The following is a 52,270-nucleotide window of genomic DNA, read 5'->3' as shown; positions in this document are numbered from 1 at the left end:
TACCAAGGGGGAGAAAAATCTCGCTTCCCCCCTTACCAAGGGGGAGAAAAATCTCGCTTCCCCCCTTACCAAGGGGGAGAAAAATCTCGCTTCCCCCCTTACCAAGGGGGGGCTGGGGGGGGTACGTGCCGAAGTGTTGGCAAAATCCGATGCTTATGTCGGCGGCGAAGATATTGACATCTGGATTGTCGAAGATTATTTGCGACAAATTGGTTCGTCGCGCGCAGAAGTCGGCGCAATTGGCTGGCAAAACTTATTAGAAATAGCGGAAAAATTAAAAATTCAACTTTCTCAAGTTAATGAGGCGAAGGAAAGCTGGTTTGACGATGAAAATTTTATGTCTTACGACTTGCAGCTAAACCGAGACAAGCTTGAGGAAATTCTGGAATCTAGGCAGTTGTTAGAACAGTTGCGGGAAGCTTTAGATGAAGTGCTGAGTATTGCACAGGGAAAAGGTATCGGCAAAGCAGATATCGAACAGGTTTTGCTGGTAGGAGGAACTTCTTTAATTCCGGCTGTATCTAATTTAGTGGTTTCGTATTTTGGGCGGCAAAAAGTCCAAAGAGACAAGCCTTTTGAAGCTGTGGCGCACGGTGCTTTAGCGTTGACACAATTGGTAAGTGTTGATGATTATTTGCGCCACAGCTATGCAATTCGCCTCTGGGAACCTTATGCTAAAGCTTATGCTTATTCGCCGATATTTAGCAAGGAAATGAAGTATCCCTGTCAAAGTTCCGAAGAGTTGACGCTGCAAGTGGCAATTGAAGGGCAAAGGGAAATTCGGTTAGATATTGGGGAAGTTGCGGAGGTATCGCAAGCGGAGGTTATTTTTAACGAAAAAGGGCAAATGACGAGCAGTTGGCTCAACAAACAGACGGATTTTCGCTCTTTGGAAAGCCACCACCAGCAGGTTTGTGTGGCGCATTTGGACCCGCCTGGGGTATTGGGAATTGACAGGGTTTCGGTGAGTTTTGAGGTGGATGAGAGGCGGGTTTTGTTGGCGACGGTGCGGGATTTGGTGACTGGTAAGGTGTTGGTGGAAAAAGGGGCGATCGCCAAACTGCAATAATGGTAAAATTTTTAGATAACATTCGGCTCTTGAAATCGGTACTACACAAACTTTCGTCCTGAGCGTGCGCGGACTGAAGAATATCGATTAAAATCAAATTTATGCCGCCATGAAAAAGCAACAAAATAAATTCAGCCACCTGACGGCAATCGAAAGAATTTCCCTGTCATTCCCGGCAAGATTTTTATTGGATAAAAACTTGCTGCAAGGCAAAGTTTTAGATTTTGGGTGCGGCTTGGGCAGCGATGTGAGATTGTTGCAGCAAAAAGGCTTCGATATTACGGGTTATGACCCTTATTATTTCCCGGGGTTCCCCGAAGATAAATTCGACACAATCATTTGCTTTTATGTTTTGAATGTTTTGTTTCCCGAAGAACAAGCTAATGTCTTGATGGAAGTTTCGCACCTGTTGAAACCGGGAGGGAATGCGTATTTTGCGGTGAGAAGGGATATCAAAAAAGAAGGCTTTCGAGAACATTATGTCCACAAAAAGCCTACATATCAGTGCATTGTCAAACTTCCTTTTAAGCCAGTTCACCTAGATGAGTCTTGCGAAATTTACAAATACGTGCATTACAACCATCAAAGAAATTCGACTAATAACTGCATATTCTGCAATCCTTACAAAAATTTAACTTTACTCACAGAATCAGCAACAGCTTATGCGATGTTTGACGGTTATCCCGCCAGCAAAGGTCATGTTTTAATCATCCCCAAGCGTCACGTTGCCAATTATTTTGAACTGCCGTTTCGAGAGCAATCGGCTTGCTGGTTTATGGCTAATAAGGTGCAAGAAATGTTAAGTAAAGAGTTTCAGCCTGACGGTTTTAATGTGGGAATCAATATTAATAAACAGGCTGGTCAAAGTCGCAGTCACGCGGCTATTCATGTTATCCCGCGTTACAAGGGCGATGCGGCTGGGAATAAAGGGGGAATTAGGTATGTGATTCCCAAGAGTGAAAAATAAAAGTTAGCAAATTGTGAAAGGAATTATTTTTTACCGCAGAGGCGCAGAGAACACAGAGGGATAGAGAAGAGAGGAATTCATAATTTTTGTAAGGATTGTTATCTTTGAGCAAACGGCGAGCCAAATAGAGTTAAAATGTGTTTGCAAGGTCTAAAACTACACATTAGCAGCAATTTGGTGTTCTGTTTATGTCTAAGCGCAAAAAGCAAGCATGGCTCAAGGAAACTCTAGAACTCAAAGAAGACCACAATTGGAAGTCAAAGCCTGGAACTCGAATTTTTGTAGCAGGAAGAGGTGCAGTTCGCTTTGATGTCCCGGAAGATTGGCATTTTGAACCGGATACTAATTCGTTTAGGTTTACGGATAAAAAGCCGCCGGATGATGATTGTCGTTTGGAGGTTTCGTTTAATTTGCTACCACCTAATAACTGGGCAGATTTTCCGCTGGTGCCGCTATTACAGAAGGTGGTTGAAGATGATACCAGAAATCCGATCGCTCCTGGGGACATTATCCAATTGAAGCGGCAAACTGCCCGCGTTGTTTGGACTGAATTTAAGTTTATCGACCCTCCAGAACAGCGGGAAGCTTATTCGCGAATCTGTATTGGGTTGGGTTCTAATGTTCAGTGTTTGATTACTTTTGATTACTGGGTTGATGATGCTGAACGTTTGACTCCTGTCTGGGATACGGTGATGGATTCGTTAGTTCTGGGTTTGTTTATTAGCGACCCTCGAACGGGGTTCGCACGTCCAGATTAGACGGATTTTCTGGGAAACTTTCAACAACAAATTTTGCTAAGTGTTGGATTGGCAAGCCACCGGCCAGTAAATTTAGAACCTACCTTAAACTTTACAACCGCTTTGCCATGAAAATATCTGGCTTGCCAATTCCGTTGGCGTCGGGCATCACTCCCACGATCGCAAAACCCATTTTTTGATAAAATTCGTAGGGATGACCGCGCAAATTTCTAATTTTGGCGATGTGTTCCCAAACATTAGGATAAAGATTGATGCCTGAAAGAGTGGTTTGATTGTCTTGGTCGTCGGTACCCACCCACAGCACGATCCCTCCCCGGTTTTTAGCTTCTGTTGCTAAATCAGCTACGAGCGATCGACCAATTCCTTGTCCGCGAAATTCTGTTCTCACTACGAGCGGGTGCAGTTCCCAAACATTACCGTCATACTGTTTAATCCCGCCAATCCATCCCAAAACTTGATTGCTGTCGCTGACAGCAATTCGACTGATGCGATCGGCTCCTAAAGATTCTTGCACTTCTTGCAAAGCAGATGTTAGATCGGGCCAAGCATCGGGCCAATGCTCTTTAAAACCTTCAACTATTAATCTAGCTACCTGTTGAATTTTTGGCTCGTCAACCGCACGCAAATCTGTAATTTGTACGTCCATGAATTTACATACTAAATCAAGGATTACGGACTAATACGCTCACAAACCGGATTTTATAACCTGGGAAACGGCAAAAACGAAATATTTCCTAGTCTTCAGGCTCCTTATGTTCCCAAAGAGAAAAGTTATTATTGAAAACTTGCGTGAAACGAAGCTATCCCGCAGGTAATTGCCCGTTAGTGAATCCCTGGAAGATAATCGCCAATTCCCCGCAAAATACTAACACAAGTGCCCTACAATTATCCCACCATCTGGCATCAACCAACCTGCTAACCCCATGCTTTGCGATTACCTGGTACAAATCCTCACCGCCCGCGTCTACGATGTTGCTCAAGAAACAGCCCTAGAATGCGCCCCGAATCTATCAGCACGGCTCAACAATAAACTTTTGCTGAAGCGAGAGGATATGCAGTCGGTGTTTTCCTTCAAGCTGCGGGGTGCGTACAACAAAATGGCGCAACTGTCGCCGGATTTGCTAGCACAAGGTGTCATTGCAGCTTCCGCCGGCAACCACGCCCAAGGAGTCGCCCTCGCCGCCCGCCACTTGGGGACTCGCGCGATCATAGTCATGCCCGTAACGACGCCGCAGGTGAAGGTAAATGCGGTGATAGCCCGTGGTGGAGAGGTAGTCTTGCATGGGGATGCTTACGATGAGGCCTACGCCTTTGCGCGTCAATTAGAGGCCCAAAAAGGTATGACTTTTATTCACCCTTTTGATGATCCCTACGTGATTGCTGGACAGGGTACGATCGGCATGGAAATTCTGCGGCAACATCAAAAACCAATTCACGCGATTTTTGTAGCAATTGGCGGCGGTGGATTGATTTCGGGAATTGCGGCCTATGTCAAGCGGTTGCGGCCGGAAATTAAGATTATTGGCGTCGAACCAGTGGATTCCGATGCAATGAATCAATCGCTGAAAGCGGGTAAACGGGTGCGTTTGTCGCAGGTGGGTTTATTTGCTGATGGCGTTGCTGTGCGAGAAGTGGGGGAGGAAACTTTTCGGTTGTGTCAGGAGTATGTGGATGAGATTATTTTGGTGCATACGGATGATGTTTGCGCGGCGATTAAGGATGTTTTTGAAGATACGCGATCGATCTTAGAACCTGCTGGCGCTTTGGCGATCGCAGGTGCGAAAGCTTACGTGGAACGGGAACAAATCGCAGGAGAAACATTAATTGCTGTTGCTTGCGGCGCAAACATGAATTTCGATCGGCTGCGTTTTGTAGCAGAAAGAGCCGAGTTTGGCGAACGCCGCGAAGCCATTTTTGCAGTCACAATTCCCGAACAACCGGGAAGTCTCCGCAGGTTTTGCGAATGTCTGGGCAAACGTAATTTAACTGAATTTAGCTATCGAATTGCGGATGAAAAAGAAGCACATATTTTTATAGGCGTGCAAATTCAAAACCGTGCCGATGCGGTGAATATAGCCGCAAGTTTTGAAGATTGTGGCTTCAAGACTTTGGATTTAACTGATGATGAATTAACGAAATTGCACGTGCGGCATATGGTGGGCGGGCGTTCCATGCTGGCCAATCATGAATTGTTTTATCGCTTTGAATTTCCCGAACGTCCGGGTGCGTTGATGAAGTTTGTCGGTTCGATGAGTCCTAACTGGAATATCAGCGTTTTTCACTATCGAAATAATGGCGCTGATTACGGGCGAATTGTGGTGGGAATTCAAGTACCGCCCGATGAGATGCAGGAATGGCAGGCTTTTTTGGATACGCTGGGCTATCAGTATGGGGATGAGAGTCAAAATCCGGCTTATAAGTTGTTTTTGAGGTAGGGTTTTTGGGGAAAGGGCGATCGGGCTTTTAGTGCGGCAAAGCTAAATTAAACGGTTGCAACTCATCATAAAGGAAGATACTGAATTTGTCCTCCCAATTCTCCATCAAGACTGCACTCCAGAAGGATTAGAATATCCTCAATAACTCGACCAATGGGTGCATCGAAGGTAATTTCAAAAACTCCTGGCATTGACTTACCTGCCGCCATACGTTCATAGGCATAGCGGGTAATAGTAGCAACATCATGGGTTAGTAATATCCGATCTTCTTCGGCCGCCCATTCCAGCACTGTTGGGTCATCTTCACCGGATAAGCCAACGTCTTGGACGCGAACAATGTCAATGTCTGATTTGCGACGCATCAAACCTCTAACAATTGTATTGTCAAAGTTTTCATCAGCTAGGAATTTCATGCCGATTTCTCTGCCTTGCGGGCCAGCAATCTGTCACGCAATCCCTGCGGATCAAACCTTGCCTCATTCATTTTGCGAATCTCTTGTGCTTGTTGCTGTCTTTGCTGCAAATACGTTTCGACTTCCTGCTGATGATTGAGGTAAAAGGCGATGGTGGCATACACGTCAGCTAATCTCAACGACGGATAACGATAAACGATTTCCTCCGCGGTTGTTCCCTGCTTAAACACTGCAATCACGGTATCTAAAGTCACGCGAGTGTTACCGACTCGCACTACGCCGTCAGCATTGGTCTTTAGGGGGGCCTGTTCAGCTACAACTGCTAATGTCATGGCAACCTTAACGCTTACTGTCTGAATTGTATCAGAACTTCGATATGACTTTGAGGGAAAATTTCAGTTAGAGGGGTAATATGGCCAGCAGCGATTTCCTGACGTACTATCTCAGCTAGACTATCCCACTGAGCGTGTGTTGTAGCTTCAAATTTAGCATTCCACGCGCGTTCATCACTGATATCTTCTTCCGCCATTAGAATGCGGATTAACTCTCGTTTCTCGATCGCAGATAGTTGTCTAATGATAGAGAGTAATTCTGTTAGTGCGATCGGTTGTTTTCCTACGATGCGTCTATGTTAACGGTAGCAGGTCAACGTAGTAATTGCAACTTCCAGGGGAGTTTGACAAAGATAGGCGCGATCGCATCTTAGTTGCGATCGCGCGGCGGTATGATATTCCTAATGTTGAAACTATTTGGTAGTTGCGGGCGATCGCACTTGGGTTTTCTGGTTAGGGCGATCGCTCTTCGCACACCACAATCTATTATGGTTTTATCCAACCTTTAAACGTCTCTTTGACAACATTGACATAGGGATTGTCTAAAAACTCTTCGATCGCAGCTTCACTGCCAGCTTGCAATGCACCAACGACGCGACGCTTGAAACTGGGGGTAGTTTCATCATTAACGTGAGCAATCTTTTCAGCCTCAGTAGCGGTAGGATGAGTTACCTCTAACTGTTTGAGAACTTTTTGAATTTCTGCGGCTGCTTCTGCAAGGGTTTGCTTTTGCTCAGCTAAATGAATGTGTTGGTTGGCTTGCTGTCGTGCGTTATCTGAAACTTTATTGGCTGAGTTGGCGATGTTCGCTCCACGGTAGTCATTATTGAAAGTTTCTGACACGGGTTTACTCTCTGATACGGGTTTATACTCTACATTTCCATCGACGTTTCCTTGAACCAAGTTGCCCTTAAAACTACTATTATCCATGTCTACAGATTTCCGATTCATAGCTGATAGCATCCTCAATTGCTAATGTTTACTTTTAGTGTCATGTTCGCTCAATCGCCAGAAAGATACGAAGTGTTTCCCCCAACATCTCCTTGTATAAAATTACCACTCACCTGACCACCACTAATGGATATTTGGTAAGTAGCCTCCTTTTCACTTTCAATGAATTCATATAGGACTCCAATAACTTGCTTGAGACTTTCCTTTTGGCTTGTAGTAAACAGCATTTTATCACCTGAATTGAGGGTTAGTAATAAACCATAGTGTTTGGGCTTAGCCAAGTTCCAAATTATACCTCCAATCGCAGCTAAACCTAACAATCCACCGACTCCGCTGTTGCCAATACCGATTATAGATGAAGCCAAAAGAGCAAGTATAATAATTCCCCAAGGTATAGTTCCAATATCGACTTCTCCTTCACTAAAACCTGTAATATTGTGAGTTTGGTAAACATTGTATGAGAAACGAACAGTCCTTTTAGTTATGGTAATAACTCTGTTTCTCTCTAAAGTAATGCTCTGATTACTTCCCAAGGGGTTTGGTGTTGCCATTCATTATACCTATAAAATTGATGGTTGAGACTATGTGACGACACCCTTTTCAGCTCAGAGGCGCAACTATGCACCTGTCAATAAACACTATAGTAAAATGCTTGTGTCCGGTTTCTCCATGCTAGACCGATCGCACAAAAAATGTAAAGTAAAAAAAGTTGGAAAAAGTGGGAACTTCCAACAATTGAGATCCAAGGTGCAAAAAGTTGGAAAAAGTTGGAAAAAGTTTGCTATAGTAACCATACTTATCTCACCATCCCACCTATGGACAGTCCTCAGATATTGCAATTTGTCGATGAAGCTGTCTATACCAACACAGGTAAACGTCTAAATAACTTGCAGCGAAAAATTATTTCGGGAATACTGAATCGTCAAAGATATGCTGACGTTGCAGAAACTTATGGTTATAGCTCCCAGCACGTTAAAAAGGCTAGTTACGAGCTTTTGCAAATGTTATCTGAAGTCTTTGGCGAACCGGTTAAAAAAAGTAATCTTGAGTCCGTTATAGAAAGGCAAATAAATCATAATATAAATCTTGGTAATAAAAATACTATTAAAAATAGTAACAAAATTAGCTACATTAACAATTGTCCTAATCCCTCTACTCCTACCCCAGATGAAAGTCAGCCGGAAACTCCCGACTTGCAGCAGAAAAGCAAAAATCAAACTAAGATTGAAACAATTGATAAATTACGGCAGTTTGGCTTGAGCGATGAGCAAATTGCAGAAGCGCTAGATATACCTTTAGAGCAGGTTAAACAGGTGGACTTGGAGGAGTAAAGTCTGCTACAGTAATGAAGAGGGAAATTTTGAGAATAAATTAGGAGAATCAATTGAAAATCAAAATTATCATTCACGAAGCAGAAGAAGGCGGATACTGGGCAGAAGTTCCTGCTATTCCTGGTTGTGCAACAGAGGGAGAAACCTTCGAGGAACTGCTGCAAAACCTCTATGAAGCAATCGAAGGTTGCCAAGCGTGTAGATATTGAATCTATCTTACTCTAATTATTTAGATAATATCATAACTATATGCAAAATAGCAGTATAATTAGTTTCTAGCGCTATCTGCGATCGAGAATCGCATCATAATTATTATGAGAACCTATCCAAAACCACAAAACCCCTTCTGGCTTGTCAAAACCTAACGCTCTGTAGTTTCTTCCTACTCTCACAGACCATAAATTGCCAATTTGCTTGAAGTGCAGTGATGGATGTTTCGGATCTGTCTTGAGCAATTCATAGTTTTTGTCCGCCACTTCTTGAATTTCTATCGGCAGTTGACGGTAATATTCCCAAAATTCAGGCGTTGTAAAATGCTTCAAATTTCCTTACACTTTCCTTCACTAAATGCTTGTTCTGCTTGTCGAATCAAGGCGTCAAATTTGCCTGCTTTCAGATCCTCTTCAATTTGTCTATCCCATAGAGCTTCTTGGAACTCATCAAGCCATTCGAGCAACTCTGCGCGTTCATTTGGTGAAAGTTCCCTTACTGCTGTCTTGATATCTGTAATGTTCATGGGTAAGTAACTTTTTCCCTAATAGCCGTTGACCTGTTTGGTATAATTATATCGCATTCATCGAGCTTTGAAACGGTCGATCAAAATATGTCTTTCATTGTTTACTCTCGCGTACTTGCCGGAAACGATCGCAAATCCCTGCAATAAAGGTTTCGCCGTCAATCGGTGGAGTATGTTCGGACATGGCAACAGCAGCATCTATCTTAACTCGTACACCCTCGATCCACTGGCGATCGGCGAGAGCTGCTTGAAACTCATCAAGCCATTCGAGAAACTCTGCGAGTTCATTTTCTGGAAGTTCCCTTACTGCTGTCTTGAACTCTGTAATGTTCATGGGTAATTAACTTTTTTTGCTAAGAGCCGTTTACCTGTGTACTCTAATTATCAAATTGTTCCCATGAAATAGGGGAGAAAATCTCAGACGCACCCTACAACACAAACTAGAATCATCGTGCAAACTCATAGGCAATATTCGTGATGCGACCGCGCCAGTAGGGCAATAGCGAGCCATCAGGCAGTTGCCACGCCACCTCACCGGAGAGCGGAATCCGCATACCGTCTCGCAATTCGTAGTCCCAGAAGCGGCCTTGCCAGGGCGCAAACACCAGCCCGCCGTTAACTGTACGGGCGCGGGCCTCCGCGCGGATACTGGCGATTAGCCCTGCTTCATCAAAGCGGAAATCCAGGGAAACAGCGGTGTCGCCATCCTGTAGCGTTGCTCTGGCCGAAGAATTGTCGATCGCCTCCCAGCGAACACCCTGACTCGGCAACAGTCTCGTCGGATACCAAGCCGCCTCCGCCAAAAAGCGCATCAGTTCCCCTTGTGCCGCTTCTGGAGTGCCGCGGAGATCCGCCAGAGTCACCAGGCCCAGCAGCGCTGCATGGAGGATGCCTTCGCCAGAAATGTAGGCATCATGAACAAACGCATTGATACCGGGCATCATGGCAATTCGCCCCTCCCAGTCAAAGCCAGGGCGCTGAGTAATTACGAGTTGAGTTGAGGTGAAGGCGCTCCATTTTTCTGCGGTTTCGCTCATGTTAAACGTGCCTTCGTGGGAAACCCGCGCTGCTACAATTAGCGGTTGTCCATCCTTGAGCACCGCGCGAAAGTAGCGCTGCACTGCCTGGGGTAAATCGGCGATTTCCCGCGCATCAAATGTGAGAGGTTTAATCGGCGATCGCGCAGCTTCCAGATTGGCTCGCAGTTCCTTGGTACCGAGATGCCAGCGGTATGCTCCAAGGGCGATCGCGCCAACAATGCCAACTACAAGCGCCAGGATAATTAGTACGATCGCCGATCGCCACATGGTGATTCCTCTCGATACCTAAAAACGAGTTAATCAAACGCGAGTCTTAAACCCATCTACCGACTACAACTCTCAGCGTTCCATCTGCCAAAGTTTCCTCTTCTTCAACATGAAAACCCTCTGACTGCACCGCAGCCATCAAACTTTTACGCGCGTATTTTTGACTAATTGAATTAATAAATTCCTGCTGATTAATTCGAGCGCCCCAAAAATCCGCCACCAATTCGTAATCCTCTCCGCTGCGGCGAAAACCCAAATCGTAACCATTGGATTGCCGAATCACGTACTCCGCATTAGTTTTGTCACCCCGATAACCCCGTACCTGCACATTGGACTCTACTTGATAACCCAACTCTTCCAACACTTGATGCAGCAGTTCGCCGTTCTTGATCTGAACCTTGATAGTTGTGAAGTGTGACATATCACTTTCGGATTTTTGTGTAAAACGCTGATTTGATTATAATAGCATAAACAGCAAGAGTCAAGAAGTTAGAAATTGTGCTCTTAAACCCGGTTTTAGCGTCACAGAAAGCAGCCTGGGTACAAGCCCCCGGATTCATCTGTGCACAAATTAAAAACATAGTATCCGATAACAATTGCCCCGATTTATCCGTGCGTGAGTTCGCTTTATTCAATCCTCCAATTCTTCAAATCTAAAATCTAAAATCCAAAATCTAAAATCGTATGATAGCCGACAATTCTAACCAACCCAGAGAATATGATGCCGTCCTCGGCGGCCAAAGTCAAATCCCGATCGCCGGTGCAGTTTTGGGAGGCATCGCCGGGGTCAAGCAGCGCTTCAACAGTCCTAGTATCGAGGCTCGGATTGCCGCTGTTAAAGATGCTCCTAAATACGGAGGCGCTGGCTTAAATTTAGCAATTGAGGCGCTGCTTGACCCCGCAGCAGAAGTGCAGCGAGTTGCTTATTTAATTTTGCGATCGAGGACAGAACCTCTAGTGCGCCAAGCTTTAAAAGACTTCGTGCCTTACAAGCTTTTTGACTGCATCCGCACTGTGAAAACTGGCACAAATCTGGCGATTAGTCCCGGAGGATCTCGCACCGCGAGTTTGCACGGCAAAATAATTAGAATTTGCGATGTAGATACAGGAGAAATACTCTATACTGTTGACAAGTATCCCCGCGCTCAAGAAACTTTTGTCCTTTGCCAAGAAAGCGAAGTTTTTGTGAGAAGCAGAAATACTCCGAAACACCGTGCGATCGAAATTTGGCAGGGAGGAGAATTGCGGCATACTTCCCTCGGACATGAAGCGGAAATTAGCGCAATTGTCATCAGTCCCGACAGTCAAGTTATCGCCAGCGGTTCGGCCGATACTACTATCAAAATTTGGAATTTAGAGACGGGAAAGTTAATCTGCACTTTTGGCAGTCATTTAACTTGGGGAGCTCATAAAGCAGGAATTATTAGTCTTGCTTTTAGTCCGATCGCACAAACTCTCGCTAGCAGCAGTTCTGACGGTACAATTAAACTGTGGAACCTCCGCACCAGAGAATGCTTCCAAACAATTAAGGGTTATGCGAATTGTCTGGCTTTCAGTCCAGACGGGCAGACTTTGGCGACTGGCGGCTGGGACAGAAATATTCAACTGCGGCAGCTATCGAATCCAGATAGTTCAATCACTTTGGCAGGGCATTTTAACTCGATAAATGCGATCGCCTTTAGTCCCGACGGACGCACTGTTTTTAGTGCTAGTGCTGATGGTAATATCAAATGTTGGAATGCCAGTACAGGCGAAAATATTCACACTCTCAGCGGACATCAAAACTCTGTTACTTGTCTTACTTTTAGCAGCGATGGTGAAACTATTATCAGTGGTAGTATAGACAAAACTGTCAAAATTTGGGGAGTTAATTGAAGGAAGAAGGAAGTTCGGCAACGGATTCTGTAACGGATGTAGCGGATGGAAGAAATAGGGCATAGGGCATAGGGCATAGGGCATAGGGCATAGGGCATAGGGCATAGGGCAGAAGGCAGAAAGAAGAGGGAATCGACCTCATGATTTTCACAAATTAAGTACCTCCTAACTATTCAGGCGCTGCCTATATTTCTATTTTCCCGATTCCCTCTTCCTCGGTGCGTGAATCTACGCAAACAAATATAATAAATTTACAATCCCAGTTCTTGTGCAAGCCTAGGATTGCGGAACTGCTTTTTGCACTACTACAAATAATTACCGTAAAAATACCGATTAGCAGGCATTATTCAGCTTATTATAATTTGTAAACTGTCGCCCACAAGCCTGAGCGAGCCGCAATTTCTGAATCCTTTAAAGTAGCTTTAATATATCGCATCTTGGTCGGAGGAGTATTCCTGCTAATTGTAATATTTGACTTAAAAAGTTTATGCTTAAAAGATAGGCTGAGGTTAAATATACAGTGCGCCCTAGAGTAACCATGTCACACTGCAACCAATCCATCTGTCGTTCCCGCAATCTCCCAGAAATGTGCGACACTGCTGCCAGTTGGCAGCAAAAAGCCGATCGACTAACGGTAGAATTAAACACCACCCAGGATCTGCTTCATGCAGAAATCGATCGGCTCAAACAAGCCAACGAAACCCTTCACGCCGCTGTCAGTTGTGCCCCAATTTTCCTGTGGGCAACAGACAAAGAAGGCAAGTTAACCCTTGCAGCAGGGAAAGGATTAGAAAATTTGGGACTCAAACCAGGTGCAACTGTCGGGCTATCGATTTGTGAAGTTTACAGCAGCCAGCCAGATATCTTAGAAAATATTGCCGACGTATTAGCAGGAAACGATCGCACTTGGAACGTCCAAGAGAGGCATTTTATTCACGAAATTCGATCGGCAGCCCTGCGAGATGGAAACGGCGAAGTGGTTGGGGCAGTCGGTGTTTCTACTGAAATTAGCGAACGCGAGCACTCCATCGCAACTCTGGAAACGGCAAATCAAGAATTAGAAGACAGACTGCAGCAGCAAACGGCAGTCTTCACTGCAGCACTTGCCGAAAGCGAAAAAAAGTACCGCAACCTCGTAGAAACCTCCCAAGAATTGATTTGGTCGATCGATATTGAAGGACTCTTGACTTTTGTCAATTCCGCCGCCAAACGCATCTACGGTTACGAACCGCCAGAAATGATCGGAAGGCGCTTCACCGATTTTTTAGTTCCCGATCAAGAAAATAGACCAAGAGAAATATTTGCCCAACTTTTAGCAAGAACCAAAATTCAGCCACAAACCGCTAATTCTCCTTACGAAACTGTACACATTCGTAAAGACGGTACTCCCGTCCACCTGCGCGTCAACAGCATCGTCAACCAAGCTGAAAACGGCGCTATTTTAGGCTTGTGCGGCACGGCGACAGATATTAGCGATCACAAGCGATCGGAAAAAGCACTCCAAGAAGCTACAGACCAACTTCGCGCCGTTTTGGATGCCGTACCCGGACTGATTTCTTGGATTAGTTCCGATTTGCGGTATATCGGAGTCAACCAGCACTTAGCAACCTCATTCAACCTGTCTCCTGAAAGCTTTGTCGGTCAAGAAATCAACTTTCTCGAAAAAGGCTCGACTTTCGGAGAACTTATCCGAATTTTTTTTAACAGTTCATCTCAGCAAACCTGCCAAGAAATAGAAATAGAAATTAACGGTTTCGTCCGCAACTATTTGATAGTAGCTCAGAAATATCATCAGGGAACCGCAGCAGTTTCTGTCGGAATAGACATTACCGACCGCAAGCGTGCGGAAGCTCTCAAAAACCAATTGATCTGCTCGTTGCAAGAATCAGAACACAAATTTCGTAGCCTTTATGAAGCCACCAGCGACGCAGTAATGTTGCTTGACGAAAAGGAGTTTTTTGACTGCAACCCCGCCACCTTAAAAATATTTGGCTGTAGCAACAAACAAGAATTTTACGGCAAGCATCCGAGGGAATTTTCCCCGCCATTTCAGCCTAACGGACAAGATTCAGCCAGTTTAGCTTCACAGAAAATGAACATAGCAATGCTCATAGGTAGCTGTCGATTTGACTGGGTACACCAGCGACTCGACGGTTCAGAATTTTCCGCAGAAGTTCTGTTAAACGCAATGGAAATTAACGGAAAAAAATTTCTCCAAGCAGTAGTACGCGACATTACAGAGCGCAAACGGGATGAGGAGCAAATCAAAGCCTCCCTCGCCGAAAAAGAAGTCCTTCTCCAAGAAATTCACCACCGCGTCAAAAACAACCTCCAAGTTATTTCTAGCCTGCTGAAACTTCAGTCTCGCTACATTCAAGACAGCCTCGTTAGTGAAATGTTAAAAGAAAGTCAAAACCGAGTCAGATCAATGGCTCTAGTTCACGAACAATTATATCACTCCAAAGACTGGTCAAACATTGATTTTGCTGAATATATCCAAAATCTCGCCCACAATTTATTCCAAGCTTATGAAAATCATGCAGAAGGCGTCAACTTGCAAACAAATATTGCGCCGTGTTCTCTGAATATTGATACGGCAGTTCCTTGCGGCTTAATTATCAACGAGCTTGTGACAAATGCCCTCAAATATGCCTTTAAAGGACAAGTTAAAGGTAAAATTAACATAGATTTCACTTTAGATAGTAACAGAGTTTGCGTGCTAACTGTGAGCGACAGCGGAATTGGTTTTCCTCAAGACTTAGATTATCGCAAAGCCCGAACATTGGGTTTGCGACTGGTCTGGTCTTTAGTCAAGCAAATCCGGGGGAAAATAGAACTGTTAGAAACTGCGGGCACGACTTTTAGAATAACCTTTTGTCAACCCAAATTGCACTCTGAGGAGAAAAATTAGTGTCCAACAAAAAAATTCTGATAGTTGAAGACGAGAGCATCATTGCAGAAGACATTTCAGACAGTTTGATATCTCTAGGATATAGAATAACTGGCATGGTCTATTCGGGAGAAGAAGCGATTGAATCGGCAGCCAAGTTGCGCCCGGATTTAGTTTTAATGGATGTTAACCTGCAAGGAGAAATCGACGGCATTACAGCAGCCGAAGAAATTCGCTTGCGCTTTCAAATTCCAGTAGTTTATCTGACAGCCTATGCCGATGAAACTACTTTGCGACGAGTTAATAGTACAAAACCTTTCGGCTATATTGTCAAGCCATTTGAAGAAAAAAACTTGCACACAACTATTCAACTGGCACTCTACCGACATCAGTATGACAGCTTGACGAACCTGCCGAATCGTTCATTTTTGCGAGAAAAATTAAGTCGAGTATTAGATGGTCAAAAAGAATTGTCTGGAGTCGTTCCAGTTGTCACGCTTAGCTTAGATAAAATCAACCGCATTAACAGTACCTGGGGACACGATATCGGCGACTCGGTGCTTTGCAGCATCGCCCAGCGGCTAACTAACTGCATGGAAAGCATTAATATTGTTGCTCGTTTGGAAGCAGCCGAATTCGCGCTGATTCTTAAACCAGTTGCAGAAAAACAGGATGTGGCTAAGATTGCTCAAAACATTTTAGATATTGTATCCCAAGGTATGATTGTCAAAGATTGCGAAGTCTCTGTCACTGCTAGTATGGGGATATGCTTGTATCCCGGGGACGGCACTGACGGTGATGAAATGCTGAAAAATGCTTATATAGCAATGTATCAATCTCAGCAAAAAGGCGGCAATACTTATCATTTTTACACGCCACAAAATGCTAATTTTTTTATTAATACACTTCTTCAAGAAACTTGCTTGCGCCATGCTTTAAAAAGTTCAGAGTTTGAAATATACTATCAGCCGCAAATAGCAATTAAAACAGGTAAAATTATTGGGGCTGAAGCTTTAGTCCGCTGGAATCATCCAGAACGGGGGCGAGTTTCTCCTGGGGAATTTATTCCAATGGCTGAAGAAATGGGCTTGATTGCACCGTTGGGTGAATGGGTATTAGAGACTGCTTGCAGGCAAACTAAAACATGGCAAAGAGCAGGTTTACCCCCCCTGCGAGTGGCAGTTAACGTGTCAGCCCGTCAATTCGAGCGCAAAAATTTCACGGAAAGAGTCAGGGAGATATTAACAGAAACCGATCTCGATCCCAAGTGTTTGGAATTAGAACTGACGGAAAGTCTGGTTTTGCAAGACGAAATTGCAGCAGCTAAAGCTTTTACGGTGTGGAAAGAGCAGGGGATTAGGATAGCAATTGATGATTTTGGGACGGGATATTCTTCTTTGAGTTATCCAAAACGCTTTCCGTTTGATGCGATCAAAATTGACAAGAGTTTTATTCGCGATATTGCAGACGATCGCCAAAATGCAGCGATCACAATAGCGATTATTCAAATGGCACACTGCATGAACATGACGGTGGTGGCTGAGGGGGTAGAAAATGAGCAAGAACTTGATTTTTTGTGCGAGTACGAATGCGACGAAATTCAAGGCCATCTTTTCAGCCCAGCTTTGCCAAGGGCTGAGTTTGAAGCGCTGCTGAAAAGCGATAAGTGCTGGGATTTACATCAATTCCGGTTGCAATCCTCCGGAATAGTTGACTGTTGACTGTTGACTGTTGACTGTTGACCGTTGACAACTGACAACTGCCAACTGACAACTGACAACTGACAACTGACAACTGCCAACTGACTCATTCAAAAGATACGATCGCCCAACCAACTTCCCAGCCACAGCCCGAAACCCGAAGTAGCCACCAACAGGATAACCGTGTAAAGCCCGCTGCTGGTGTGGATCAACCTTTCTGCGGCTACCATCCGCGCCACAACTCCAGCAATAATCCCGATCGCAGCCCAAGCCCCATAAACAGTCTTAGACCCGGCGATAGCCAAAGCTTGGACGAGATCCCCCGAACCCGCCCCAGCCAAAACCCCCGCCCACGCCCCAATCCCCAGCCCGATCGCACCAGAGAGCCCGACGGGGCCGCCAGAATTCCCACCTACTTCCGCCGCCAGCCCACACATCAAGCCAACAATCGCCCAACACACGGCCGCCACCAACGCCTTAACCCAATTCCCAGAAACTGTTCCCGCCATCAATCCCACCACTGTCACCACTCCCCCTACAGCCAAAACAGCAGCCACGGCCCGCGACTCGGCCTCAGAACTGGCGATCGCCCCCAAACCAGCCCCAACTGCGGCCCAAGCGGCCCCTGTGACCTTTCCTCCCGCCTGAAAACCAGCGATCGACCCCCCTACCGCCCCAGCCAAAACTAACGCCGCCAGCCACACTCTAGGCGTTGCCGAACCCTCCGCCAGCAAAATCGCGGCCCACAGCCAATCTGCACCGCAGATTAAAGCCCACATCCACAGCGGGGCGGCTGATTTCGTCAAAATCCAACCGGTCAAAGCGTAACTCGCCACGGCGATTACCAGCGGCCACCAAGGGAAGCTTGAATAGTGTTGAGATGGCCGCACTTCCCTCGGCGCGCTTCGCGGTTTTGAGTATTGAGTTGAAAATTCTGTTTTCCGTTTCGAGGTAAGCTTTCGATAGTGTTGAGATGGCCCTGCTTGCCTCGCAACGATTCGCCCTGGTTGCTTTGTGCCCCGCCACGCTGGGCTATTGTGAGTGGTAAATCGTTTCTTGCTTGAAGAGTTTTTTTGAGTGAGAAATTTTTTGGAGGCGGCTTTTGGGCGGGTTTGACGGCGCTGGGAACCAGGCTTGGCGGCTGATTTTCCAGAACGCCTTCTCAGTGGCTTTTCCGGCGCAGGGGGCGGTGGCTGCGGAAACTGTTTTTCGATCGACCTCGATGATTCAGGCTGACTCAGAAACGACAGCAACTGCTGGTAAGCTTCATTAATTTCTGTTAATCGTTGGTGAGCTTTTTGTTGCAGGCGATCGTTGTGGGCAAACCGATCGGGATGCCACACAAACGCTAAATCCCTGTAAGCGCGCTTAATTTCTTCTAGGGAACTTCCCGGCTCAATTTCGAGGATTTCGTAGCATCGATTAATGTCAGCCATAGGCTTGGGGCAGGTGTTGGTAAATTCGCGTGAAGCGAAGCTATCCCGTAGGGAATCGTACTTAACATCTTGTACTATTCTCAGCCAAGCTGCACATTGACACTCTGGGCCCTATAAGCGCGGAGATTCTTAACTCGTAGGGAGTCCAACGACCTTGCCCTCCGGGAAGCATCTTGACGGTATGTCCTACCGCTGCAAGTCCTCGTCGTAGAACTACTTGGGCTGCGGCAACATCTCTATCAGTTGTATACCCGCAGCTATTACATTTGTGGATACGTTCTGACAAATCTTTTTTACCTGTCTCAACTCCACAGTTAGGGCAAATTTGACTGGTTTTTCTAGAGTCAACTTCCAGGAAAAAGACTCCACGCTTAAAACAACACTGTTTCAGGATGTTGAAGAATTGTCCCCAAGCCGCATCTAGGCAGTGCTTGGCTAACATTCCCGCAGCTAGAGCTTTGCAATTTAAGTCTTCAACAAATATCATTCCTGCCTGATTGCAAAGCAAGTGAGCAGTACGCCAATGAAAGTTCTTGCGGGTGTTGCTTATATGTTCATGGAGTTTTGCCACTTTCGTTTGAGCTTTACGCCAATTATTTGACCCAAGTTTCTTTCTGTTGACTCTTTGTTGCAGCAATTTAAGCTTGCGTTGAAGGTCTACAAAAAACCTCGGTCTTGGTAGTGTTAGCCCAGATGATGTAGCGAGAAAACTGATTAATCCTACGTCGATTCCTACTGCTTCTCCTGATGGTGTTGCTTGAGGTACAGATACACCCCATTGCAAACTAAGCATCACGTACCAACCGCTAGCTCGTTTAACAATTCGAGCTTGTTTCACCAAGGCATCACCAGGTATCTCCCTTGATTGTCGGAACTTAACCCAACCTATTTTAGGTAGGTTAATCATGCCGTTTTTCAAAGGCGATTTCCCCAGTTGTGGAAAAACAAAAGATTTACAGCGACCAGGCTTCTTGTACCGAGGAAAGCCAAAGTTTCTCTCCCACATTGAAACAAAAGCTTGTTCTAACCGTTTAAGTGTTTGTTGTAGAACTTGCGATTGAACTACCCTCAAAGCGGGGATTTTTTCTTTTGCTGCTGTTAAACTTTTGCACTGAGAAGCATAAGTAGGACGCTTAGCATCAGCAGGAATAATGTACTCGGAATGTAGGGAACAAGCATTAACCAGGCAACTACGAGACTTATACCAAGCCTTCCGTTCAGCAAGTGCGTAGTTATACACCCGCCGACACTGTTCTAGCCAGTCTTCAAACAGTGAAACTTGGCTGACGGTAGGTTTGAGCTTAAACTCGTAGGTTAGAGAAAACACTTGTAGTACCTCCTTGTCTCAGTATGGTACCATACTGTTACAAAGGGACAACACGATTTATAAGAAAAAAGCCGCCCTAGAAGGGCAGGGCTTTAAACCCATTTTCTCGGTAAGCCGAGATCCGATCGAGTGTCAAGCGTCCTCAAGTCTGCGGGCCATCCCTAGGGTCGATCAATGCAGGCGGACAACTGAGTACAATGAGAAAATCCTTTCGTGCCGCAATCTGTGTCAGTGTCGGAAAATCAAGCTCCCACCTTCATCTTAGTTGACGGCCACTCCCTGGCCTTTCGCTCCTACTTCGCCTTTGCCAAAAGTCGAGACGGAGGCTTGCGAACGACAACAGGCATTCCCACCAGCGTCTGTTTTGGCTTTCTCAAGTCGCTGCTGGAAGTAATGGCCGCCCACGACCCCCAGTACATGGCGATCGCCTTTGACCTCGCCACGCCCACATTTCGCCACGAAGCAGACGACACCTATAAAGCCGGTCGAGCCGAAACACCGGAAGATTTTAAGCCGGATATCAAAAACCTGCAAGAACTCCTCACCTATTTGAATTTACCTGCCATAACTGCTCCCGGCTACGAGGCGGACGATGTTTTGGGAACTTTGGCAAACAAAGCCAGCGCGGCGGGTTATCAGGTCAAAATCCTCACGGGCGATCGAGATTTGTTTCAATTAGTAGAAACCGAAAAACAAATCAGCGTATTATATTTGAGTACCGATGAGCTCAGGCGATCGGGCAAAGGCAAATCCCAAGAATACGGCCCGGAAGCAGTCAAAGAAAAACTCGGTATTTTGCCCGAACAAGTAATAGATTACAAAGCCTTGTGCGGCGACAAATCCGATAACATCCCCGGAGTCAAAGGCATCGGCGACAAAACCGCCCTGCAATTGCTGGAAGCTTACAATTCCCTTGATGGAATTTATGCAGCCATTGATGAGATTAAAGGAGCAACTAAGAAAAAGCTAGAAGAAGGCAAAGAAGCTGCTTATCATTCTCAACGCATGGCGACAATTGTCCAAGACGTGCCCTTAGAAATCAACTTAGAAGATTGCCAGCTTATAGGTTTTGACGAATCAGCCTTGATTCCCATGCTGGAAAAGTTGGAATTTAAAACATTTTTAAGCAAAGTAAAGCAAATTCAAAAGCGTTTTGGTGGCACAGAAGAGCCATTGACAGACAGTGGAACAGGCATCTTGCCTGTTGCAAAGGGCGGGCAAGATGCCCAACCCCTACTCCCCACAATCAATTCAATGGAGAGTGGAACAGGCAAGATGCCTGTTGCCGACAGTGGAACAGGCATCTTGCCTGTTGCAAAGGGCGGGCAAGATGCCCAACCCCTACTCCCCACAATAGATAAGTCACCTCAAACTTCTGAAATTTCAGAAGATGAAAGTGACACATTTTACAGTTTGGCAGAAACCCTAGCCGCCCAGCAGGAAAACAAATTACCAATTAAACCCCGAATAATTCAAACAACCGAACAGTTAAACGAATTAGTCCAACTGCTGCAAACTTTCACCGACAAAGCCTCACCCGTGGCGTGGGATACCGAAACCACCGCCATCGAACCGCGAGACGCCGAATTAGTCGGAATTGGCTGCTGTTGGGGAACCGGCGAAGAGGATCTCGCTTACATTCCCACGGGACACAAAAGGGGCACAAACTTGGACAAAGCCACAGTTTTAAATGCTTTGCGTCCGATTTTGGAAAGCGAGAATTATCCCAAGGCGCTGCAAAATGCTAAGTTCGATCGATCGATCCTGCGTTGTCAAGGAATTAAACTAGCAGGAGTCGTCTTCGACACCATGCTAGCCAGTTACGTACTCAATCCCGAAACCAGCCACAGCCTCAGCGAACTGTCAAAGAAATACTTAGTCGAGTCAGAAGACAATCACAGTGTCAGCGAATCGTTAAGGGAATACTTACGCAATAATCCCAAAAGTTATACTAAATTAGTATCGAAAAACCAAACAATTGCTGACATCAGCATTCGAGAAGTAGCCGACTACTGCGGCATGGATGTTTACACTACATTTCACTTAGTTGGGGCACTTAAAGCCAAATTGAAGGAAGCTGATGAATCTAGCTTTCCCGATAAGTCTTTGCAGAAGTTGCTGCTGGAAGTAGAACAGCCCCTAGAACCAGTTTTAGCTGAAATGGAATATTGCGGAATTCGCATTGATTCTGCTTATCTAAATACACTTTCGCAGCAGCTAGAAAAAAGCTTAGCGGAAATAGAAGAAAAAACTTATGCCGCAGCGGGAAGAAAGTTTAATTTAGGTTCCCCGAAACAACTCAGCGAAATCTTGTTAGAAAAAATCCCGGATGAGTTTCAGAAAAAGTCTCGCAAAACTAAGACTGGATACTCTACAGACGCCGCTGTTTTGGATAAATTGCAAGGAGACCACCCGATTGTAGACGATTTATTAGAACACCGAACATTATCCAAGTTGAAATCAACTTATGTCGATGCTTTGCCGCAGTTAGTGCGTGCGGATACCGGGCGAGTGCATACAGATTTCAACCAAGCTGCAACTGGTACGGGAAGGCTTTCTTCTTCCAATCCAAATTTACAAAATATTCCCATCCGCACCGAGTTTTCACGGCAAATTCGCAAAGCTTTTTTACCAGAAGAAGGTTGGCTGATGGTGTCGGCTGACTATTCTCAAATTGAATTGCGAATTTTGGCTCACTTGAGTCAAGAACCTGTGTTAATTGAAGCTTATCAAAATAACCGAGATGTGCATACCGTAACGGCTCAACTGTTGTTTGAAAAGGAGGAAATAACTCCCGACGAGCGCAGGTTTGGCAAGACGATTAATTTTGGAGTAGTTTACGGTATGGGGGCGATCAAGTTTGGGCGATCGATGGGCAAGACTTCCAAAGATGGCAAGGAGTTTATTGCTAAATTTAACGCTCGCTATAGTAAGGTTTTTGAATATTTGGAGAAAGTAAAAAAAGAGGCGATCGCCCTCGGATACGTTACCACAATACTCGGCCGCCGTCGCTACTTAAACTTCGAGAGCGAAAGCCTCCGCGACTTAAAAGGCCGCAATCCCCAAGACATTCACTCCGATCGACTTAAATCTCTCAGCAGAGATGACGCCCAATCTTTGCGGGCCGCAGCCAACGCTCCCATTCAAGGTTCCAGTGCTGATATCATTAAACTTGCCATGATTGAGGTACACAAAATTTTGCAAAACTATCAGGCGCGGCTACTGCTGCAAGTTCACGATGAATTAATCTTTGAAGTCCCTCCCGATGAATGGGAAGAATTGCAACCAAAAATTAGAAGTGCGATGGAAAGTGCTCCGACAATTATAAGTGCGATGGAAAATGCTCTGCCGAAAAATACAAGTGCGATGGAAAATGCGCCCGGTATGGTACCGCTGATAGTTGACATCCACGCTGGGCAAAATTGGATGGAAACTAAATAAAACACAGAAATATGAGCCAACTTAAAATCGCCATTTTCCCCAAAATAAAAACCTTAAGTGCAGTTGCTCTGCTATTGCTACTATTTGGTTGTCCGCAAAAGTTTGCACCGAATAACTATGCTGTCAAGCGAGTCAGCGACGGCGATACCCTTGTCGCCAGTGATGCCGCCGGGAAAGATATAAAAGTGCGTTTTGCCTGTGTAGATGCACCGGAAATCTCGCACGGCGAACCAATTAGCAAAGCATCAAATAAAAATCAATTCAAGTGGGGAAATCTAGCGCACCAAAGAATGCAGCAGCTTGTCAAACAAGGGGGCGGTCGCGTTGTTTTGACCGTCACCGATACTGACCGCTACGGCCGCAAAGTTAGCGAAGTTCGCTTGCCAAATGGTACATTTGCCCAAGAAGTTTTGATCCGCGAAGGATTAGCAATGGTTTACCGTCCTTACTTGAAAAATTGTCCGAGTGCAAGTGTTCTGGAACAAGCGGAAGCCGAAGCTAAGAAAAATCGCCGCGGCGTTTGGGGAGATTCTAAGTTTGTTCCTGCGTGGGATTTTCGCAAGAAATGATTTAGTCATTGGTTATTGGTTATTGGTGGTTGACAGTTGACTGTTAACTGTTACCAGTTCTCCATGCCCCATGCCCCACGCCCAATTCTCCATGCCCTATGCCCTATGCCCAATTCCCAATTCCCCAACAAATGTGATAGGCTCCAGATAAACTAATAGACTGCTGACAAAAGCGGTCTATTGCAATCACCCAAAATTAACTTTAAGGGACATCAATGAATTTCAAACATCTGGTTATTTCCGGCCTTGCCCTGATCCTCGGTACTACAATCGTAGGAAATGCTATTGCTCAAGGACTGACGGACGACCAAAAAACGGTTGTTTGTCGCTTGAAAACAGAATTTGATCAGCGGAAAGGCAACGGTCAAAAATTAGTATTTGTGCCGTTGCTGGGTCAAGTTCGCAAGCAAGTTTCATCTCCTTTTAGAGCAACGCTGCATCCTAATGTGGAGTATGTTTTTGTTGCCACTTGCGACGGAAATTGCCAGGATTTAAACTTATCTCTCAAGGATGCAAGCGGTCAGGAAGTCGCTGTGAGTCAAAAAACAGGCGAACTGGCGTCAATCTCTTTTACTCCCCCATCCCAAGGCGAATATCAAATCAGTGCTAAGCCTGGGGAATGCACGACGGCAGAGGGTTGCAGTTACGGCCTGGGAATCTTCGTTCCAGCAAGTGCTAGCGTACCTAATGCTTCAAGAATTCCTGCTGAGATAGCACAATTTCGACTTTGCCAGTAGGGGAACAAGGATAGAGTTGTGGGTTGCGAGTAGAGTAGAGTTTTTAATCAGAAATCTAACTCATAACTTGCAACTTATAACTCGCAACTTATCTCGCAACCACGCCCGACGGTGAGTAGGTTCTTAATTAGTGAAACCATGCCTTTGACTGGTTTTTACTTGTTGCTTTTTTTTACTCTGAACGACTTGCCCGATCGCATCGCCGAAGGGAAGGTAGCTGAAGGCAGCCGAAGAGCCTTCTTCCTTCTGCTATAATTTGTTACGCATAACTCCTCCAAACTGTCAAGCAGATCGAGCTGTGGAACCTTGCAAAGGCCCAATAACTGCCGAAAGCTGGCTTGAAGCCAGAACTTTATTTACCCTCAGACAGGCATCAATTAGAATATAGATGGTGCCTCTCAAAGGTGACGAGTACATTGCCCATGTCTTTAACCTTAGCTTTGAAAAATCAACTGCAGAACCGTCCTCAAATAGGGTTGAAAAGTCTGTTGGGCCGCTTGGGTATCAGGCAGAAAATCGGCTGCGGATACGCCTTGGTCATTAGTATTGCCGTTTTGGGTGCTGTGGCGGGACGGGGAGTAGAATCCTATCACAAACAGCAAGTTAGAGAAAAACTAGCGATCGACCGAGATAAAGCGGAAATCCTGACAAACCTCAACAACACGGTGCAGGAAGTCAGAATTCAGCAGCAAGAGCTCGCGAGTCTGACGGCCAAACCGCAAATTTTCGATCGCGAACGATCGGAATTCCTGACTCGCGTTGCTCAGATGAGCGGAATCCTGGAACAACTGCAAACCCTACCGCCGACGAAGAATCCCGAAATTGCCCAAGACTACGAACTGCTTCAACAGTTCGTTCAAGTCAACGGCAAAACCGTAGAATCATACTTTCAACAAGTACAAAAATTGTTGGCTACTGCGAAATTATCTGCTTTGAATCCGCAACAGCAGCAGGCTTTTGGGCGGAATTTGAACAATTTTGTGGCCGGCGAAACTGCTTTGAAACTCAAACAGTTTTCCGAGGATTCAGCCCAACTGGCCGGCAACTTTCGCGAGAAAGCAGACGAGGCATTGAGAACCTACGAAAATGCCGAAAAACTCGGAACTCTCATTCTCGTTGGCTCTCTCTTGATATCAGGTGCGATCGCAGCAATTCTAGCAGCATACACCAGCGGGGCGATCGCTCGCTCCTTAGAAGCCACCACCCTCATCGCTCAGCGAGTGACAGAAGAATCTAACTTTGACCTGCAAGTACCCGTCACTACTTCCGACGAAGTGGGAAGGCTAGCAATTTCCCTCAACGAACTAATCCAAAGAGTAGCCGAATACACAGAAGAATTGCACGAAGCAAAAGTAGCCGCCGAAGCTGCCAACCGCTCGAAAAGTGCATTTCTCGCCAACATGAGCCACGAACTACGCACCCCCCTCAACGCCATCATTAACTACAGCGAAATGCTGCAAGAAGATGCTCAAGATTCCGGTTCAGAAGACTTTCTCCCAGACTTAGAAAAAATTCAAACCGCAGGCAAACACCTGCTGGATATGATTAGCGACATCCTCGACATTTCCAAAATAGAAGCAGGTCACGTCACCCTTTATTTGGAAAACTTCGACGTGGCAACGATGATTGAAGAAGTGATGACTACTGCTCAACCGCTAGTAGAAAAAAAAGGCAATTCTTTAGCACTGAAAACAAAAGGCGAACTCGGCACAATGTACGCCGACCAACCGAAAGTGCGGCAAATTCTCCTCAATTTGCTCAGCAATGCTGCCAAATTTACCGAAAAAGGCGTCATTACTATCGGCGTCGAAAGAATGAAAATTGAAAAATCAAGACCGACCAAACAAAATAAAAATAATGATATTCACTCTGGTTCAAACTACACTTCTCAAGTTTTAATGTTTCGAGTCAGCGACACCGGCATCGGCATGACAAACGAGCAATTAGAGCAGATATTTAAACCTTTTACCCAAGCTGATGCTTCAACTACCCGCAAATACGGAGGCACGGGTTTGGGATTGACAATTAGCCAGCGTTTGTGTCAAATTCTCGGCGGCGAAATTAGCGTCGAAAGCGAAGATGGTAAGGGTTCAACTTTTATTGTCAGTCTCCCGGAACGGGTGGTGATGCAGGCATGAAGTCAATCGATTTTAGATTTTAGATTTTAGATTTTAGATTAAAGAATTGAAGCCTTGACTTGCGCGAGATAAATACGTTCGGCAAGTTTCATCGGATACAGGTTTTTTATTTCTGGACGGATGAATCACGTGGCGGGTATCCTGGATGCTTGATTGTCAGGCAATATATGGATTTTGACACGGATACACGGATTAATTATTGAGCATTCGTCAATAGTCAGGAGGCAGATATTCAAGGAAAAAGAAAGAGGGAGGAAGGAAGAGGGAAATTTTAAAATGTATTGATATAGCAACCGCTTTCGTCGGTTAGGGCATAAAGTGTAAATAGCCCCAATTGCCGTGCGATCGCAAAACCCATCTCCAAAGTTTTGCTCTTAAATATCAATACTTCGGACAGTTTTTGATTACGAACCGTAGAATAAGGGTTTCAAGGCTCCAAGGCGATCGAGCTACCAACGGAAAATTGAGGGTTTCAGACTACGAAATAAAAACAGTTCGGACTATTGAAATATCAGGGCTTATGAATATTACTCGCGTCTCAGTTGACTCAGCAGGCAATCAGGGCAATCCACTCCCCTTCTCCTTCACCTCTCCTTCCATTTCGCCCGATGGGCGGTTTGTGGCGTTTGCCTCTCCAGCATCCAACCTCGTGCCGGGGGACACTAACGCTAGCAATGATGTCTTTGTCCGCGACACGCTAGCCAATACCACCACCCGCGTCTCTGTGGACTCAGCAGGCAATCAGACTTTCGGCGATTCCTACAGCCCCTCTATCTCAGGTAATGGGCGGTTTGTGGTGTTTGACTCTCTAGCATCAAACCTCGTGCCGGGGGACACTAACAATCGCAGTGACATCTTCGTGCGCGACACGCTAGCCAACACTACCACTCGCGTCTCTGTAAACTCAGCAGGCAATCAGGCGAACGATTACTCCTACTTCTCTTCAATCACCCCCGACGGGCGATTTGTAGTGTTTTCTTCTAATGCCTCCAACCTCGTGCCGGGGGACACTAACAATAACATCGACCTTTTCGTGCGCGACACGCTAGCCAATACAACTACCCGCGTCTCTGTTGACTCAGCAGGCAATCAGGCTAACAGGGAGGTTTACGGCTCCTCCATCTCAGCAGACGGGCGGTTTGTGGCGTTTACTTCTTTTGCCTTTAACCTAGTGCCGGGGGATACTAACGAAAACTACGACACCTTTGTGCGCGACTTGTCAACCAACACGACAACCCGCGTCTCTGTGAACTCAGCAGGCAATCAGGCGAGCGGTAGCCCCGGCATCCCTTCCATCTCAGCCAACGGCCGGTTTGTGGTGTTTGATTCTAATGCCTCCAACCTCGTGCCGGGGGATACTAACAATACCAGCGACATCTTCGTGCGGGACTTGTTGACGAATACAACCACCCGCGTCTCTGTTGACTCAGCAGGTAATGAGGCTAACAAGTTTTCCTCCAATCCCTCCATCTCAGGCGACGGGCGGTTTGTGACATTTGCATCTACTGCCTCCAACCTAGTGCCGGGGGACACTAACGAAAACTACGATGTCTTTGTGCGGGACACGCTCGCCAACACCACCGCTCGTGTCTCTGTTGACTCATCAGGCAACGAGGGGAATAACGAGTCCTCCGACTCCTCCATCTCTGCGGACGGGCACAGAGTAGTGTTTTCATCTGATGCCACTAACCTCGTACCCGGAGATACTAACAATACCCTCGATGTCTTTGTTTCTGACATCGGCAATACTCCAGGCAATAACCCTCCTGATAACAATATCAACGGCACTCTAGGTAATGACATCCTGACTGGCACCAACGGCAACGATATCATCAACGGTTTGCGGGGTAACGATATCTTCACTGGCGGGGGTGGCAACGACTACCTGTCTGGTGGCAAAGGTTTTGACACTCTCAACGGCGGTTTGGGAAACGATATTCTAGTCGGCGGCGCGGGCAACGATGTATTTGTTTTAGGTGCGGGATTGGGAGTTGATACGATCGCTGATTTCGCCAACTCTCAAGATACCGTGCAATTAATCAATGGCTTGACCTTCGGACAGCTATCAATTTCGCCGGGAACTGACGGCACATTAATTACAGTAGCCAGCAGCGGTGAAGTTTTAGCTTCTTTGATAGGTATTGCTCCCAATCTCATCGGTTCTGAAGATTTCATCTCGGTCTAGAGATAGTAAAGTGGTCATTTGTGAAATCACTTTTACTCAGGGAACCTGATGAAAATTGGCAAACAATCCTTGGCATTAATAGGCCAAATTATTGCAGTTATGTAACCTACTTTTACCGCTTTATTCACAAGAAAGCAACAGCGAATTGAGCCAACTTCAATTTTTCTGAGAAGCCCAAAAATGGTTGTTGCCGATCGCAGAGACTGTTTCTCGATCGGCAACAACCCCGCCAATCTGTCTTGTGCGAGCCTCCGCCGCCCCTTTTACCGTCGTTGGAGCGTGTAATCGAACAGTTTTTGAAATATTGTTGACTGTTGACTGTTGACTGTGAGTCAAAAAAATGAAAATTGCGCGAATTATTTGTTGGCAGCTTGATTCGACTTTACGCCCGACGAGGAAACGCGGATTTGATATCAATTATCACAATAAAGAATAATTAACAACCAGACCCGGACTAACGCACAGACTCTATCTGTAGGTGCGCCGTGTGCACCTTACATATAGGGGTTCTGCGTAAGTTTTGATAATTCCCAGGTCAAAACCTGGGAATATAGCAAGCCTAAAGAAGAAAGCCTTGTACAACAGTAGTTTTCAAGACTCCTTCAAAAGTGCGTTCTGTCTTGTCCACCAGCACAACGACATTGCGCCCGTTCGGAGACAAACGAACTTCTCGGATTGAATAAGAGAACACCCAATCTTGAAAATTGTTCAGCGTTCCGAGGACACGCTGCCGACCGTTATGATTAATTACAAGACGCATGGCGGCGCTTTCTCTGCCAGCAGAAGCATTTTTTTGCCGCTGTTCTAGGCGAATTTGTAAAGGCTTTGCTGTATTGACTCTGACGGCGACTGTCTCGCTTCCATTGGCTCCGGGAGTACGAGAAATAATGTTGAGTTTAGTTCCAGCGTGAGGAGGAGTTAACTTCAAAGTTTGCCTGCTATTCCAAGTTTTTTTAAGCAAGTCATCTTCTGCCATTTTAGTGCTTTTATTGGAGTCTGGCTCGCCATATTTAGTTTCGATACACCCATTTCTGATGCAGGAATTTGCAGCAACTTGGACAATTTGCAATTCTGCTTTGGGAATTCCCGCTCCAGTATCTCTGGAACTTTCTAGATACAAGTAGTAATTGCTGTCGGCGGAAAAACCAGACATCCGGTGTGCGGCACGCCAGGTACTTGCCAAAGCTTCAGGGGCTAGTGTGATCGCGGCACTTGCTATAATACCTAACGAAATTAAAGGTAAAATTTTCATAGCTATATTTTCCAGGTGTGAGAGTTATAGCGGCTGTTATTGATGAGTAAAACAATAACGCTTTGGGTTTAGCTATAGGACTGTGACGCTTCTCAAGTCCTCTCTCCTATTTACATGAGTGTTTCTCCATTTTCCGCAGCAGGAGACTGTTTAAGAATATGCCGTTTTTTCAAGTGGCACTAGAAAGCATTTTTAATGTGAGAGTTGCTCTTATCTCACATCTTGCACTCTTCTCAAGAACAGGCAAGATGCCTGTTCCACAAAGAGTGAATTTTCTTCTTGTGGAACAGGCATCTTGCCTGTTCATAAAAAGCTTATTGACAATGGTGCAATATCTCAGTCCTATCCAAGAGTCCAACTTTTAGGCGCGGCAGTTTGCTTTTCCTTGCGAGGGACTGCTACACAGGACGGAAATACCTATCTCAAGATAGGGGAACACCGATCCGCCCCCTCTCCGCAACTGCCTACAATGACTATTGTACGGGGAATTAAGCAATTGCCTCTACAGCAGTCATCATTTTTAATGCAGGGAATTAAAATTTATGCAACCAAATAATCCAAACCAATTTACAGAAAAAGCCTGGGAAGCCCTCGCCCGCACCCCCGAAATCGTCAAAGCAGGTCAGCAGCAGCAGCTAGAAAGCGAACATCTTATGAAAGCTTTGCTGGAACAAGAATCGGGACTCGCTAGCAGCTTGTTTAACAAAGCGGGAGTTTCTGTAGCAAAATTGCGCGATCGCACTGATGAGTTTATCAGTCGCCAGCCCAAAATCACTGGAAGCGGCGGCAACGTTTATCTAGGTCGTTCTCTCGACACTTTGCTCGATCGCGCCGAAACTTATCGCAAAGAGTACGGCGATGAATTTATTTCGATCGAGCATTTGATACTAGGTTACGTTAAGGACGATCGCTTCGGCAGAAATCTACTACAAGAATTTAAACTAGATGAAGGCAAGCTCAAAGATATCATTACCCAAGTCCGGGGGAAGAACAAAGTGACCGATCAAAATCCAGAAGGCAAATACGAAGCGCTGGAAAAATACGGCCGAGATTTGACAGAAGCCGCGCGTCAAGGCAAACTCGATCCGGTAATCGGACGGGATGACGAAATCCGCCGCACGATTCAAATTTTGAGCCGTCGCACCAAAAATAATCCCGTATTGATTGGGGAACCGGGAGTCGGCAAAACTGCGATCGCCGAAGGACTCGCCCAGCGAATTATCACCGGAGATGTGCCGCAATCTCTCAAAGACAGACAATTAATTAGCCTAGATATGGGCGCGTTAATTGCCGGGGCAAAATTCCGGGGAGAATTTGAAGAACGCTTGAAAGCGGTGCTCAAAGAAGTGATGGACAGCAACGGCAAAGTCATCTTATTTATCGATGAAATTCACACCGTTGTCGGTGCGGGTGCGACTCAAGGATCGATGGATGCCGGTAACTTACTCAAACCGATGTTAGCGAGGGGAGAATTGCGCTGTATCGGTGCTACAACTCTCGACGAATACCGCAAGTACCTCGAAAAAGATGCGGCACTAGAACGCCGTTTTCAACAAGTTTATGTTGACCAACCAACAGTTGAAGATACTGTCTCGATTTTGCGGGGCTTGAAAGAACGCTACGAAGTTCACCACGGCGTGAAAATTTCTGACAGCGCCCTAGTGGCGGCGGCTACTTTGTCTACTCGATATATTAGCGATCGCTTCCTTCCAGACAAAGCCATTGACTTAGTTGACGAAGCAGCCGCTAAACTCAAAATGGAGATTACCTCCAAGCCCGAAGAACTAGACGAAATCGATCGCAGGATTTTGCAGCTAGAAATGGAAAGACTGTCGCTGCAAAAAGAAAGTAACGCTGCTTCGATCGAGCGCTTGGAAAGACTGGAAAAAGACTTAGCAAACCTCAAGGAACAGCAAAGCGCTTTGAATGCCCAGTGGCAATCGGAAAAAGGTGTCATCGGAAACATTCAAAAGATTAAAGAACAGATTGATAAGGTGAATATTGAAATTCAGCAAGCTGAATTAAAATATGACCTCAACCGCGCTGCTGAGTTGAAATATAGCAAGTTAACTGAATTGCAAAAACAATTGCAAGAAGCAGAAGCTCAACTGTCCGCAACTCAAACCACAGGTAAAACTTTGCTGCGGGAAGAAGTCACTGAAGCTGACATTGCCGAGATTATTTCCAAGTGGACGGGAATTCCGATCAGCAAGTTAGTTGAATCGGAAATGCAGAAACTTCTGCACTTGGAAGATGAACTGCACAAGCGGGTAATTGGACAGGATGAAGCGGTGACTGCGGTTGCAGATGCAATTCAGCGATCGCGCGCAGGTTTAGCCGATCCCAATCGTCCGGTTGCGAGTTTTATCTTCCTCGGCCCCACGGGTGTTGGCAAAACCGAGTTGGCGAAAGCATTAGCGTCTTATCTGTTCGACACGGAAGAAGCGATCGTGCGAATTGATATGTCGGAATACATGGAGAAACACGCGGTTTCGCGGTTAATTGGTGCGCCTCCGGGATACGTGGGCTACGATGAAGGTGGACAGTTAACTGAGGCTGTGCGCCGCCGTCCTTACTCAGTGATTCTATTCGATGAAATCGAGAAAGCGCACCCGGATGTATTCAACATCATGCTGCAAATTCTGGATGACGGCCGCGTTACCGATGCTCAAGGTCACACAGTAGACTTTAAGAATTCTGTGATTATTATGACATCGAATGTCGGCTCTCAATACATCTTAGATGTGGCGGGAGATAACGAACAAATGCGGAGTCGGGTGATGGAAGCGATGCGGGGAACTTTCCGCCCGGAATTCTTGAACCGGATTGATGAGATGATTATCTTCCACGGTTTGAGTAAGACGGAACTGCGGCAGATTGTGCTGTTGCAAGTTAAGCGCTTGGAAAAACGGTTAGCCGATCGCAAAATGTCTCTGAAATTGTCGGAATCTGCGATCGACTTCTTAGCAGAAATTGGTTACGATCCGGTTTACGGTGCGCGGCCTTTGAAGCGGGGAATTCAGCGCGAGTTGGAAACCCAAATGGCGAAGGGTATTTTGCGGGGAGATTTTGCTGACGGCGATACCATTTTTGTGGATATCGAGAATGAAAGGTTGGCGTTTAAGCGGCTGCCGGCACAGTTGGTGACTGCGAAATAATTGGAGTAGGGTGGGCTGTGGCCCACCTTATTTTTTTGAGGCGATGGTTCTTTTTTTTACTGCTGATGGACGCGGATGGGATTGCGGGCGATCGTTCTTAAGGGCGATCGTTTTCTGATTTATCTTTTTTGAGCTCTTGGCGATCTCTGACTGCTTTAGCTGCGACATGGGAGAGAAGGTTTGCGAGGGTTCTATCTTCTTCTTCGGCCCATTCGGACAAGGCTTGATGAACGTCTTCTGGCAGTGTAACTGTAACTCGCATTCGTGAAGGCATAGGTGGGCACGGTTTTACTTCAATTGTCTTAAATTTTACACTGCAAACCCTTTCAGTATGGCGCCGTCTTCAACTCGGGCGATCGCTCCGGGATTGGTCCTTTTTCTGCTCTTGGCGCTCTCTAACAGATTTCGTCAGCAGGTAAGTTGTCAAACTGCTAACGGATCTGCTTTCTTCTTCTGCCCATTCTTCCAGAGCTTTTTGAATTTCCTCTGGTAGGTATGCGGTAACTCTTCCCCGTGAAGCCATTCGTTGCACTACAAAAAATCTCAATACAGTCCATCTTACGCTGTTTTGAGTTAAGACCGATAAAAATATTTCATTTTAAGTTGTTTTAAATTATTGTACGTCATTGTGTGTTATAATACCACCTGTAAACAGTCAAAAGCCAGCCCCTTACTGTCCAAGGTTCCGGGCTGGCTCTGGCTCCAACATTCAATGGAGACAAATTCTATGATGACATACAAAGAACGCTTGTGTTGTTGGGCGATCGCCCGTTTGTTACCCTCTGAGCAATGGATAATTGTTGCCCGCTTCCGCAGTCGTTCAGATGCAGACGGGCATTTTCAGTTTCTGCGTCAAACTATACCCCACGTTAAGTTCGAGGTTGTGTTCGATTCCAGTGGGGACAGTCACCGTTTATCGGCCTTGGGCCGCCCTTCCAATTCCGTCACCAGCGCGTTATAAATGGTAATTTTCGCGGCGGTTTCAGTTAACTAAACATTTGCGATCGCACTTTTTTTGATAAGTGCGATCGGCCGTACCATCTTAGCCAAATCAGAATTTATACTGGGGTGGCCTCAAGACTAAAATTTTCCGAACAGGACTTTATCAACCTTGGGCTGTGGTAAAATGATCGTATCCACACCACTTTCTCGTTACTTAAAAATATGCGATCGCAACTAGAACAAATTACGCTTCAAGACAGAAATGCTGCTGAAATGGAAATTCGCGACAAGCAGAAGCAAATTAATTACGATACGAGAGACTATCCCCTCGAAATACTTGTTCAAAAATATATGGAAGGAATTAACGATGATACTAATAAGTTGTTTATTCCCGACTACCAACGCGAACTTGTTTGGGATGAAGCAAGGCAATCAAAGTTTATCGAATCGGTAATTTGGGGGCTGCCAATACCTTCTATATTCGTTGTTGATATCGGCCATGATGAAAATGATGAACCACGTTTAGAGATCGTATACGGTGCACAACGCATTCTTACCCTAACTAGATTTGTTAACAACGAATTAACCTTAATTGGACTCAAAAAAATAGAGCATTTAAATGGATTTAAGTTTAGTGATTTACTCATGGCTCGCCAGAGGAACTTCAACCGAAAGACAGTTCGGACTATCCAATTAACTGAAGCTGCGAATGAGGAAGTCCGAAGAGATTTATTTGAACGGATACAATCCTTTTAAGGGCAATGTAAATTCATTTTACCTACTGTACAAAATCTGAGGCAACCAGTTTAATAAATGTAGTGGCGCGTATTGAATATTTCCGCAATTAACTGCCATGTCACACTCATGAATACTGTATTTTTAGACTTTAATACACGCGCCAAAGAGGTGAACGATTACTTCATTTTTTTGGAAAGCTTGGAAAAACAGACAACGAAGTTAGCTTTATTCGATACTCGTGGCAAATACCAAATTCAAAGCCTCGATCCAGAGTTAGCAAAAACTCTCAAAGCTAATGCTTTTTTGTTACTGTATAACTTAGTTGAATCCACTATGCGAAATGCGATTGAAGCCATATTCCAGGAGTTCAAAAATAAAGGAATCTCCTTTGACCGACTAAAACCCAAAATCAAAGTGATTGTCCTCCAAAATCTAAAAAACCGTTCTCCTCAGAAAATTCATTTAACAATCAATCAAATCTCTACAGATATCATCACAGCTACATTTGAGCGCGAGGAACTGTTTTCAGGAAATGTGGATGCTAGGTTGATTAAAGAAATAGCAGAAAAATATGGTTTTTCATATCAAACCGACTTTACTAAGACAAAGAACGGGCAAAATCTTGTAGTTGTTAAAAGCAACCGGAATGATTTGGCGCATGGGATTAAGTCTTTTGAGGAAGTTGGACGAGATAAGACAATTAAGCAACTATTAGAAATGATATCGTTTCCGGTTGTATCGGAATGATTTAACCGCAGAGGGCGCAGAGAACGCAGAGGGAGAGAATACAGAGAGGAATAATTCCGATGCTACCGGATTTGATATGAAGGAAGAAGTCGTAGAGTATTTGACGCAAATACTGGAAAATATCAGAGATTATCTTGACAATCAAGAGTATTTGGACGTAACTACAGGTAATCCTTAATTTTAGGCTAAGAAACCGGGTTTCTCGGATGATTTAGGTTGGATGGCGAGATATCTCGGAAGAAACCCGGTTTCTGGGGATGATGCGAAGGCTACTTCCGCACCATCACAGACTTAATTACAGCATTCGGGTGATACTTATTAGTCTGATAAAATCCCCCTTTACCAGCCCCGTAAACCCCCCCAAATTGTTTGCCTTCAGCCTTGGGAACAAACATAATGTTTCTAGTGGGTTGCTTGGCAAATACAACCCCTTCTCTCATTTCATTATCCACGTTATAAGATAAAGTAGCCTTGCCGTAAATTGCCTCAGCTTGTTTCAGAGTCATTCCCGGCCCGACGCCCTGAACTGTTTTATAATTAGCATTGTCAGTCATCAAAAGTTCAATGACATCGGTATCTTTTAGCTTTGTACCCGCAGCGTAGATAATGCGATATTGCACTTTTCCCGATCGACTAACTGTTACAGAATCAAAGTCTACCATAAAAGGAGACTCTACTTTAAACTGCGCCGTGGAACCCAGAGTCTTTTTCAATTGTCCGAAAGTCATCCCCACCTTCGCCGCTCCAATTGTGCGATCGGAAATTGTTAAACTTGCAGCAGGTGTTTTTTGAGCAGTTTTTGCCGTTTCCCCCAGCTTATTTGCACCCCCAAGCGCAACAGCGGAACCGGGCTCGGAAATTAAGGTGAGGTAACTGCCGATCGCCAATAAAACAGCTATCATTGATCCAGACAAAACTTTAAGATTCAACATGACTAATTCTCCTAGATTTCAAATGCGACTATCTACCCGTATCTTTTTGACTATCCTGGGCCTCACCCTCCTAGTTTGGATTCTCAGAGGTGTTGGGATATTGACATTCATTCCCGGTGGTGTTATCTGGATACTGATTTTGTTGTCTTTTGTTGCGGGTATCCTCAGCACTTTACTCCGTCGGTAAGCCAGCATCCGGCAAATAACAAATAAGAATTAACAATTAAAAGTTAACAAATTATTTTAATTTTGATTGTTTGATAGCCTTTCCCACTGTTACATTTAACTGAGCGCCGATCAGCATCACCAAAGAAGAAAGATCGAGCCACAGCAGCAACACAATAAAAGTTCCGATCGTGCCGTAAGTCCAAGTGTAATTGCCCAAGTGCAAAACATAAAACCGAAATAAAGCTGAAAAAAGCGCCCACAAAATAGCAGCAAAAACAGCTCCCGAAAAAATAGGAATATCTGGTTGACGGCGGCTAGGCCCGTAGCGGTAAACAAAAGCAAAGGCTAGTGATATAATTCCCAAAGAAATCGGCCACCGCCACAGCCGCCAAACACCTAACAGTTGCGACTCCAAAGGGCAATTGCCGGCGAGGAGCAAGCAATTTTGAACATCTTTTAAATGGCAATTGGCGACGGACTCCAGCAGGCAACTCTGGCGGGCAATAGCTTGTACGATTAAGTCGCTGACAAAGACTACTCCCGATGCTAGAATTAACAGCACAATTGTACCGATACTCAGCGCCAGAGAAATAAGTTTTGCTTTCCAAAATGGTCGAGTTCGATCGCTGGGGATGTCATGGATACGATCGAGTGCAGCCATCGCCGCGCTCATTACTCCAGAAAATGCCCAAATCGCCCCAAGAAAGCTCACCGAAAACAGCCCTTTACTGCGAGTTAACAGAATTTCTTTGATTAAGCCACCAATCAACTTCCGCACGTCATCGGGTATAACTTCGCCCAAAAGACGGGCGATTTGATAAAGTGTTGACTGCAAAGGTTCAAACAGAGCGATCGCAGATAAGATAGCCAACAGCCCCGGAAATAGCGCCAGCATAGAATTGTAGGCCATTTCTGCAGATAGCCCCGGCAAGCGCTGCTCTCCCGCCTTCGCGCCGACTTCCTTGAGGGTGCCCCAAGTCAAACACCGACAAAACAGCCAAAAACCCCCAAATTTCCGTTTAAGAGCTCTCAGCAGCCTTAAAAGCGCCTTAAACAAAGCTAAAATCAGGTAGCGCAACCAGTAAAAAATGTTCATAGCGCACAGGCAATGGGGCGAAAGATGAGGTACACAAGTCGTTAATTAATTAATATCAAATCCGGTTGCATCGGAATTATTCCTCTCTGTATTCTCTCCCTCTGCGTTCTCTGCGCCCTCTGCGGTTAAATCATTCCGATGCAACCGGAAACGATATAAGCCATTATCAACTCGCAATTGCTAATTCTCAATTGCCAATTCCCAATTCCCCAATCTAAAATCTAAAATCTAAAATCTAAAATCAATATTATGGCTCAGGATGTCAGACAGTGGTTAGATGAAATCAAGCGGCTGCAACAGCAGTTAACAGAAGTTTCGCGCGATCGCGATGAGGCTGGTGAAAGTGCGGCTCAGTGGCGCCAACTGTACAATACCGAAGCCGAGCAGCGGCGGAATGATGCTAAATTAACTCAGCAAAGCATCGCTTCTCTGGAAGCACAAATACAGCAATTACAAAATTTTTCCCCCATTGCGCCCGAAGGCGACGATGCTGGAGTTGCTCGCCAGCAGGAAGTCGAACAACTGCAAACAGTAGGCGAACTTAAAGCTAAGTTAGCAGAAGTTCTCGAAGAGCGCGATCGGGCGATCGAACAAGTTAAACAACTCACTCAAGCCCTCAAACAAGAAGAAGCCCGTCACGCCGAAACTAGCAAAAATTTAACTAGCGCCCTCGGAGATGCCGTTGACTTGCTCACGAAAGCCCAAAATCCTGCCCCTGCAAAAACCGAGACAGTATATTCTTTAGAGATAGTACCTACTCGCACTGCAAATCCTGGCGAAACTGCTCTGGAAATACGTCAAACTTCCGCCCCAGGCAAAAATCCCGCCCAACTTCCACCTTCTAAAAATCAGTTACTCGATTTACCGCCTTTTAGCAATTAGTCAAACGATTAGAAAAAATCATGCTATAAATTATCCGATACCCCTAAATCAGCGGATCTGGGGGATGGGGGTGAGGTTTAATTTTCAAGCAAAAACCACAGTCCGATTGCCATAAACTAAAACACGATTTTGTAAATGATATCGCACCGCCCTTGCTAAAACAACTCTTTCTAAATCTTTACCTTTGCGAATCAAATCAGAGACTTCATCGCGGTGACTGACGCGCACAACATCTTGTTCAATAATCGGGCCAGCATCTAAATCGGGTGTAACATAGTGGGCTGTTGCACCGATAATTTTTACCCCTCTTTCATAAGCCCTTTCGTAGGGATTTGCACCCACAAACGCGGGTAAAAATGAATGGTGAATATTAATCACATTGGGAAATTTTATGATAAAGTCTTGACTTAAAATTTGCATATATTTAGCCAAAACTACTAAATCAATCTTATATTTCTTAAGAATTTCTAACTGTTGTGCTTCTTGAATAGCTTTATTGTCTTTAGTAATGGGAATATACTCAAAGTCGATACCGTATTGTGCGGCAAGAGGCTTTAAATTTTCATGGTTGCTGATAATCAGGGGAATTTCACATCTGATTTCTTGCGCTCGCTGTCGCCAAATCAAGTCTAATAAACAATGATCTTGACGGCTTACCCAGATTGCGATCCGTCGAATTTTATGAGAGAAATGCAATTGCCAATTGGCTTGTAAGTCCTTGGCTATTTCACTAAAAGCCGGTGTTATTTGTTCGGTGGTTAAGTCAAAATCATCTAATTGCCATTCTAGCCTGCTCAGAAATAATCCGGCGGTAAAATCTGTATGGTGATCCGCGTGGATTATATTGCCGTTATGGGACGCGATAAAATTGGCAAGTAAGGCGACGAGTCCTTTGCGATCGGGACAGGCAATTAACAGGGTTGCAGTAGGGCTAGTCATAATATAATGACAAAATTGTCTCGCTGAGTTTATTGAGAAAAAAGTGAGTTCACAGGAGTTTATTGATACTGAGATGTTGCACCATTCTCAATTAGCCTTTTATGAACAGGCTTTCCGGCCTGTTCCACAAGAAAATTTATATTTTGTGGAACAGGCCGAAAAGCCTGTTTCGATGGGCTTACGGGCGGGCTCTTCGGCCCAACCCCTACTCCCCACAAAAGATTTTAACTAAGAGTGGAACAGGCATCTTGCCTGTTTCTTATATTGGTGCAAGATGTGAATTTAAACTGATATCTTACAACAATATCAATCGAGGACTTTCGCGCGGGTGGGGGCTGTTTTTTTAGTCTTTTGGTATCCTTGAAAGCTATTGGGGAAGCAGCCTCTTGTATCTTAAAAGAGGTAGATTGCGATTTACTGTTGGGTGGGGGCGGGTTTATTCAGATTGTTGGTAGTTGTTAGATATTGTTGGTGAACCCGCCCCTACAGGTTGTTGACCGCCGGTGCAATATCTTAGTTTAAATGAACCACAGAGGACACAAAGAACACAACTGACAACTGACAACTGCCAACTAACTTCTTAAAATCCCATCGCCCCAGCTACTGCATCCAAAGTCGGAGCAATGCCACTTTTAAATTGATTGTTGCTGTGATTAATTGCGGTATCCGGGTCTTTCAAACCGTTACCAGTCAACACGCAAACCACCGTCGCCCCAGTCGGAACTTGGTCTTTTACCTTCAGCAAGCCGGCCACAGAAGCTGCACTCGCCGGTTCGCAGAAAATCCCTTCCTGGGATGCTAACAAACGGTAAGCGTCGAGAATTTCGGCGTCGGTGACTGCGGCAAAACTGCCGCGGCTGGCTTCGGAAGCTGCGATCGCCTGTTTCCAGCTAGCGGGGTTGCCGATCCGAATCGCCGTCGCCAGGGTTTCTGGGTGCGATACCGGTGAGCCCGTTACCAACGGTGCAGCCCCGGCTGCTTGAAATCCCATCATCTGCGGCAAGCGCGAACATTTTTTGGCTTGGTGGTATTGACAAAAGCCCATCCAGTATGCTGTGATATTTCCCGCATTTCCGACGGGAATGCACAGCCAGTCGGGGGCGTCGCCCAAGGCGTCAACGACTTCAAAAGCTCCGGTTTTCTGACCTTCCAATCGGTAAGGATTCACCGAATTTACCAAGGTCACGGGGTAGTTAACAGCCATTTCGCGGACAATTTCTAAAGCCCGATCGAAATTTCCCCCAATCGAAATGACTTCCGCACCGTAAAGCAAAGCTTGCGCCAGCTTGCCCAAAGCCACGTAACCTTCGGGAATCAACACGAAAGCTCGCATCCCCCCGCGTCGGGCGTAGGCGGCGGCCGAGGCCGAAGTATTGCCGGTACTGGCGCAAATTACAGCTTCGGCACCAGCTTCCTTGGCTTTGGAAATCGCCATTGTCATCCCCCGGTCTTTGAAACTACCAGTGGGGTTGAGGCCGTCGTATTTCACGAGGACGCGCACGTCTCTACCGATGAGAGAGGCGATCGCAGGTGCTGGAATCAGGGGAGTATTGCCCTCTTGGAGAGTGACTACCGGCGTGGTTTCCGTCACCGGCAGGTAGGGGCGATAAGCTTCGATCAAGCCGGGCCAGCCGTAGCGTTTCGGCTCGGCGGCGCGGGCAGCGGAGTTAGCAGCAGAGTCAGTAGCAGGTAGAATCAGGGTCACGGTGTCAATGGTTTTAGGCAATGGCCGAAGAATTTACACTAATTTTAGCTCGATCGGTTAATTTGATGTTTAATACGATCGGTTCAGGTTAAAGTAACTTAATGGTGTGAATGTGTAGATATGTCTACCCAATTACTAATGTCAAATAATTCATCCACTCTTTCCCGGCCTCAAGTCACCGCGAGCAATCCCGAAATGGCTAGTTCTTCTACCCTATCGACCACTTTTGCCCGCAAAGTAGATTTGGTAAAGTGCCCGTACCAAGCAGATCAGCAAGTTAAGTTCCTGCACTTGCAAGCAGAAATCGAATCCTTGCTGCTGGAAGTGCAAAGCCTCAAACAGCAACGCTCGATCGCTGGATTGCAGGCTCTAGACCCCATTTCTGGCAGCAACAGCAATTAGCAGACAACAGCGCCTAATGCTAACTGTGCTGCCCCTGTGTTATAAAAACAAAGGTTTTGCTACCCGCAGTATTTTTTGCCGAAAGTGCCAGAAATTCCTAACTGCGGATAGCGATCGCTAGCTTTTGCTAAAACGCGCTTGCCTACAGCTCAACTCGTCTGCTGCTTGCTGGCAACGAGCTGACATTTTATGGCGCTTTTTTATTGCGCTAATTTGTTAAGCCATCCTCATGGCATACGGAGAATCGAAATCAATTTATGACAGCATCGATCGAAAAACCACTAAATTTGACATCCGCAAGTGACACCTCCAACCTGCGCCTCAAAGATATTCTCAAAACCCTGCCGCGGGAAGTATTCGTCAAAAACCCCCGCAAAGCTTGGACAAAAGTCATCGTCAACGTTTTGCTAGTTGCTGTCGGTTACTTGGGCTTAGCAGTATCGCCTTGGTATCTACTGCCCCTAATGTGGATTTTCACAGGAACCGGATTAACCGGTTTTTTTGTGATCGGCCACGACTGCGGGCACCGGTCATTTGCTAACCGCCGCTGGGTAAACGATTTAGTCGGACATATTGCATTTCTGCCGTTAATTTATCCGTTTCACGCATGGCGACACGGGCACAATTACCACCACAAGCACACCAATAAACTTGGTGAGGATAATGCTTGGCAGCCGATGACAGCAGAAGACTACGCTGCCGCGCCCAAGGCTTTACAAATAGCTTATAGTTTAATATTCGGTCGGATGTGGTGGATTGGCTCGATCGCCCACTGGGCAAAAGTGCACTTTATGTGGTGGCGCTTCAAAGGCCAACAGAAACAAGAACAAGTGCGGTTTTCAGTTTTTGTGGTTTTAATCGGTGCTGCGATCGGATTCCCGATTTTAATTGCAACCACAGGCATTTGGGGATTTGTCAAATTTTGGTTGATGCCCTGGCTGGTTTACCATTTCTGGATGAGCACTTTTACGATCGTCCACCACACAGCACCAGATATTTCCTTTAAAGAACCCGAAGAATGGAACGAAGCCCAAGCGCAACTATCGGGAACAGTTCACTGCGATTATCCCCGCTGGGTAGAGTTTCTGTGCCACGACATTAACGTCCACGTTCCCCACCACCTTTCAACTGCTATTCCCTGGTACAATTTGCGCCTTGCCCACAGCAGCTTAAAGGAAAATTGGCAAGATCATCTCTACGAAACAGAATTTTCTTGGTCTTTAATGAAGCGGATTGCCGACAACTGTCACTTGTACAATCCCGCTGGTGGCTATCAAACATTGCAGGAATTTAACGCTAAAACCAAGTAAGTTTTAAACGCGATAAATGCCTGAAAAACCCGGTTTGTCAAACACAACCGGGTTTTTCGATATTACAATCCGCAGCCTTTGTAAGGGGAGGAATGCGTACCCTACTGTTAATAAGCTGCTGTGCATCTAATTTGACAGTCAATTTTTCTAAAACTCTTGTGGAACGGGCCGGAGAGCCCGTCTCTGTATTGAATTTAGAGGCGTAGCATCTGATCACAATCCGTACCATTATTAAATCAGTCATTCCCAATCTAAAATCTAAAATCTAAAATCTAAAATCGAATGACTTTCAATCCCAATAACTGTCGCAACGAAAGCGAAGTAGAAAGCAAACTCATTGTCAGCTATCTGCTACCAAAACTAGGCTACACGCCCGACACTTGGCACCAAGAAATCGCATTTGGGAATATTCGTCTAGACTTTCTCTCATTTGCCACCCAAGTTATCCCCATAGTTGTCGAGACAGACTCACCGATGAGTGTAGTTATGGAGGCTAAACATCCCAAGGAAAATTTAGACCGCCACCTGCGAAAACTCGCTCGCTATTTAACAAGTTTGAGCATCCGCTACGGCCTCATAACTAACGGTAAAGAAATTAGAATTTACCAAAGAGTCGCCGATGATATTGAGCCAGTCTTTAAGTGTGCTGGACAAGACCTTGAAAATAGAATTGATGAAATTATCGCTTTAATTGGCAGAAATACTTTAAAACCTATAAAAACTCTCGATCATCTAGAACTGGAAGATAATAAAATTAATTTGGTTAGTCCTGAGTTAATTAGCGAAGTCCCAGTACAGCCCCACAATCCCGCCACCGCAAAAGCTCAGCCAAGTCAAATCTCTGAACCGGAACAAATACCTGAAAATAATCCAGTTAAGCCTCAAGTTAAATCCGATGTAACCGTTCCCCAAAAAACTCAAAATACTATGAAAATCATTGCAGTTTACCATAACAAAGGCGGCGTTGGCAAAACTACAACAGTAGTCAATTTAGCAGCAGCGCTGAGCAAGAAAGGTAAGAGAGTCTTGGTGATTGACTTAGATAGTCAAGCGAATACAACCTTTGCGACAGGTTTAGTTAAATTTGAGGATGAAGAACAAGACGATTTGAAAGATAATAATATTCTTCAAGTTTTGCAATCAGAAGACTTTTTCTCCATCGCAGAAGTAGCTCGCAAGTCTAATTTTTGCCATCCCGAAATTGATGTGATTCCTTCCCATATTGATTTAATGCAATATGAAACGGAACTCAATCAACTAGATTACAGCCGAATGATTTTAATTCAAAAACTAGCAGAAGTACAGGATAAATATGATATTGTACTGATCGATACGCCGCCATCTTTGAATTTTTATGCGAGAGTTGCTCTAATTGCGGCGGATTATTTAATTATTCCTTCTGACTTAAAACCTTTTGCCAATCAAGGACTGATTAATGTCAAGGACTTTATCAAAAAAGTTAACGGATTCAAAAAACAAATTGGCAAGAAACCACTAGAAGTTTTAGGCGTCCTCCCTTGCAAAATTTCAACTAATGTTAAATTTGTACAGTACAGTTTGCCCAAGCGGAGGGAGGCAATTCCCAAACGCTACGGCTTTGAAATCATGGACAGCGTAATTTACGAGAGAGATGATTTGGCAAAGTGTGCAGAACAATTTCAAATCGTGGGAAATATGGAAATCGCCGATCCCATTTCAGTGCTAGACTTTAAGCCAGATTCCATCGCCTCCCAAGAATTTGAAATGCTAGCACTCGAAGTTTTGGAAAAAATAGGTAAAAACTAATGAAAAAATTATCTCCGTCACTGGTTGCAGTTAAAAAAATTACATCCGCAGTGCCCCGTTCCAATTTTGCAGAGCCGGATTTGGAGAAACTGGCGCAACTGATTTTAGAATTAGGAGGATTGATCAACCCCATAATTGTCCGCCGCAACGGTATGGATGCCTACGAGATAGTAGACGGAGACTTTGAATACTACGCTGCTGCGAAAGCCAGGGAAATTCACCCTCAAAAAGGCGAGACAATCGGAGCATTTATTCTTGAACCCGAAAATGAAGAATTGCTTTTGGAACAAGTTCAAGCGCTGAGGAAATCAGCCAAAAATGAGAATTTAGTTGAGAACCCAGAAACCGGGTTTTTGTACGAAAATACTTCGTCGCCGCCCGCAGATTCCATAAAAAACCCGGTTTCTTTGGTAGAAGTCCCTAATTTAGGTGAAAATGAAACTCCCGAAGATTCATCTAGTTTAGAACAGCGACTAACAAATATTCAAGCCTTGTTTGCAAGTCAAATCAATGAATTAAAAGCCGAGTACGCCCGTGAACAAAAAGTTTTAGCCCAGAGTATACAAGAACTTGAAAACCGAATCTTACAACAAGTACCTCTGTTAGTTGAAGCTGGGTTAGAAAACAGAATTAATGAGTTGAAATCAGAGTCGCCACCCGAAAAACAAGTGGTGGTAGAGAGGATACCAGAATTTGAAAACGTAGCTTCCGAATCAATGTCGCTGTTGGAAGCACTCAATACTTTAGATAAAAATCAACTGTCGGCTAATTTGAAAGATGCTGGCTTGAAGCTTCCAGTAATCCAAATAATACTCAAAGAGCGAGATGTGCGGCCGTTTGTCTCATTTGCAAATGTGGTGGAACGTGTTAAAGGGTTAACCGACAAAACAATGATTAAAATAATTGACAAGTGGCAAAAATACTCATAACTCGCAACTCCTGCGGCAACTGGCAACTTTGACTCAGTGAGTCTCTAGGCCAAAATAAGTAAAGATGAGTAAAGCAGTGTATCATTGGTGTCCCGTAGGCAGTTAAACTCATCACAGTCGCTTTTTTTAGGAATTGCAGTAACTTTTGCCGTAGCACGGGCGAGGGCGGGACGCCATCGCCAGGGATGTCACCCCACGGGAAGCCGCGTAGATATACATAAATACCTACACACCAGATTTTAATGACAAAAGGGGACTTGTAACAAGATGGATCGATCGTCCGATCAAAACCGAATAGTTGAATATTTGCGGATTAAGCCAATTAGTCACACTCAGATTTACACTTCCCAAATTGCCATACCAGAGCCTCATCGGGGCGAAATTCCTCGCGAACGCCGCGAAGCTCTCAGGAGAAGTCTGATCGAGCAAGGCAGCAACTTAATTCCTTTAATTGTACGCCCTACCGAAGCTTACAGCAACGAAGAAGAATATGAAGTTGTCTGCGGCTCAGATTGGTGTATTCTTGCTAAAGAACTCGGCATCGAGCAAATGTGGGCGTGGGTATTTGAAATGACCGACGAGGAGGTAGCTGTTGCTCAAGCAGAAATGGAACATTTAGCTCCGCAACCGACTCATAAAACAGCACAAATTGAGACTCTCCTGCAACAATTTGAGCTATCATTTCAAAAAAAGGTAGATAGTCTAACAAAACAAATAGAACAATCTGTTAAAAAAAATGAAGACCTGCTAAAAAAACACGTAAACGCTCTCACTGAGCAGAACTTTGAGCGTAACCAAATAGAACAGATTAAGCATTTGCTCGAACAAGTGGAAAAAGCATTTCAGGAAAAGGTAGATAAAATGGCTAAAAAAATTGAACAATCGAGCAGCAACCGTCCGCCAACATCTGCTGTTACTTCTGAGGTAAATCTTGAAGGTGCTTTGAGACAGTTGGATGAACTGGAAAAACTGCTGTCAATCAAATTAGAACGCACAGTCCAAACAATTAATCAGTTTGTTGCCGATGCCATTGAAGACGTAGAAAATGACCTGAAAAATCAAATTGAAACGCTCCGCAGCCAACTGGGAGCCGCAGCGACTAACTCAGAAAGACAGCCCGAGGCACAACCTAAAACGCCGTCAAAAACGCAGCCCAAGAAGCAGTCGAAAGCACAGCAGAAACCTCAGCTACCGCAGTTACAGTTGGAGTTGCCGTTTCCGTCCCCAGAGGAAGACTACGAAAGTCTCTCACTAAGACGGTTGAAGGCGATCGGCAAAGACCGGAAAGTGCGGGGCTACGCGCGCATGAAACGACCGGAAATTCTGGCGGCTCTCAGACAAACTGACGGTCAATAAAACGATAATTGCTAATAGTTAAAGACTAATTATTTGGTGTTCGATCGCATTTTTGGGCAAAAAGTGCGATCGGGCTTTCAGAATAGTCGGCAGAGATATGAAAACCTGTTTCCTGTATTGTAAGCTGGTTTAGGCGATCGCATATCCCGTATGTTGCCGAACATGATACGGATGAAACCCTAAAACTATCTTGTCTTTAGGCACTCCTAATTCTACAAGTTCTGCGGTAATTCCCGTTTCTATACCATCTTGTTGAATCCAGATTTTGCCGTCAATAATTTCCACATGAACGATACAATCGTGAATTCTTTTAGGCCCTTGCCAGCCATCGTGCATTAGTAAAAAATTGTTTTGTTCGCTGTCAACAATAACGCTGCTTTTAATTTCTCCGTGTCCGTAAGAAATCTGGGCATAACTATCTAAAACATTGCGAACAATTTGGCGATATTCATCTAGTGTATCCATCTGACAATTGTCTCCTTTAATGAATCAAAAACTATTAGTTTAAATCTCTTGTTCTCTAACAAAATCTGCCCGATAGGTTCAGAAAAGATTTCTGCATAAACTTCTGCACGAATTGCCAGATATATTATCCGTTCAGGTTCCGAAAGCTCTAGGATATCTTCGTAGACAATATACTGTCCAACAGCTTCTTCTAAGTCATGAACGGGTGAAACACTCACGAAACTTTTTAATTTTACAGCAATTTTGCGACCTTGCTTTTCGGCAGCAAATAGTTTTTCTGCACCCAAATCGACGCTGAGAGTACGTTTGCCAATTTTTAAGGGTAGGGGATCTTTGGTTATCGTCCACCCATCTTTTTCTAGGGCTGTTCTGACATTATTGTGGTAGATGTCTTGGGCTGGCATATTCTAAGCTGAACCATCAAATGTCACCCTAATTATAGAATAAAACAAGACTTTTGAAAAGTGATAGCTCATCAATTCAAACTACTTACTGTCGCGTGTATCGGTGCTTCACCCCAATCGGAAAATACTCCGCATCACCCGTCTCCGTTAATGTCACCACAGGTAACTGATATTCCGGCGGCACATAATTAGCAAATTCGCTGTTTAGCCGCCGCAATTGCGCGAGAATTGAAGATGCGATCGCCTGCTGCATCTCCTCATCGCCCTCCACCCCCGCTGCTAATTCCACAACCACCGATAAAAATCGATTTTGATCAGCATTTTCCTTGACTTGCAGCACAAATTTTCCCGTCACCCATTCCCGAATGGTGGGAACTTCTAAACCTACGGTGACATTTTCCGGGTAAATGTTAGCACCGAAGTAGGAAACGGTAAAGTGCGATCGCCCGAATACATAGACAAAGGGCAAGCAGCGAATTCCTCTGGGGAAATCAGAAACTTTCATACCTGCTGCTTGCTGCAAACGTGCCACAGGGTTAAATCCCCATTCAGCCAAAAAATTGAGCATTGCTTCGTAAGAAATTAAACCGCCATTATCCGAGATGTGATAGCGTATTAGCGGGATGCCGTTGTCGCCAGAAAATAACAGCGTGCCGTCATTATTCACTTCAAAAAAGCGGCTTTTCGGATCGTACTGCACCAGTGTTGGCAACCGCGATTCCCCGAATAAATTGCGTGCTGCTTCGGGATTGTTTGCTAAAAAGCGACGGATGCAAATGCTCAGCGGTGTCTCGTTGCCCAAAACCCCCGCATCGGCAGTACCGTAAAGGCTCGCAGAGTTGTAATAGAGATTGTCAGAATTAGTGCGATCGCTCACCAAACTCCGCCATTCTTCGCTAAACACTTCCCCCGCAAACACCATCTTAATTCGATATTTTTGCAACTCCACACCCCCAGCAATTCCGCTATCAATCACATCCTTGATAAATGGCGGATATCCCAACAAAACTACTTGCTCAAAATGCTCCCCAAGTTCCTGCACAACTCGCAATATTTCAGTCTTATTATTCCCCGGTGTCACAACTGTAACTGGATAGCCCTTACTCGCTAGATAGCGGCAGCAATTTGCCGTATACATTCCACCTACCCAAGTCCCCAACGCAAAGCAAATGACAGCTAAAGTTGAGCGCTTGTCGGCGTAAAAACTGTCGTGAAATATTTGTTCAAAACGAGCGGCAATTTGCAACTCGTCGCTGATAAAACGCGGCCAAAATGTCGGTTTTCCTGTCGAACCAGATGAAACAGCAATGAAATCGCAAGTTTCTAATTTGCCGTGGTAGCACAACTGAGGTAGCGGGTGACAGCGTAAATAATTCTCTTTGGTAATTAGCGGCAATTTTTGGAAGTCTTCAAAGGTTTGAATTGAGGCGGGATTGATGTTATGTTCAGCTAGGAAATTCTGGTAAGCTGGTACTGTGGTCGCGACTTTTTGAAAAAGCGCATGAAGCGCAGCTATCCCGTAGGGAATCGCCCCGGATTCGGCACCTCGACTCTGCTGGTGTTGCAATCGTTCCTCAAGGGGCGCTCTCAAAAACTCTTCAAACGCCCCAATTGCTCGCTGACGCTGTTCTGGCTGCATTATTTGCTCCTTAAAATGCGTATTTTGCACCGAGATCGCTCAAGATTCAATTAGTAGCGCGGCGCGACCCGATCGCACATTGGGCTGGACACTAAAAATTTGAACACACTTTGAGGTCGATCGAATCGAAAATATGGCGCAGTCGATAAACTTCTATAGCACGAAACTGCTTTTTTAACAATAGCCACAGGGGATAGCCAAGCGGGCGATCGACTAATAAACACTGACACACTATGGCAAGATTAAATCAGCGATCGCCCAAAACTCCCAGTCTCAGTCAAGCGTGAAAATCCGACGCAGCAAGTTCCCATGAACAATCCCATCTACCCCGGCATAACTCTCAACAATCACTACCGCATCGTCCGCGAATTGGGACACGGAGGCTTCGGGCGCACCTACCTCGCTGAAGATGCCCACCGATTTAACGAACCCTGCGTTTTAAAAGAATTTGCGCCCCAAGTACACGGAAGTTACGCTTTACAAAAATCCGAGGAACTGTTCGAGCGGGAAGCGGGAGTGCTCTACAAGCTGCAACACAATCAAATCCCCCGCTTTCGCGAACTCTTCCGCGTCAGTATCAGCGATCGAGGCTACCTATTTCTCGTCCAAGACTACGTGCCGGGCCAAAGTTACCGCTTTCTGCTCGACGCCCGCAAGCGTCAAGGTTTGCGGTTTATAGAAGCAGAAATCAATCAATTGCTGCTGCAGATTTTGCCCGTACTCGAATACATTCACTCTTTGGGAGTGATTCACCGCGACATCTCCCCGGACAACCTGATTCTGCGGAGTTCTGACGGGATGCCAGTGCTCATCGACTTCGGCGGAGTAAAACAAGTCGCCGCCACCGTAGAATCTCTTTTCGCTGAGGCTAACGGCACTCTCGCCCCCGCGACTCGCATCGGCAAGCTCGGCTATGCTCCCGTCGAACAGATGCAGATGGGCATCGTCTCTCCCCACAGCGATTTGTACGCTCTGGCGGCCACGGTTTTAGTGTTGCTGACGGGGAAGGAACCCCATCAGTTGCTCGACAGCCAGACGCTGAATTGGAATTGGCGGGCGGAATGTTCTCTGTCTCCGAATTTGTCCCTAGTGCTGGATAAAATGCTTGCTCAACAGCCGAGCCAGCGTTACTCCTCGGCTCGCGAGGTAATGCTCGCTCTCTCCGGCAATCCGCCTTTACAGCCTTTGCCACCAGCCCCGCAGCCAGGGTATTTTGCGCCCACGCAGCCGCCGGATCTCTCGCCTATACCCGTGCCCGCCCCCACGCCAAAACTGCCGGGAACTCCGGTGCGAGTTGCTGCTATTGGCAATCAGCAAAAGATGCCTGCTTGGAAAATGGTTTTGTTCGTGGTGGCGGTGCTCTCAAGTATGGGGGGAGTTGGCTGGTTTGCGGGCAATTCTTTGTTAAATCTGCAATCAAAAGTGCAGAAAGTTCCCCAGCCTTCAAGCCCGAAGCGGGAGCAAGAAGATGCTTTGCAAGATCGCTTTGTAAAGCTCAAAATTGACGATCGATTCTATAGCGGTTACGTCAACCTTGTGGACGAGACTTTCTATGCCAAATACCCGGAATTGGGCGGACGATTGTTAAAAGAAGGCGATGAAGATCGCCAGTGGCGCGAAAGGTGGCAGAAAATCGGCGACGAGTTGCTCGACAAGCTGGAAAACCTCAGCAGCGACGCTAGAGCGCGGTTGGGCACTTACGACACCACTGATATCGATCGCTGGAAAACTGAGGTTAACAAGCTGAATTTGAGCAGTCGGGCTCTCTACGATTTGGCTGATGCTAGGTTCTTTTATTGGTTTCCACAACAGCCGCGCGATCGCAATATCATTGGTTTGCCGATCGGACAAATTTGGCAAGCAATTACCGCCGACGAACTCGAAGCCTTACAAGCTGGAGCAACTGTTGAAAGCGTTGAATTTGACCGCCTATCGAAGAGCAAAAGCCTCACAGGGAATCTCAAACCCGGAGAAGGGAAAGCTTACATTGCCAGGTTCGCTCAAAATCAAACTTTGCGCGTGAATTTGCAAGCACCGCGCAAATCTACTCTACTGTCAATTTATACTCCAGGGCGGACAAAGGGCGCGCGAGCTTTGCTGGAAGATGCAGAAGGGCTGAGTTGGTCAGGATTGCTGGATGATACTGGTTTTTATGAATTTGTGGTAGTTTCTCAAGCATCTGAGCCGATCGCTTACGAGTTGAACCTGACGGCGGAATAACTGCTATTGACAATCAAGCATCCAGGATACAAGCTCCCGGATTCATCCGTCCAGAAATAAAACACCTGTATCCGATAAAGGAACCCCCGAATTTATCCGTGGGGTCGCCTCTAAAATCTAAAATCTAAAATCTAAAATCTAAAATCGATTGACGCTCTCTATCCACCCAGGCAATAATAAGGTAATACCGATCAGGTAAGTTTTCCTGTTCAAACAAAGAATATGCTGAGATTCGCGATCGTAGCTTTAGTAACTTTAGGATTAGTATTGGTGACTGCACTAGGTTTACATCCGGCCAATGCGACAGTCAGCACTCCCGAATTTTATGCTTGGAACTTTGCCTCTGTAGGCAGTAGCGAGCTTGTTTGTAAAAAGACCGTGGTAGTTCCGCAAGACCTGATAATTCCGTCATCATCCATGCACGCTGTCAGTATCAATTCTGCAATTGTAGATGAAAAATTTTGCGTGAATTCCACTAAGCCTGTGAATTAAGGCCGTGGATAATAGGATTTCCGGTTAGAGAACCATAGGAATGAGAATTAAATAACTTCCACTCTTGAAAGTGGGATGGGCGTCCCGCCCGTCCAAAAAAGACGGGCGGGAC

At 45.5% G+C, this 52,270-nt stretch carries 51 protein-coding genes; 27 read left to right on the top strand and 24 right to left on the bottom strand.

Translation table 11 applies throughout. From position 1 onward, the window contains the following. The 3 genes from QUB11_RS15450 to QUB11_RS15440 all read left to right on the top strand — a co-directional run. On the top strand, positions 1-1,069 hold a 1,069-nt coding region (locus tag QUB11_RS15450; protein ID WP_333391088.1), incomplete at its 5' end, for an Hsp70 family protein. A gap of 109 nt (positions 1,070-1,178) precedes the next feature. Continuing rightward, on the top strand, positions 1,179-2,036 hold the full coding sequence (locus tag QUB11_RS15445) for a bifunctional class I SAM-dependent methyltransferase/HIT family protein (protein WP_333391085.1): 858 nt from the start codon (positions 1,179-1,181) through the stop codon (positions 2,034-2,036). Between the two features lie 188 nt (positions 2,037-2,224). Continuing rightward, the gene (locus QUB11_RS15440) at positions 2,225-2,794 is read left to right on the top strand and encodes a hypothetical protein (protein ID WP_333391083.1); all 570 of its coding nucleotides are present in this window, start codon (positions 2,225-2,227) and stop codon (positions 2,792-2,794) included. A 91-nt stretch (positions 2,795-2,885) separates the two neighbouring features. Here the strand turns inward: QUB11_RS15440 and QUB11_RS15435 are convergent, their stop codons facing one another. Next, positions 2,886-3,440, bottom strand: coding sequence for a GNAT family N-acetyltransferase (locus tag QUB11_RS15435; protein WP_333391081.1), 555 nt, complete (start codon positions 3,438-3,440; stop codon positions 2,886-2,888). A gap of 256 nt (positions 3,441-3,696) precedes the next feature. On the opposite strand from QUB11_RS15435, the gene ilvA reads away from it, so the two are divergent. Then, the gene (gene ilvA / locus QUB11_RS15430; protein ID WP_333391113.1) at positions 3,697-5,229 is read left to right on the top strand and encodes a threonine ammonia-lyase, biosynthetic; all 1,533 of its coding nucleotides are present in this window, start codon (positions 3,697-3,699) and stop codon (positions 5,227-5,229) included. Between the two features lie 65 nt (positions 5,230-5,294). Here the strand turns inward: ilvA and QUB11_RS15425 are convergent, their stop codons facing one another. From QUB11_RS15425 to QUB11_RS15405, 5 genes are all read right to left on the bottom strand, one after another. Next, the gene (locus tag QUB11_RS15425; RefSeq protein WP_333391078.1) at positions 5,295-5,642 is read right to left on the bottom strand and encodes a DUF5615 family PIN-like protein; all 348 of its coding nucleotides are present in this window, start codon (positions 5,640-5,642) and stop codon (positions 5,295-5,297) included. Beyond that, positions 5,639-5,974 (bottom strand): DUF433 domain-containing protein, encoded by a 336-nt coding sequence (locus QUB11_RS15420; protein ID WP_333052758.1) that lies wholly within the window; start codon positions 5,972-5,974, stop codon positions 5,639-5,641. Before QUB11_RS15420 ends, QUB11_RS15425 begins: the two co-directional genes overlap by 4 nt. Before the next feature lie 14 nt (positions 5,975-5,988). Then, on the bottom strand, positions 5,989-6,171 hold the full coding sequence (locus QUB11_RS15415; RefSeq protein ID WP_333204405.1) for a hypothetical protein: 183 nt from the start codon (positions 6,169-6,171) through the stop codon (positions 5,989-5,991). A gap of 289 nt (positions 6,172-6,460) precedes the next feature. Further along, positions 6,461-6,925, bottom strand: coding sequence for a hypothetical protein (locus QUB11_RS15410; RefSeq protein ID WP_333391075.1), 465 nt, complete (start codon positions 6,923-6,925; stop codon positions 6,461-6,463). A gap of 50 nt (positions 6,926-6,975) precedes the next feature. Then, a complete protein-coding gene (locus QUB11_RS15405; protein ID WP_333391072.1) occupies positions 6,976-7,476 on the bottom strand; it encodes a DUF6232 family protein in 501 nt (166 codons plus the stop codon). A gap of 264 nt (positions 7,477-7,740) precedes the next feature. On the opposite strand from QUB11_RS15405, the gene QUB11_RS15400 reads away from it, so the two are divergent. Both QUB11_RS15400 and QUB11_RS15395 read left to right on the top strand, forming a co-directional pair. After that, positions 7,741-8,256, top strand: coding sequence for a hypothetical protein (locus tag QUB11_RS15400; protein WP_333391069.1), 516 nt, complete (start codon positions 7,741-7,743; stop codon positions 8,254-8,256). Between the two features lie 53 nt (positions 8,257-8,309). After that, complete coding sequence (locus QUB11_RS15395) at positions 8,310-8,465, top strand: type II toxin-antitoxin system HicB family antitoxin (RefSeq protein WP_333391067.1); 156 nt, start codon at positions 8,310-8,312, stop codon at positions 8,463-8,465. Positions 8,466-8,537: 72 nt separating this feature from the next. On the opposite strand, the gene QUB11_RS15390 is transcribed toward QUB11_RS15395, so the two are convergent. The 5 genes from QUB11_RS15390 to QUB11_RS15370 all read right to left on the bottom strand — a co-directional run bounded on the left by QUB11_RS15390 (position 8,538) and on the right by QUB11_RS15370 (position 10,720). After that, positions 8,538-8,798 carry a ParE family toxin-like protein gene (locus QUB11_RS15390; RefSeq protein ID WP_333391065.1) on the bottom strand — a complete coding sequence of 87 codons (261 nt, stop codon included), beginning with the start codon at positions 8,796-8,798 and terminating at the stop codon, positions 8,538-8,540. Next, complete coding sequence (locus QUB11_RS15385; RefSeq protein ID WP_333391061.1) at positions 8,795-8,992, bottom strand: hypothetical protein; 198 nt, start codon at positions 8,990-8,992, stop codon at positions 8,795-8,797. The genes QUB11_RS15390 and QUB11_RS15385 overlap by 4 nt, the downstream gene beginning before the upstream one ends. A gap of 94 nt (positions 8,993-9,086) precedes the next feature. Beyond that, the gene (locus tag QUB11_RS15380; RefSeq protein WP_333391058.1) at positions 9,087-9,326 is read right to left on the bottom strand and encodes a hypothetical protein; all 240 of its coding nucleotides are present in this window, start codon (positions 9,324-9,326) and stop codon (positions 9,087-9,089) included. Positions 9,327-9,438: 112 nt separating this feature from the next. Further along, a complete protein-coding gene (locus QUB11_RS15375) occupies positions 9,439-10,299 on the bottom strand; it encodes a DUF6920 family protein (RefSeq protein ID WP_333391054.1) in 861 nt (286 codons plus the stop codon). A 46-nt stretch (positions 10,300-10,345) separates the two neighbouring features. Continuing rightward, positions 10,346-10,720 (bottom strand): DUF1257 domain-containing protein, encoded by a 375-nt coding sequence (locus tag QUB11_RS15370; RefSeq protein ID WP_190743059.1) that lies wholly within the window; start codon positions 10,718-10,720, stop codon positions 10,346-10,348. A 263-nt stretch (positions 10,721-10,983) separates the two neighbouring features. On the opposite strand from QUB11_RS15370, the gene QUB11_RS15365 reads away from it, so the two are divergent. From QUB11_RS15365 to QUB11_RS15355, 3 genes are all read left to right on the top strand, one after another. Further along, positions 10,984-12,174: a WD40 repeat domain-containing protein gene (locus QUB11_RS15365; protein ID WP_333391051.1), complete on the top strand. Its 1,191-nt coding sequence runs from the start codon at positions 10,984-10,986 to the stop codon at positions 12,172-12,174. Between the two features lie 538 nt (positions 12,175-12,712). Continuing rightward, on the top strand, positions 12,713-15,085 hold the full coding sequence (locus QUB11_RS15360) for a PAS domain S-box protein (RefSeq protein WP_333391048.1): 2,373 nt from the start codon (positions 12,713-12,715) through the stop codon (positions 15,083-15,085). Next, a complete protein-coding gene (locus QUB11_RS15355; RefSeq protein WP_333391047.1) occupies positions 15,085-16,785 on the top strand; it encodes an EAL domain-containing protein in 1,701 nt (566 codons plus the stop codon). Before QUB11_RS15360 ends, QUB11_RS15355 begins: the two co-directional genes overlap by 1 nt. Before the next feature lie 89 nt (positions 16,786-16,874). On the opposite strand, the gene QUB11_RS15350 is transcribed toward QUB11_RS15355, so the two are convergent. Next, on the bottom strand, positions 16,875-18,200 hold the full coding sequence (locus tag QUB11_RS15350) for a J domain-containing protein (protein ID WP_333391043.1): 1,326 nt from the start codon (positions 18,198-18,200) through the stop codon (positions 16,875-16,877). A 61-nt stretch (positions 18,201-18,261) separates the two neighbouring features. Further along, positions 18,262-19,527 (bottom strand): transposase, encoded by a 1,266-nt coding sequence (locus tag QUB11_RS15345; RefSeq protein ID WP_333391040.1) that lies wholly within the window; start codon positions 19,525-19,527, stop codon positions 18,262-18,264. A 231-nt stretch (positions 19,528-19,758) separates the two neighbouring features. Here QUB11_RS15345 and polA point away from each other — a divergent pair, with 231 nt between their 5' ends. From polA to QUB11_RS15320, 5 genes are all read left to right on the top strand, one after another. Beyond that, positions 19,759-22,968, top strand: coding sequence for a DNA polymerase I (polA, locus tag QUB11_RS15340; RefSeq protein ID WP_333391110.1), 3,210 nt, complete (start codon positions 19,759-19,761; stop codon positions 22,966-22,968). A gap of 11 nt (positions 22,969-22,979) precedes the next feature. Further along, the gene (locus QUB11_RS15335) at positions 22,980-23,537 is read left to right on the top strand and encodes a thermonuclease family protein (RefSeq protein ID WP_333151933.1); all 558 of its coding nucleotides are present in this window, start codon (positions 22,980-22,982) and stop codon (positions 23,535-23,537) included. Between the two features lie 215 nt (positions 23,538-23,752). Beyond that, positions 23,753-24,274, top strand: coding sequence for a hypothetical protein (locus QUB11_RS15330; protein ID WP_333151931.1), 522 nt, complete (start codon positions 23,753-23,755; stop codon positions 24,272-24,274). Positions 24,275-24,696: 422 nt separating this feature from the next. After that, positions 24,697-26,412, top strand: a complete 1,716-nt coding sequence (locus QUB11_RS15325; protein ID WP_333151929.1) for an ATP-binding protein — start codon at positions 24,697-24,699, stop codon at positions 26,410-26,412. A 520-nt stretch (positions 26,413-26,932) separates the two neighbouring features. Beyond that, on the top strand, positions 26,933-28,597 hold the full coding sequence (locus tag QUB11_RS15320; RefSeq protein ID WP_333391037.1) for a calcium-binding protein: 1,665 nt from the start codon (positions 26,933-26,935) through the stop codon (positions 28,595-28,597). A gap of 156 nt (positions 28,598-28,753) precedes the next feature. Here the strand turns inward: QUB11_RS15320 and QUB11_RS15315 are convergent, their stop codons facing one another. Both QUB11_RS15315 and QUB11_RS15310 read right to left on the bottom strand, forming a co-directional pair. Beyond that, positions 28,754-28,933 (bottom strand): hypothetical protein, encoded by a 180-nt coding sequence (locus QUB11_RS15315; RefSeq protein WP_333391034.1) that lies wholly within the window; start codon positions 28,931-28,933, stop codon positions 28,754-28,756. Positions 28,934-29,156: 223 nt separating this feature from the next. After that, positions 29,157-29,849 carry a DUF2259 domain-containing protein gene (locus QUB11_RS15310; protein WP_333391032.1) on the bottom strand — a complete coding sequence of 231 codons (693 nt, stop codon included), beginning with the start codon at positions 29,847-29,849 and terminating at the stop codon, positions 29,157-29,159. A 542-nt stretch (positions 29,850-30,391) separates the two neighbouring features. Here QUB11_RS15310 and clpB point away from each other — a divergent pair. Continuing rightward, positions 30,392-33,007 carry an ATP-dependent chaperone ClpB gene (gene clpB, locus QUB11_RS15305; RefSeq protein ID WP_333204374.1) on the top strand — a complete coding sequence of 872 codons (2,616 nt, stop codon included), beginning with the start codon at positions 30,392-30,394 and terminating at the stop codon, positions 33,005-33,007. Between the two features lie 97 nt (positions 33,008-33,104). Here clpB and QUB11_RS15300 read toward each other — a convergent pair whose 3' ends face one another. Both QUB11_RS15300 and QUB11_RS15295 read right to left on the bottom strand, forming a co-directional pair. Continuing rightward, positions 33,105-33,281, bottom strand: a complete 177-nt coding sequence (locus QUB11_RS15300; RefSeq protein ID WP_333052781.1) for a ribbon-helix-helix domain-containing protein — start codon at positions 33,279-33,281, stop codon at positions 33,105-33,107. 69 nt (positions 33,282-33,350) lie between these two features. Then, complete coding sequence (locus QUB11_RS15295; protein WP_332960054.1) at positions 33,351-33,530, bottom strand: ribbon-helix-helix domain-containing protein; 180 nt, start codon at positions 33,528-33,530, stop codon at positions 33,351-33,353. A 204-nt stretch (positions 33,531-33,734) separates the two neighbouring features. Here QUB11_RS15295 and QUB11_RS15290 point away from each other — a divergent pair, with 204 nt between their 5' ends. From QUB11_RS15290 to QUB11_RS15280, 3 genes are all read left to right on the top strand, one after another. Then, positions 33,735-33,968, top strand: a complete 234-nt coding sequence (locus QUB11_RS15290; RefSeq protein ID WP_333052782.1) for a hypothetical protein — start codon at positions 33,735-33,737, stop codon at positions 33,966-33,968. Positions 33,969-34,171: 203 nt separating this feature from the next. Beyond that, positions 34,172-34,705 carry a DUF262 domain-containing protein gene (locus tag QUB11_RS15285; RefSeq protein WP_333204372.1) on the top strand — a complete coding sequence of 178 codons (534 nt, stop codon included), beginning with the start codon at positions 34,172-34,174 and terminating at the stop codon, positions 34,703-34,705. 72 nt (positions 34,706-34,777) lie between these two features. After that, positions 34,778-35,434, top strand: coding sequence for an MAE_28990/MAE_18760 family HEPN-like nuclease (locus QUB11_RS15280; RefSeq protein ID WP_333204370.1), 657 nt, complete (start codon positions 34,778-34,780; stop codon positions 35,432-35,434). 269 nt (positions 35,435-35,703) lie between these two features. Here QUB11_RS15280 and QUB11_RS15275 read toward each other — a convergent pair whose 3' ends face one another. Both QUB11_RS15275 and QUB11_RS15270 read right to left on the bottom strand, forming a co-directional pair. Then, the gene (locus QUB11_RS15275; protein WP_333204368.1) at positions 35,704-36,366 is read right to left on the bottom strand and encodes a hypothetical protein; all 663 of its coding nucleotides are present in this window, start codon (positions 36,364-36,366) and stop codon (positions 35,704-35,706) included. Between the two features lie 238 nt (positions 36,367-36,604). Further along, positions 36,605-37,630, bottom strand: coding sequence for a YihY/virulence factor BrkB family protein (locus tag QUB11_RS15270; protein ID WP_333204366.1), 1,026 nt, complete (start codon positions 37,628-37,630; stop codon positions 36,605-36,607). 249 nt (positions 37,631-37,879) lie between these two features. On the opposite strand from QUB11_RS15270, the gene QUB11_RS15265 reads away from it, so the two are divergent. Beyond that, positions 37,880-38,512: a hypothetical protein gene (locus tag QUB11_RS15265; RefSeq protein WP_333204364.1), complete on the top strand. Its 633-nt coding sequence runs from the start codon at positions 37,880-37,882 to the stop codon at positions 38,510-38,512. A gap of 84 nt (positions 38,513-38,596) precedes the next feature. On the opposite strand, the gene purU is transcribed toward QUB11_RS15265, so the two are convergent. Next, positions 38,597-39,451, bottom strand: coding sequence for a formyltetrahydrofolate deformylase (gene purU, locus QUB11_RS15260; protein ID WP_333204362.1), 855 nt, complete (start codon positions 39,449-39,451; stop codon positions 38,597-38,599). Positions 39,452-39,494: 43 nt separating this feature from the next. Between purU and QUB11_RS15255 the strand changes: the two genes are divergently transcribed. Then, entirely contained in the window at positions 39,495-39,683 is a 189-nt protein-coding gene (locus tag QUB11_RS15255) for a hypothetical protein (protein WP_333204360.1), read from the top strand. 348 nt (positions 39,684-40,031) lie between these two features. On the opposite strand, the gene thrC is transcribed toward QUB11_RS15255, so the two are convergent. Then, positions 40,032-41,156 carry a threonine synthase gene (gene thrC / locus QUB11_RS15250; RefSeq protein WP_333204358.1) on the bottom strand — a complete coding sequence of 375 codons (1,125 nt, stop codon included), beginning with the start codon at positions 41,154-41,156 and terminating at the stop codon, positions 40,032-40,034. Positions 41,157-41,276: 120 nt separating this feature from the next. Between thrC and QUB11_RS15245 the strand changes: the two genes are divergently transcribed. The 5 genes from QUB11_RS15245 (at position 41,277) to QUB11_RS15225 (ending at position 46,938) form a co-directional block, all read left to right on the top strand. Next, on the top strand, positions 41,277-41,558 hold the full coding sequence (locus QUB11_RS15245) for a hypothetical protein (RefSeq protein ID WP_333391028.1): 282 nt from the start codon (positions 41,277-41,279) through the stop codon (positions 41,556-41,558). Positions 41,559-41,815: 257 nt separating this feature from the next. Continuing rightward, a complete protein-coding gene (locus QUB11_RS15240; RefSeq protein ID WP_333391026.1) occupies positions 41,816-42,868 on the top strand; it encodes a fatty acid desaturase in 1,053 nt (350 codons plus the stop codon). Positions 42,869-43,150: 282 nt separating this feature from the next. Continuing rightward, complete coding sequence (locus QUB11_RS15235) at positions 43,151-44,653, top strand: AAA family ATPase (protein ID WP_333391025.1); 1,503 nt, start codon at positions 43,151-43,153, stop codon at positions 44,651-44,653. After that, a complete protein-coding gene (locus QUB11_RS15230; RefSeq protein ID WP_333391023.1) occupies positions 44,653-45,582 on the top strand; it encodes a ParB N-terminal domain-containing protein in 930 nt (309 codons plus the stop codon). Before QUB11_RS15235 ends, QUB11_RS15230 begins: the two co-directional genes overlap by 1 nt. Positions 45,583-45,849: 267 nt before the next feature. Next, positions 45,850-46,938, top strand: a complete 1,089-nt coding sequence (locus tag QUB11_RS15225; RefSeq protein WP_333391020.1) for a Rho termination factor (modular protein) — start codon at positions 45,850-45,852, stop codon at positions 46,936-46,938. A 129-nt stretch (positions 46,939-47,067) separates the two neighbouring features. On the opposite strand, the gene QUB11_RS15220 is transcribed toward QUB11_RS15225, so the two are convergent. From QUB11_RS15220 to QUB11_RS15210, 3 genes are all read right to left on the bottom strand, one after another. Next, positions 47,068-47,403: a XisI protein gene (locus tag QUB11_RS15220; protein ID WP_333204348.1), complete on the bottom strand. Its 336-nt coding sequence runs from the start codon at positions 47,401-47,403 to the stop codon at positions 47,068-47,070. Further along, entirely contained in the window at positions 47,391-47,807 is a 417-nt protein-coding gene (locus QUB11_RS15215; RefSeq protein WP_333204346.1) for an element excision factor XisH family protein, read from the bottom strand. Before QUB11_RS15215 ends, QUB11_RS15220 begins: the two co-directional genes overlap by 13 nt. An 85-nt stretch (positions 47,808-47,892) precedes the next feature. Further along, the gene (locus QUB11_RS15210; RefSeq protein ID WP_333204344.1) at positions 47,893-49,446 is read right to left on the bottom strand and encodes a phenylacetate--CoA ligase family protein; all 1,554 of its coding nucleotides are present in this window, start codon (positions 49,444-49,446) and stop codon (positions 47,893-47,895) included. 309 nt (positions 49,447-49,755) lie between these two features. On the opposite strand from QUB11_RS15210, the gene QUB11_RS15205 reads away from it, so the two are divergent. Together QUB11_RS15205 and QUB11_RS15200 are read left to right on the top strand one after the other, a co-directional pair. Further along, the gene (locus QUB11_RS15205; RefSeq protein WP_333204342.1) at positions 49,756-51,666 is read left to right on the top strand and encodes a serine/threonine-protein kinase; all 1,911 of its coding nucleotides are present in this window, start codon (positions 49,756-49,758) and stop codon (positions 51,664-51,666) included. Between the two features lie 222 nt (positions 51,667-51,888). Next, positions 51,889-52,158: a hypothetical protein gene (locus QUB11_RS15200; RefSeq protein ID WP_333204340.1), complete on the top strand. Its 270-nt coding sequence runs from the start codon at positions 51,889-51,891 to the stop codon at positions 52,156-52,158. Positions 52,159-52,270 lie beyond the last annotated feature (112 nt).

Source organism: Microcoleus sp. B6-A1 (genome assembly GCF_036705085.1).
Classification (GTDB): domain Bacteria; phylum Cyanobacteriota; class Cyanobacteriia; order Cyanobacteriales; family Microcoleaceae; genus Microcoleus.
This window is presented reverse-complemented; position numbering and strand designations above follow the sequence as displayed.

Bases quoted from the DNA above. Each gene is read 5' to 3' on its own strand.
- QUB11_RS15210 (WP_333204344.1), bottom strand. From the start codon at position 49,446: ATGCAGCCAGAACAGCGTCAGCGAGCAATTGGGGCGTTTGAAGAGTTT.
- QUB11_RS15410 (WP_333391075.1), bottom strand. From the start codon at position 6,925: ATGAATCGGAAATCTGTAGACATGGATAATAGTAGTTTTAAGGGCAAC.
- QUB11_RS15265 (WP_333204364.1), top strand. From the start codon at position 37,880: ATGGCTCAGGATGTCAGACAGTGGTTAGATGAAATCAAGCGGCTGCAA.
- QUB11_RS15365 (WP_333391051.1), top strand. From the start codon at position 10,984: ATGATAGCCGACAATTCTAACCAACCCAGAGAATATGATGCCGTCCTC.
- QUB11_RS15290 (WP_333052782.1), top strand. From the start codon at position 33,735: ATGATGACATACAAAGAACGCTTGTGTTGTTGGGCGATCGCCCGTTTG.
- QUB11_RS15240 (WP_333391026.1), top strand. From the start codon at position 41,816: ATGACAGCATCGATCGAAAAACCACTAAATTTGACATCCGCAAGTGAC.
- QUB11_RS15325 (WP_333151929.1), top strand. From the start codon at position 24,697: ATGTCTTTAACCTTAGCTTTGAAAAATCAACTGCAGAACCGTCCTCAA.
- QUB11_RS15335 (WP_333151933.1), top strand. From the start codon at position 22,980: ATGAGCCAACTTAAAATCGCCATTTTCCCCAAAATAAAAACCTTAAGT.
- QUB11_RS15310 (WP_333391032.1), bottom strand. From the start codon at position 29,849: ATGAAAATTTTACCTTTAATTTCGTTAGGTATTATAGCAAGTGCCGCG.
- QUB11_RS15385 (WP_333391061.1), bottom strand. From the start codon at position 8,992: ATGAACATTACAGATATCAAGACAGCAGTAAGGGAACTTTCACCAAAT.
- QUB11_RS15375 (WP_333391054.1), bottom strand. From the start codon at position 10,299: ATGTGGCGATCGGCGATCGTACTAATTATCCTGGCGCTTGTAGTTGGC.
- QUB11_RS15205 (WP_333204342.1), top strand. From the start codon at position 49,756: ATGAACAATCCCATCTACCCCGGCATAACTCTCAACAATCACTACCGC.
- QUB11_RS15440 (WP_333391083.1), top strand. From the start codon at position 2,225: ATGTCTAAGCGCAAAAAGCAAGCATGGCTCAAGGAAACTCTAGAACTC.
- QUB11_RS15360 (WP_333391048.1), top strand. From the start codon at position 12,713: ATGTCACACTGCAACCAATCCATCTGTCGTTCCCGCAATCTCCCAGAA.
- QUB11_RS15245 (WP_333391028.1), top strand. From the start codon at position 41,277: ATGTCTACCCAATTACTAATGTCAAATAATTCATCCACTCTTTCCCGG.
- QUB11_RS15425 (WP_333391078.1), bottom strand. From the start codon at position 5,642: ATGAAATTCCTAGCTGATGAAAACTTTGACAATACAATTGTTAGAGGT.
- QUB11_RS15300 (WP_333052781.1), bottom strand. From the start codon at position 33,281: ATGCCTTCACGAATGCGAGTTACAGTTACACTGCCAGAAGACGTTCAT.
- QUB11_RS15400 (WP_333391069.1), top strand. From the start codon at position 7,741: ATGGACAGTCCTCAGATATTGCAATTTGTCGATGAAGCTGTCTATACC.
- purU (WP_333204362.1), bottom strand. From the start codon at position 39,451: ATGACTAGCCCTACTGCAACCCTGTTAATTGCCTGTCCCGATCGCAAA.
- QUB11_RS15330 (WP_333151931.1), top strand. From the start codon at position 23,753: ATGAATTTCAAACATCTGGTTATTTCCGGCCTTGCCCTGATCCTCGGT.
- QUB11_RS15235 (WP_333391025.1), top strand. From the start codon at position 43,151: ATGACTTTCAATCCCAATAACTGTCGCAACGAAAGCGAAGTAGAAAGC.
- QUB11_RS15275 (WP_333204368.1), bottom strand. From the start codon at position 36,366: ATGTTGAATCTTAAAGTTTTGTCTGGATCAATGATAGCTGTTTTATTG.
- QUB11_RS15225 (WP_333391020.1), top strand. From the start codon at position 45,850: ATGGATCGATCGTCCGATCAAAACCGAATAGTTGAATATTTGCGGATT.
- QUB11_RS15230 (WP_333391023.1), top strand. From the start codon at position 44,653: ATGAAAAAATTATCTCCGTCACTGGTTGCAGTTAAAAAAATTACATCC.
- QUB11_RS15285 (WP_333204372.1), top strand. From the start codon at position 34,172: ATGCGATCGCAACTAGAACAAATTACGCTTCAAGACAGAAATGCTGCT.
- QUB11_RS15215 (WP_333204346.1), bottom strand. From the start codon at position 47,807: ATGCCAGCCCAAGACATCTACCACAATAATGTCAGAACAGCCCTAGAA.
- QUB11_RS15200 (WP_333204340.1), top strand. From the start codon at position 51,889: ATGCTGAGATTCGCGATCGTAGCTTTAGTAACTTTAGGATTAGTATTG.
- clpB (WP_333204374.1), top strand. From the start codon at position 30,392: ATGCAACCAAATAATCCAAACCAATTTACAGAAAAAGCCTGGGAAGCC.
- QUB11_RS15220 (WP_333204348.1), bottom strand. From the start codon at position 47,403: ATGGATACACTAGATGAATATCGCCAAATTGTTCGCAATGTTTTAGAT.
- QUB11_RS15380 (WP_333391058.1), bottom strand. From the start codon at position 9,326: ATGAACATTACAGAGTTCAAGACAGCAGTAAGGGAACTTCCAGAAAAT.
- QUB11_RS15270 (WP_333204366.1), bottom strand. From the start codon at position 37,630: ATGAACATTTTTTACTGGTTGCGCTACCTGATTTTAGCTTTGTTTAAG.
- QUB11_RS15435 (WP_333391081.1), bottom strand. From the start codon at position 3,440: ATGGACGTACAAATTACAGATTTGCGTGCGGTTGACGAGCCAAAAATT.
- QUB11_RS15370 (WP_190743059.1), bottom strand. From the start codon at position 10,720: ATGTCACACTTCACAACTATCAAGGTTCAGATCAAGAACGGCGAACTG.
- QUB11_RS15415 (WP_333204405.1), bottom strand. From the start codon at position 6,171: ATGGCGGAAGAAGATATCAGTGATGAACGCGCGTGGAATGCTAAATTT.
- QUB11_RS15320 (WP_333391037.1), top strand. From the start codon at position 26,933: ATGAATATTACTCGCGTCTCAGTTGACTCAGCAGGCAATCAGGGCAAT.
- QUB11_RS15350 (WP_333391043.1), bottom strand. From the start codon at position 18,200: ATGGCTGACATTAATCGATGCTACGAAATCCTCGAAATTGAGCCGGGA.
- QUB11_RS15445 (WP_333391085.1), top strand. From the start codon at position 1,179: ATGAAAAAGCAACAAAATAAATTCAGCCACCTGACGGCAATCGAAAGA.
- QUB11_RS15405 (WP_333391072.1), bottom strand. From the start codon at position 7,476: ATGGCAACACCAAACCCCTTGGGAAGTAATCAGAGCATTACTTTAGAG.
- QUB11_RS15295 (WP_332960054.1), bottom strand. From the start codon at position 33,530: ATGGCTTCACGGGGAAGAGTTACCGCATACCTACCAGAGGAAATTCAA.
- QUB11_RS15420 (WP_333052758.1), bottom strand. From the start codon at position 5,974: ATGACATTAGCAGTTGTAGCTGAACAGGCCCCCCTAAAGACCAATGCT.